The organism is Halostella litorea (genome assembly GCF_004785955.1).
In the GTDB taxonomy this organism is placed as follows: domain Archaea; phylum Halobacteriota; class Halobacteria; order Halobacteriales; family Natronoarchaeaceae; genus Halostella; species Halostella litorea.
Genome location: NZ_SJER01000005.1, coordinates 52,323 through 104,374, shown reverse-complemented (window position 1 = coordinate 104,374; position 52,052 = coordinate 52,323). Strand labels below are relative to the sequence as shown.

The 52,052-nt window shown below is 70.3% G+C and carries 66 protein-coding genes and 2 tRNA genes (2 of these 68 cut by a window edge); 39 read left to right on the top strand and 29 right to left on the bottom strand.

The annotated features are described in order from the left end of the window. A protein-coding gene (locus EYW40_RS15360) for a hypothetical protein (RefSeq protein ID WP_135822540.1) crosses the window boundary here: on the bottom strand, nucleotides 1-737 show its 5' portion. It extends 13 nt beyond the left edge of the window; the window shows 737 of its 750 coding nt (coding positions 1-737); it begins with the start codon at nucleotides 735-737; the stop codon falls past the left edge of the window. Between the two features lie 68 nt (nucleotides 738-805). On the opposite strand from EYW40_RS15360, the gene EYW40_RS15355 reads away from it, so the two are divergent. Further along, nucleotides 806-997, top strand: a complete 192-nt coding sequence (locus EYW40_RS15355; protein WP_135822539.1) for a hypothetical protein — start codon at nucleotides 806-808, stop codon at nucleotides 995-997. 33 nt (nucleotides 998-1,030) lie between these two features. Continuing rightward, nucleotides 1,031-1,567, top strand: coding sequence for a GNAT family N-acetyltransferase (locus EYW40_RS15350; RefSeq protein ID WP_135822538.1), 537 nt, complete (start codon nucleotides 1,031-1,033; stop codon nucleotides 1,565-1,567). Between the two features lie 52 nt (nucleotides 1,568-1,619). Here the strand turns inward: EYW40_RS15350 and EYW40_RS15345 are convergent, their stop codons facing one another. From EYW40_RS15345 to EYW40_RS15335, 3 genes are all read right to left on the bottom strand, one after another. Further along, on the bottom strand, nucleotides 1,620-2,252 hold the full coding sequence (locus EYW40_RS15345) for a uracil-DNA glycosylase (protein WP_135822537.1): 633 nt from the start codon (nucleotides 2,250-2,252) through the stop codon (nucleotides 1,620-1,622). An 82-nt stretch (nucleotides 2,253-2,334) separates the two neighbouring features. Beyond that, entirely contained in the window at nucleotides 2,335-2,550 is a 216-nt protein-coding gene (locus tag EYW40_RS15340; RefSeq protein ID WP_135822536.1) for a DUF7976 family protein, read from the bottom strand. Nucleotides 2,551-2,663: 113 nt separating this feature from the next. Continuing rightward, nucleotides 2,664-3,695, bottom strand: a complete 1,032-nt coding sequence (locus tag EYW40_RS15335) for an Mrp/NBP35 family ATP-binding protein (RefSeq protein WP_135822535.1) — start codon at nucleotides 3,693-3,695, stop codon at nucleotides 2,664-2,666. Between the two features lie 151 nt (nucleotides 3,696-3,846). On the opposite strand from EYW40_RS15335, the gene EYW40_RS15330 reads away from it, so the two are divergent. Then, nucleotides 3,847-4,536: an Ntn hydrolase family protein gene (locus tag EYW40_RS15330; RefSeq protein WP_135822534.1), complete on the top strand. Its 690-nt coding sequence runs from the start codon at nucleotides 3,847-3,849 to the stop codon at nucleotides 4,534-4,536. Continuing rightward, a complete protein-coding gene (locus EYW40_RS15325; RefSeq protein WP_135822533.1) occupies nucleotides 4,537-5,223 on the top strand; it encodes an archaeal proteasome endopeptidase complex subunit alpha in 687 nt (228 codons plus the stop codon). A gap of 18 nt (nucleotides 5,224-5,241) precedes the next feature. Here EYW40_RS15325 and EYW40_RS15320 read toward each other — a convergent pair whose 3' ends face one another. Next, nucleotides 5,242-6,189, bottom strand: a complete 948-nt coding sequence (locus EYW40_RS15320) for a DUF7351 domain-containing protein (protein WP_135822532.1) — start codon at nucleotides 6,187-6,189, stop codon at nucleotides 5,242-5,244. Between the two features lie 149 nt (nucleotides 6,190-6,338). Between EYW40_RS15320 and moaA the strand changes: the two genes are divergently transcribed. From moaA to idsA3, 19 genes are all read left to right on the top strand, one after another. Next, nucleotides 6,339-7,355, top strand: coding sequence for a GTP 3',8-cyclase MoaA (gene moaA / locus EYW40_RS15315; protein WP_135822531.1), 1,017 nt, complete (start codon nucleotides 6,339-6,341; stop codon nucleotides 7,353-7,355). A gap of 182 nt (nucleotides 7,356-7,537) precedes the next feature. After that, a tRNA-Ser gene (locus EYW40_RS15310) sits at nucleotides 7,538-7,622 on the top strand. A gap of 94 nt (nucleotides 7,623-7,716) precedes the next feature. After that, a complete protein-coding gene (locus EYW40_RS15305; protein ID WP_135822530.1) occupies nucleotides 7,717-8,241 on the top strand; it encodes a 30S ribosomal protein S13 in 525 nt (174 codons plus the stop codon). Continuing rightward, nucleotides 8,241-8,765, top strand: a complete 525-nt coding sequence (locus tag EYW40_RS15300; protein ID WP_135822529.1) for a 30S ribosomal protein S4 — start codon at nucleotides 8,241-8,243, stop codon at nucleotides 8,763-8,765. The genes EYW40_RS15305 and EYW40_RS15300 overlap by 1 nt, the downstream gene beginning before the upstream one ends. 1 nt (nucleotide 8,766) lies before the next feature. Beyond that, nucleotides 8,767-9,159, top strand: coding sequence for a 30S ribosomal protein S11 (locus tag EYW40_RS15295; protein ID WP_135822528.1), 393 nt, complete (start codon nucleotides 8,767-8,769; stop codon nucleotides 9,157-9,159). Nucleotides 9,160-9,162: 3 nt separating this feature from the next. Next, entirely contained in the window at nucleotides 9,163-9,942 is a 780-nt protein-coding gene (locus EYW40_RS15290; RefSeq protein WP_135822527.1) for a DNA-directed RNA polymerase subunit D, read from the top strand. A 141-nt stretch (nucleotides 9,943-10,083) separates the two neighbouring features. Next, nucleotides 10,084-10,168: transfer RNA gene (locus tag EYW40_RS15285), tRNA-Leu, on the top strand. Nucleotides 10,169-10,194: 26 nt separating this feature from the next. Further along, a complete protein-coding gene (locus EYW40_RS15280) occupies nucleotides 10,195-10,545 on the top strand; it encodes a 50S ribosomal protein L18e (RefSeq protein WP_135822526.1) in 351 nt (116 codons plus the stop codon). Next, entirely contained in the window at nucleotides 10,542-10,979 is a 438-nt protein-coding gene (locus tag EYW40_RS15275; RefSeq protein WP_135822525.1) for a 50S ribosomal protein L13, read from the top strand. The genes EYW40_RS15280 and EYW40_RS15275 overlap by 4 nt, the downstream gene beginning before the upstream one ends. Further along, entirely contained in the window at nucleotides 10,973-11,368 is a 396-nt protein-coding gene (locus EYW40_RS15270) for a 30S ribosomal protein S9 (RefSeq protein WP_135822524.1), read from the top strand. The genes EYW40_RS15275 and EYW40_RS15270 overlap by 7 nt, the downstream gene beginning before the upstream one ends. 3 nt (nucleotides 11,369-11,371) lie before the next feature. After that, a complete protein-coding gene (locus EYW40_RS15265) occupies nucleotides 11,372-11,566 on the top strand; it encodes a DNA-directed RNA polymerase subunit N (RefSeq protein WP_135822523.1) in 195 nt (64 codons plus the stop codon). Next, nucleotides 11,566-11,745, top strand: a complete 180-nt coding sequence (locus EYW40_RS15260; protein ID WP_135822522.1) for a DNA-directed RNA polymerase subunit K — start codon at nucleotides 11,566-11,568, stop codon at nucleotides 11,743-11,745. The genes EYW40_RS15265 and EYW40_RS15260 overlap by 1 nt, the downstream gene beginning before the upstream one ends. Further along, nucleotides 11,742-12,947: a phosphopyruvate hydratase gene (gene eno / locus EYW40_RS15255; protein ID WP_135822521.1), complete on the top strand. Its 1,206-nt coding sequence runs from the start codon at nucleotides 11,742-11,744 to the stop codon at nucleotides 12,945-12,947. The genes EYW40_RS15260 and eno overlap by 4 nt, the downstream gene beginning before the upstream one ends. Further along, on the top strand, nucleotides 12,944-13,717 hold the full coding sequence (gene rpsB, locus EYW40_RS15250; RefSeq protein WP_135822520.1) for a 30S ribosomal protein S2: 774 nt from the start codon (nucleotides 12,944-12,946) through the stop codon (nucleotides 13,715-13,717). The genes eno and rpsB overlap by 4 nt, the downstream gene beginning before the upstream one ends. Nucleotides 13,718-13,811: 94 nt before the next feature. After that, the gene (locus EYW40_RS15245; RefSeq protein WP_135822519.1) at nucleotides 13,812-15,158 is read left to right on the top strand and encodes a cytochrome P450; all 1,347 of its coding nucleotides are present in this window, start codon (nucleotides 13,812-13,814) and stop codon (nucleotides 15,156-15,158) included. Between the two features lie 24 nt (nucleotides 15,159-15,182). After that, nucleotides 15,183-16,187 carry a mevalonate kinase gene (gene mvk / locus EYW40_RS15240; RefSeq protein WP_135822518.1) on the top strand — a complete coding sequence of 335 codons (1,005 nt, stop codon included), beginning with the start codon at nucleotides 15,183-15,185 and terminating at the stop codon, nucleotides 16,185-16,187. Next, on the top strand, nucleotides 16,184-16,918 hold the full coding sequence (locus EYW40_RS15235) for an isopentenyl phosphate kinase (RefSeq protein WP_135822517.1): 735 nt from the start codon (nucleotides 16,184-16,186) through the stop codon (nucleotides 16,916-16,918). Before mvk ends, EYW40_RS15235 begins: the two co-directional genes overlap by 4 nt. 391 nt (nucleotides 16,919-17,309) lie before the next feature. Next, nucleotides 17,310-18,656, top strand: a complete 1,347-nt coding sequence (locus EYW40_RS15230) for a ribonuclease J (protein ID WP_135822516.1) — start codon at nucleotides 17,310-17,312, stop codon at nucleotides 18,654-18,656. A 4-nt stretch (nucleotides 18,657-18,660) separates the two neighbouring features. Next, a complete protein-coding gene (idsA3, locus tag EYW40_RS15225; protein WP_135822515.1) occupies nucleotides 18,661-19,710 on the top strand; it encodes a geranylfarnesyl diphosphate synthase in 1,050 nt (349 codons plus the stop codon). Between the two features lie 26 nt (nucleotides 19,711-19,736). On the opposite strand, the gene EYW40_RS15220 is transcribed toward idsA3, so the two are convergent. Together EYW40_RS15220 and EYW40_RS15215 are read right to left on the bottom strand one after the other, a co-directional pair. Next, nucleotides 19,737-20,219 (bottom strand): cupin domain-containing protein, encoded by a 483-nt coding sequence (locus tag EYW40_RS15220; RefSeq protein ID WP_135822514.1) that lies wholly within the window; start codon nucleotides 20,217-20,219, stop codon nucleotides 19,737-19,739. Nucleotides 20,220-20,284: 65 nt separating this feature from the next. After that, entirely contained in the window at nucleotides 20,285-21,577 is a 1,293-nt protein-coding gene (locus EYW40_RS15215; protein WP_135822513.1) for an AI-2E family transporter, read from the bottom strand. Nucleotides 21,578-21,658: 81 nt separating this feature from the next. On the opposite strand from EYW40_RS15215, the gene EYW40_RS15210 reads away from it, so the two are divergent. After that, nucleotides 21,659-23,416, top strand: a complete 1,758-nt coding sequence (locus EYW40_RS15210) for a glutamate--tRNA ligase (protein WP_135822512.1) — start codon at nucleotides 21,659-21,661, stop codon at nucleotides 23,414-23,416. A 30-nt stretch (nucleotides 23,417-23,446) separates the two neighbouring features. On the opposite strand, the gene EYW40_RS15205 is transcribed toward EYW40_RS15210, so the two are convergent. Then, entirely contained in the window at nucleotides 23,447-23,788 is a 342-nt protein-coding gene (locus EYW40_RS15205) for a hypothetical protein (protein WP_135822511.1), read from the bottom strand. 48 nt (nucleotides 23,789-23,836) lie between these two features. Continuing rightward, nucleotides 23,837-24,313 carry a DUF456 family protein gene (locus EYW40_RS15200; protein WP_135822510.1) on the bottom strand — a complete coding sequence of 159 codons (477 nt, stop codon included), beginning with the start codon at nucleotides 24,311-24,313 and terminating at the stop codon, nucleotides 23,837-23,839. A gap of 127 nt (nucleotides 24,314-24,440) precedes the next feature. Between EYW40_RS15200 and EYW40_RS15195 the strand changes: the two genes are divergently transcribed. The 6 genes from EYW40_RS15195 (at nucleotide 24,441) to EYW40_RS15170 (ending at nucleotide 30,274) form a co-directional block, all read left to right on the top strand. Continuing rightward, the gene (locus tag EYW40_RS15195) at nucleotides 24,441-24,770 is read left to right on the top strand and encodes a 4Fe-4S dicluster domain-containing protein (protein ID WP_135822509.1); all 330 of its coding nucleotides are present in this window, start codon (nucleotides 24,441-24,443) and stop codon (nucleotides 24,768-24,770) included. Between the two features lie 90 nt (nucleotides 24,771-24,860). Next, a complete protein-coding gene (locus EYW40_RS15190) occupies nucleotides 24,861-25,715 on the top strand; it encodes an electron transfer flavoprotein subunit beta/FixA family protein (protein WP_135822508.1) in 855 nt (284 codons plus the stop codon). A gap of 2 nt (nucleotides 25,716-25,717) precedes the next feature. Beyond that, entirely contained in the window at nucleotides 25,718-27,379 is a 1,662-nt protein-coding gene (locus EYW40_RS15185; protein ID WP_135822507.1) for an electron transfer flavoprotein subunit alpha/FixB family protein, read from the top strand. Further along, on the top strand, nucleotides 27,372-29,030 hold the full coding sequence (locus tag EYW40_RS15180) for an FAD-dependent monooxygenase (protein WP_135822506.1): 1,659 nt from the start codon (nucleotides 27,372-27,374) through the stop codon (nucleotides 29,028-29,030). The genes EYW40_RS15185 and EYW40_RS15180 overlap by 8 nt, the downstream gene beginning before the upstream one ends. A gap of 7 nt (nucleotides 29,031-29,037) precedes the next feature. Beyond that, the gene (locus EYW40_RS15175) at nucleotides 29,038-29,400 is read left to right on the top strand and encodes a DUF8055 family protein (RefSeq protein WP_135822505.1); all 363 of its coding nucleotides are present in this window, start codon (nucleotides 29,038-29,040) and stop codon (nucleotides 29,398-29,400) included. Between the two features lie 142 nt (nucleotides 29,401-29,542). Continuing rightward, entirely contained in the window at nucleotides 29,543-30,274 is a 732-nt protein-coding gene (locus tag EYW40_RS15170) for a GNAT family N-acetyltransferase (protein ID WP_135822504.1), read from the top strand. A gap of 9 nt (nucleotides 30,275-30,283) precedes the next feature. Here the strand turns inward: EYW40_RS15170 and EYW40_RS19675 are convergent, their stop codons facing one another. After that, nucleotides 30,284-30,439 (bottom strand): DUF8014 family protein, encoded by a 156-nt coding sequence (locus EYW40_RS19675; RefSeq protein WP_161973225.1) that lies wholly within the window; start codon nucleotides 30,437-30,439, stop codon nucleotides 30,284-30,286. A 44-nt stretch (nucleotides 30,440-30,483) separates the two neighbouring features. Then, nucleotides 30,484-32,727 carry a tRNA(Met) cytidine acetyltransferase TmcA gene (gene tmcA / locus EYW40_RS15165; protein ID WP_135822503.1) on the bottom strand — a complete coding sequence of 748 codons (2,244 nt, stop codon included), beginning with the start codon at nucleotides 32,725-32,727 and terminating at the stop codon, nucleotides 30,484-30,486. 307 nt (nucleotides 32,728-33,034) lie between these two features. On the opposite strand from tmcA, the gene rpl7ae reads away from it, so the two are divergent. From rpl7ae to EYW40_RS15130, 7 genes are read left to right on the top strand one after another with little or no spacing between them, the layout of a single operon-like run. Beyond that, nucleotides 33,035-33,397: a 50S ribosomal protein L7Ae gene (gene rpl7ae / locus EYW40_RS15160; protein ID WP_135822502.1), complete on the top strand. Its 363-nt coding sequence runs from the start codon at nucleotides 33,035-33,037 to the stop codon at nucleotides 33,395-33,397. 11 nt (nucleotides 33,398-33,408) lie between these two features. Next, nucleotides 33,409-33,633: a 30S ribosomal protein S28e gene (locus EYW40_RS15155; RefSeq protein ID WP_121822578.1), complete on the top strand. Its 225-nt coding sequence runs from the start codon at nucleotides 33,409-33,411 to the stop codon at nucleotides 33,631-33,633. 2 nt (nucleotides 33,634-33,635) lie between these two features. Beyond that, on the top strand, nucleotides 33,636-33,998 hold the full coding sequence (locus tag EYW40_RS15150; RefSeq protein ID WP_135822501.1) for a 50S ribosomal protein L24e: 363 nt from the start codon (nucleotides 33,636-33,638) through the stop codon (nucleotides 33,996-33,998). Continuing rightward, nucleotides 33,995-34,459 (top strand): nucleoside-diphosphate kinase, encoded by a 465-nt coding sequence (gene ndk, locus EYW40_RS15145; protein ID WP_135822500.1) that lies wholly within the window; start codon nucleotides 33,995-33,997, stop codon nucleotides 34,457-34,459. Before EYW40_RS15150 ends, ndk begins: the two co-directional genes overlap by 4 nt. 45 nt (nucleotides 34,460-34,504) lie before the next feature. Continuing rightward, nucleotides 34,505-34,864, top strand: coding sequence for a hypothetical protein (locus tag EYW40_RS15140; protein ID WP_135822499.1), 360 nt, complete (start codon nucleotides 34,505-34,507; stop codon nucleotides 34,862-34,864). Between the two features lie 41 nt (nucleotides 34,865-34,905). After that, nucleotides 34,906-37,323: a penicillin acylase family protein gene (locus EYW40_RS15135; protein WP_135822498.1), complete on the top strand. Its 2,418-nt coding sequence runs from the start codon at nucleotides 34,906-34,908 to the stop codon at nucleotides 37,321-37,323. Then, nucleotides 37,320-37,718, top strand: coding sequence for a hypothetical protein (locus EYW40_RS15130; protein WP_202614566.1), 399 nt, complete (start codon nucleotides 37,320-37,322; stop codon nucleotides 37,716-37,718). The genes EYW40_RS15135 and EYW40_RS15130 overlap by 4 nt, the downstream gene beginning before the upstream one ends. A 76-nt stretch (nucleotides 37,719-37,794) precedes the next feature. Here the strand turns inward: EYW40_RS15130 and EYW40_RS15125 are convergent, their stop codons facing one another. From EYW40_RS15125 to EYW40_RS15090, 8 genes are all read right to left on the bottom strand, one after another. Then, on the bottom strand, nucleotides 37,795-38,865 hold the full coding sequence (locus tag EYW40_RS15125) for a methionine synthase (protein WP_135822497.1): 1,071 nt from the start codon (nucleotides 38,863-38,865) through the stop codon (nucleotides 37,795-37,797). Beyond that, nucleotides 38,862-39,857 carry a 5-methyltetrahydropteroyltriglutamate--homocysteine methyltransferase gene (locus EYW40_RS15120; protein WP_135822496.1) on the bottom strand — a complete coding sequence of 332 codons (996 nt, stop codon included), beginning with the start codon at nucleotides 39,855-39,857 and terminating at the stop codon, nucleotides 38,862-38,864. The genes EYW40_RS15125 and EYW40_RS15120 overlap by 4 nt, the downstream gene beginning before the upstream one ends. A gap of 121 nt (nucleotides 39,858-39,978) precedes the next feature. Beyond that, nucleotides 39,979-40,575 carry a HemK2/MTQ2 family protein methyltransferase gene (locus EYW40_RS15115; protein WP_135822495.1) on the bottom strand — a complete coding sequence of 199 codons (597 nt, stop codon included), beginning with the start codon at nucleotides 40,573-40,575 and terminating at the stop codon, nucleotides 39,979-39,981. Beyond that, nucleotides 40,572-41,705 carry a mechanosensitive ion channel family protein gene (locus tag EYW40_RS15110; RefSeq protein ID WP_135822494.1) on the bottom strand — a complete coding sequence of 378 codons (1,134 nt, stop codon included), beginning with the start codon at nucleotides 41,703-41,705 and terminating at the stop codon, nucleotides 40,572-40,574. The genes EYW40_RS15115 and EYW40_RS15110 overlap by 4 nt, the downstream gene beginning before the upstream one ends. Further along, entirely contained in the window at nucleotides 41,695-42,537 is an 843-nt protein-coding gene (locus EYW40_RS15105) for a 16S ribosomal RNA methyltransferase A (RefSeq protein ID WP_135822493.1), read from the bottom strand. The genes EYW40_RS15110 and EYW40_RS15105 overlap by 11 nt, the downstream gene beginning before the upstream one ends. A 54-nt stretch (nucleotides 42,538-42,591) precedes the next feature. Further along, a complete protein-coding gene (locus EYW40_RS15100; protein WP_135822492.1) occupies nucleotides 42,592-43,182 on the bottom strand; it encodes a DUF655 domain-containing protein in 591 nt (196 codons plus the stop codon). A gap of 63 nt (nucleotides 43,183-43,245) precedes the next feature. Continuing rightward, the gene (locus tag EYW40_RS15095) at nucleotides 43,246-43,602 is read right to left on the bottom strand and encodes an RNA polymerase Rpb4 family protein (RefSeq protein ID WP_135822491.1); all 357 of its coding nucleotides are present in this window, start codon (nucleotides 43,600-43,602) and stop codon (nucleotides 43,246-43,248) included. Nucleotide 43,603: 1 nt separating this feature from the next. Next, nucleotides 43,604-43,894 carry a 50S ribosomal protein L21e gene (locus EYW40_RS15090; RefSeq protein ID WP_135822490.1) on the bottom strand — a complete coding sequence of 97 codons (291 nt, stop codon included), beginning with the start codon at nucleotides 43,892-43,894 and terminating at the stop codon, nucleotides 43,604-43,606. Nucleotides 43,895-44,031: 137 nt separating this feature from the next. On the opposite strand from EYW40_RS15090, the gene EYW40_RS15085 reads away from it, so the two are divergent. Next, entirely contained in the window at nucleotides 44,032-45,195 is a 1,164-nt protein-coding gene (locus tag EYW40_RS15085; RefSeq protein WP_135822489.1) for a cystathionine gamma-synthase, read from the top strand. A gap of 206 nt (nucleotides 45,196-45,401) precedes the next feature. Here EYW40_RS15085 and EYW40_RS15080 read toward each other — a convergent pair whose 3' ends face one another. From EYW40_RS15080 to EYW40_RS15055, 6 genes are all read right to left on the bottom strand, one after another. Further along, nucleotides 45,402-45,668 (bottom strand): elongation factor 1-beta, encoded by a 267-nt coding sequence (locus EYW40_RS15080; RefSeq protein WP_135822488.1) that lies wholly within the window; start codon nucleotides 45,666-45,668, stop codon nucleotides 45,402-45,404. Nucleotides 45,669-45,670: 2 nt separating this feature from the next. Further along, on the bottom strand, nucleotides 45,671-45,850 hold the full coding sequence (locus EYW40_RS15075) for an HVO_2753 family zinc finger protein (RefSeq protein WP_121822564.1): 180 nt from the start codon (nucleotides 45,848-45,850) through the stop codon (nucleotides 45,671-45,673). A 71-nt stretch (nucleotides 45,851-45,921) separates the two neighbouring features. Next, nucleotides 45,922-47,163: a tripartite tricarboxylate transporter permease gene (locus EYW40_RS15070; protein WP_135822487.1), complete on the bottom strand. Its 1,242-nt coding sequence runs from the start codon at nucleotides 47,161-47,163 to the stop codon at nucleotides 45,922-45,924. A 118-nt stretch (nucleotides 47,164-47,281) separates the two neighbouring features. Continuing rightward, nucleotides 47,282-47,641, bottom strand: a complete 360-nt coding sequence (gene rpl12p, locus EYW40_RS15065) for a 50S ribosomal protein P1 (RefSeq protein ID WP_135822486.1) — start codon at nucleotides 47,639-47,641, stop codon at nucleotides 47,282-47,284. A 2-nt stretch (nucleotides 47,642-47,643) separates the two neighbouring features. After that, on the bottom strand, nucleotides 47,644-48,705 hold the full coding sequence (locus tag EYW40_RS15060) for a 50S ribosomal protein L10 (RefSeq protein ID WP_135822485.1): 1,062 nt from the start codon (nucleotides 48,703-48,705) through the stop codon (nucleotides 47,644-47,646). Between the two features lies 1 nt (nucleotide 48,706). Next, the gene (locus EYW40_RS15055; RefSeq protein WP_135822484.1) at nucleotides 48,707-49,345 is read right to left on the bottom strand and encodes a 50S ribosomal protein L1; all 639 of its coding nucleotides are present in this window, start codon (nucleotides 49,343-49,345) and stop codon (nucleotides 48,707-48,709) included. A gap of 171 nt (nucleotides 49,346-49,516) precedes the next feature. Between EYW40_RS15055 and EYW40_RS15050 the strand changes: the two genes are divergently transcribed. Next, nucleotides 49,517-50,254 (top strand): hypothetical protein, encoded by a 738-nt coding sequence (locus tag EYW40_RS15050; RefSeq protein ID WP_135822483.1) that lies wholly within the window; start codon nucleotides 49,517-49,519, stop codon nucleotides 50,252-50,254. A 58-nt stretch (nucleotides 50,255-50,312) separates the two neighbouring features. On the opposite strand, the gene EYW40_RS15045 is transcribed toward EYW40_RS15050, so the two are convergent. The 4 genes from EYW40_RS15045 to EYW40_RS15030 form a co-directional block, all read right to left on the bottom strand. Then, nucleotides 50,313-50,801: a 50S ribosomal protein L11 gene (locus tag EYW40_RS15045; protein WP_135822482.1), complete on the bottom strand. Its 489-nt coding sequence runs from the start codon at nucleotides 50,799-50,801 to the stop codon at nucleotides 50,313-50,315. 150 nt (nucleotides 50,802-50,951) lie between these two features. Continuing rightward, nucleotides 50,952-51,131 (bottom strand): HEWD family protein, encoded by a 180-nt coding sequence (locus tag EYW40_RS15040; protein WP_135822481.1) that lies wholly within the window; start codon nucleotides 51,129-51,131, stop codon nucleotides 50,952-50,954. Between the two features lie 153 nt (nucleotides 51,132-51,284). Beyond that, complete coding sequence (locus EYW40_RS15035; protein WP_135822480.1) at nucleotides 51,285-51,629, bottom strand: DUF7344 domain-containing protein; 345 nt, start codon at nucleotides 51,627-51,629, stop codon at nucleotides 51,285-51,287. Nucleotides 51,630-51,685: 56 nt separating this feature from the next. Then, a protein-coding gene (locus EYW40_RS15030; protein ID WP_135822479.1) for a helix-turn-helix domain-containing protein crosses the window boundary here: on the bottom strand, nucleotides 51,686-52,052 show its 3' portion. It continues 308 nt past the right edge of the window; 367 of the gene's 675 nt are visible here — the last part of the coding sequence; its start codon lies beyond the right edge, outside the window; its stop codon occupies nucleotides 51,686-51,688.

The following is a 52,052-nucleotide window of genomic DNA, read 5'->3' as shown; positions in this document are numbered from 1 at the left end:
ACCGCGGGGCCGTCGCCGCCCTCGGCGACGCGCAGGCCCAGGTCCGCGAGGACCGTCGCGGTGTGTTCCGGGATGGCCCGCCCCGCGTGGGTCAGCGCGCGGACCGTCGAGACGACCGTCGCCAGGTCGCGTCCGGTCTCGATCACGGGCAGCATCGGCAGGTAGTCCACGTCGTGCCCGGCGTCGGCCCCGCGGGTCGTCAGCGTCTCCAGGACCGGCGGGGCGTACGCGCCCTCGAAGTCCACGGTGTCGGTGAAGCCGGCGTAGTACGCGCGGCCGGCCTCGCCGGGACCGAGGACGACCTCGTTCCGGCGGAGCTTCATCGCCGCCTCGTCGACCTTCGTCCGGTCGACCAGCGGCGCGGCGGGCGACAGCACCGCCGCGGACTGGACCCCTTCGGTCTCCAGCAGGTGCGTCACCGTGTTGCCGACGCGGGCCGCCCGCGAGGAGCCGACCTGTACCTCGAAGCGGACGTCCTCGGCGCTCCCGAGCGCGTCGACGACGGCGGCGCGGAGCTGGGCCTCGGCGCTCTCGCCGTCCCACGCCGGCAGGTCGTCGTCGGCGCGGTAGTTCACGAGCAGGTCCGCGCCGCTGCCGGCGACCGCCACGACGACGTCCTTGAACGAGGCCTCGTACAGGTCGGCCGCCTCGGCGGCCGAGAGCGGTGACGTGTCCGGGAGCCGGGGCAGCACGACGCCCTCGCGGGGCGGGTCGGCGGGGACTGCGACGACTGTCATGCCCGTGGCTCGGGCGTCCGCTCCCTTAGGTGCGCCGTTTTATGCCCCTGCGGCGAGTGGGCGGACGCATGCACCCGACCAAACCGATCGCCGGGCTCGCCGCGCTGTTGACCGCCGTCGCCGCGGTCGGCGGGCCGGTCACGTTCGTCGCCGCCGGGCCGGACACGGCGGCGCTGGCGACGGCCGCGCTGGTCGCGGTCCTCGTCGTCGCCTGGACCGCCGCCGGCCGGCGCGGGCGCGGCGGGACGCCGTACTGGTGAAAGAACTATTACGTTTCCTTGCCAACTAGTCGCATGGCGTTCCTCGAAGGTTCCAGCGTCGAGCTCGTCCCGCTCGACCCGTCCCGGGAACCACACGTTCGAGCCTACGCGCGGTCGCGGACGGACCCGGAGATGCGCACGACCGGCGCGTACGGCGGAACGGTGACCCGGGAGGCCGCGAGCGAGTGGATCGAGCGGAAACAGTCGACCGACGCCCCCAACGCCCTGTGTGCAATACGGGTCGCGGGCGACACGGTCGGCTGGGCGGGCTGCAGGGTGGACGACCTGCGGGCCCGGACCGCCACGCTCGGCTACTACGTCCTGCCGGAGGAGCAGGGCAACGGGTACGCCACCGAGGCCGCGTCGCTGCTCGTGGCATACGCCTTTCAGGAGCTGAACGCGCACAAGGTGGCCGCGGAGGTGCAGGCGGACAACCCCGCCAGCGAGCGCGTCCTGGAGAAGATCGGCTTCGAGTGTGAGGGCACCCGCCGGGACCACCACTACAAGGACGGCGACTACCGCGACATCTCGCTGTGGGGCGTGACCGAGGCCGAGTTCGACCCGGCGTAGGAAACGGGCGGAGTCGGCCGTGGCACCCCACGTCCGGCTCCGCCCCGGCGAGCTATCGGCTCCGGCGGCCCTTCGTCTGCCGGTAGTCGCTGGCCATCAGCGCCGAGAACGACTCGACGAACGACTGCGTCTGCTCGTCGGTCGCCTCGCCGGGCGGTATCATGGGGACGAGTTCGAAGCCGCGCCCGCGGATCGCCTCGCCGGCGTCGGAGACGAGGTCGAACTCGTCGGCGGGGGTCGTCGTGTACTCCGTCGACACCTCCGCCAGCGCGCGCTCCCCGACGGGCACGATGATCTCGGGGTTTATCATTCGGATCTCGGCGTTGAGATACGGTTCGCAGGTCGCTACCTCCTCGTCGGTCGGCGGGCGCTCGGGGTGGCGACAGCGCGTGAGGTACGTGAGGAAGGCGTTGTGTAGCTCCGGCTCCTCGCTGTCGGCCGGGGAGGCACACAGCCCGAGCCGCCGCAACACCGAGAGGAACGCCTCGCCGCCCGCGTCGCCGGTAAAGGGGACGCCCGTCCCGTCCGCGCCCGGGCCGGGGCGCTCGCCGACGAACGCGAAGTCCGCACCCACGTCGCCGTAGCCGTGGACGACCTGCGTGCGCGCCCCGCAGAGGCCGGGACAGTTCTCGCAGTCCTCGTCCATCCCGAACGGGTTCGCGGTGTCCTGCTGGTGTGCGTCCACGCCTCGTCCGAAGGGGTCCAGCGTAAAAACGGCCGCGGTGCGGCGCGGCGGGCCGGCGGCCGGCAGCGTCGGTCGGGGCGACTCAGCGCTCCAGCCCGCCCTGCTCCTTCACGTTCAGGATGTTGCGGACGTTGAGGTATATCTCCCGCGGGTCGGTGTCCTCGTCGGGGTCGTAGAGGTCGCTGACGCGGTAGAGGATGGCGGCGACTTGCTTGCTCTCTGAGCTGTCGCCCCGCACGTCCTCGGCGACGGCCCGCAGCGTCTCGACGCGCTCGGCGTCGGGGTCGAACTCGGACATGTCGGACGCTACGGCGGCCGTCGTTGTTAACGGCTACGCGACGGGATCGAGAAACCGGCGACGGGCGACCGGGCCGACGACGGCGGCCCGCGGTCGCTCCCACGCGAACCGCACTACTGCCGGCGGCGCTTGACGATGCCGACGTTGTTCGCCACGCGCTCGGTGATGTCGCGGAACGCCTGGCCCGTGTCGCTGTCCTCGTCCAGCACGACCGGCTCGCCCTCGTCGCCGCCGGTGCGAACTTCCGGGTCCAGCGGCACCGACCCGAGGAACGGCATGTCGTGCTCGGCGGCGAAGCGCTCGCCGCCGCCCTCGCCGAAGATGGGGTGTTCGCCGCCGCAGTCCGGGCACTTGAACGTCGCCATGTTCTCCGCGATGCCGAGCACGGGCGTGTCGTGCTTGCCGAACATCTCCAGGCCCTTCCGGGCGTCGTCCAGCGCGACCTCCTGGGGCGTCGTGACGATGACGGCCCCGGCGATGGGGACGCTCTGGAGCAGGCTGAGCTGGGTGTCGCCGGTGCCCGGCGGCAGGTCGACGATCATGTAGTCGAGGTGGCCCCACTCGACGTCCTCCCACAGCTGGGTGAGGATCTTGTGGACCATCGGGCCGCGCCAGATGACGGGGTCGTCCTCGCCGACGAGGAAGGCCATGCTCATTAGCTGCATCCCGTAGCGCTCGGGCGGGACGATGGTCTCGTCGGCGGTGGCCTGCGGGGCCTCGTCGGCGTCGACCATCCGCGGCACGTTCGGCCCGTACACGTCGGCGTCGAACAGGCCGACGCGCGCGCCCAACTGCGAGAGCCCGGCCGCGAGGTTGACGGCGACGGTGCTCTTGCCGACGCCGCCTTTCCCGCTCGCGACCGCGATGACGTTCTCGACGGTGGGGAGCACCTGCTCGTCGGTCGACAGGCCGTCGTCGACCTCGGCGGAGAGGTCGGCGTCCAGCCCCGCGTCACCGAGCACCTCCCGGACGCGGTCGGCGATGTGCGTCTCGTTGGGCGAGTACGGCGCACCGAGCGCCAGGGACACCCGCGCGGTGTCGCCCTGGACCGTCACGTCGTTGACGAGGTTCAGCGAGACGATGTCGTCGCCGAGGTCCGGGTCCTCGACCTCCCGGAGGAGGTCGAGCACGTCGTCTGCGTCCATACCCGTAGATAGGCGCGGACGCGCCGATAAGGGTTTTCGTCCCGGGACCGCCCGCCGTCGGGGGCCGGTTGCCCCGCTCCCGCCGTCGGCGACCGCCGGCTAAAATATATTTTAGCTAACATATTTCCCCGGGCGGCCCCGATCGGTTCGCATGGCACGACCCTCCGGGCCGGCGGCGGCCCACGACGGAACGGCACGGAACGCGGACGGCGACGGCGCGGGCCGGCGGACAGCCCCCGACGGGACCGTCGCAAAGACGGGGACGACCACCGTCGGCATCGCGGCGACCAACGGGGTCGCCCTCGCGGCGGACCGCCGGGCCAGCCTCGGCGGCCGGTTCGTCGCGAACAAAGGCGTCGACAAGGTCGAGCAGGTCCACCCCTCGGCGGCGATGACGCTGTCGGGGTCCGTCGGCGACGCGCAGGCGGTCGTCCGACAGCTCCGCTCCGAGGCGAGCCTCTACGAGGCGCGTCGCGGGCGGCCGCTGTCGATGGACGCGCTGGCGCGGGTCGCGGGCGACCTGCTCCGCGGCGCGCCGGTGACGCCCGTCCTCGGCGGCGTCGACGGCGACGGGACGCACGTGTACGACCTCGACGGCGGCGGCGGGGTGATGGCCGACGACTACGCCGCGACGGGCAGCGGGATGCAGGTCGCCTACGGCGTCCTCGAGCGGCAGTACGAGCCGGACGCCGACCTCGACGGAGCCGTCGCGGCCGCCGCCGACGCGGTCGCCGCGGCCAGCGAGCGCGACACGGCCAGCGGCAACGGCGTCCTGGTCGCGCGCGTCACGGCGGACGGCGTGGCGTTCGAGACCCACGACGACCCGACGGAGGTGGCGTAGATGCAGGGCCACGACCAGACGGCCTACGACCGCGGCGTCACGGTGTTCTCGCCCGACGGCCGGCTCTACCAGGTCGAGTACGCCCGCGAGGCGGTGACGCGGGGCCACCCCACGGTCGGCGTCCGGTACGCCGACGGCGTCGCCCTCGCGGCCGACGGGCGGCGGCGGTCGTCGCTCCAGGTGGCCGACAGCGTCGAGAAACTGCACGCGGTCGACGACCACCTCGGGGTCGCGACCGCGGGTCACGTGGCCGACGCCCGGCGGCTGGTGGACCTGGCCCGCGTGACCGCACAGCGCGAGCGCCTGCGCTACGGCGAGCCGATGCCCGTCGAGGCGCTGGCCAAGTCGCTTGCCGACGCAGTGCAGGAGACGACCCAGACCGGCGGGGCGCGCCCGTTCGGCGTGGCGCTGCTGGTCGCCGGCGTCGACCGCGACGGCCCGGCGCTGTACGAGGTCGACCCCTCGGGCACGCCGACCGCATGGCGGGCCGTCGCGGTCGGGGGCGACGGCGGACTCCTCGATCACCTGGAGGGGACGTACGAACCGGGCCTCGACGAGTCCGCGGCCGTCGACCGCGCGCTCGACGCGCTCCGGGCGGACGCGGACGACGAACTCGCCGACGGGGAGGCGGACGTGGCGGTGATCGACGGCGAGGGTTACCGGAACGCGAGTCGCGACGACGGGTGAAACAGTCGGGCGGCGTGGTCAGGCGGAGGCGCTCCCGGCGTCGTCCTCGACGGCCGACGCGTCGGACCCCTCGACGCCGGTCTCGTCGGTTCCCTCGGCGTCCGCCCCCTCGGCCCGGTCCCGCACGTCCGCGCGCCGGTGCTCCACGACGGTCGCGTCGCGGGCGACGAACAGGGCGAGTTCCTCGCCGTCGAGCCGCGTCGCCACCCGGACGCACCAGGGGTCCTCGGAGACGACGCGCTCGCGCCACTCGTCGCCGACGTTCCACAGCGGGCGGTCCCGCACGTCGCACGCGTGGTCGTGGTAGAAGGCGACGACCGCCGGGTGGGACAGCGTCGTCAGCGTCACCGGACAGCGGAGCCGCGCGCCGCAGGCCGCGCAGGTGAACGTCGCGACGGCCGGCCCCGGGTCGCCGGCCGCCTCGGTCTCGGCCTCGACCGCACCGCCACACTCGGGACAGACGCCAGCGGAGAACTCGGCGATGCGGTGGCGGTGGTGGACGTCGAACGCCCGCGGCAGGTCGTCCCCGTGCGTGTCGTGGCCGCTCGGTGGGAACGGAAGCTCCAGCACCGCCCGGCCGCAGGCGTCGCAGGCGACGGTCGTCACGTTGTCCGCGACGGTCGCGGCCAGCGCGGCGTCGCCGCAGAACGGGCAGTCGTCGTCGAGGGCGACCGGGTCGCTGTCGACGCTCTCGGTGTACGTGCCCGCCGCCACGGCGCGGGCGACGCGGCGGCCGGCGTCGGTGAGTTCGTAGGCCTCGTCGACTTTCCGGACGTAGCGGTCGGTCAGCTGCCGGAGGTGGTACGCGAAGCCGGCGGTGGTGTCGACCGCCGTCGCCTCGAACAGCTCCGAGAACGAGCGCCGGGTCGGCCGCCCGTCGTCGTCGACGAGCGCCCGCAGCACCCGCAGCCGCGGCTCGCTCCCGAGCGTCTCGAACGCGGCGTCGGCATCGGCGGGGTCGGCCATGTGGCCCGTTCGCATCCGGCCGGCAATAAGCGCTGTGCGTCGGCCCGTCCCCGGGACGCGCGAGGACGCTGAGGGGGTAACCGATTCTGGTTACAATCGGGTCGCGTTCGACGGCGGATTTAATAACTCGCGGCGGCAACCTCCGCGATATGCTCGCGGACGACTTCGGTCGGGAGGTCACGGGGGTCCGGGTGTCGCTCACCGACCGGTGTAACTTCGACTGCGTCTACTGTCACAACGAGGGGCTGGGCGACACCCGCGGCCCGATGGACCCCCAGGACGACGAGATGACCGCCGACGAGGTCGTCCGCTTTCTGGAGGTCGCCGCGGAGTTCGGCGTCGACTCGGTGAAGTTCACCGGCGGCGAGCCGATGCTCCGCGACGACCTGGAGGAAATCGTCCGCCGCACGCCCGACGCGATGGAGGTGTCGATGACGACCAACGGCACGTTCCTCCCCGGACGCGCCGAGGCGCTCGTCGACGCCGGGCTCGAACGCGTCAACGTCTCGCAGGACGCGCTGGACCCGGACGACTTCGCCAAGGTCACCCAGAGCGGCGCGTACGAGCAGGTCATCGAGGGCGTCGAGGCGGCGCTCGACGCCGGCCTCGACCCCGTGAAGCTCAACATGGTCGTGTTCGAGCAGACCGCGGGATACGTCCCGCAGATGGTCGACCACGTCGCCGAGAACGAGGGGCTGCAGCTCCAGCTCATCGAGTACATGCCGGAGCTGACCGGCCGGCCCGAGTGGGCGGTCGATATCGAGCGCGTCCACGGCTGGCTGGCCGAGCAGGCCGACCGGGTCGAGCGCCGCGAGATGCACGGCCGGCGCCGTTACTGGGTGACGCCGGACGACGGGGCCGCGGCCGGCGGCACCGGCGCGGGCGACGTCGCGGCCGACGGCGACGCGGGGATGGTCGAGATCGTCGACCCCGTCGAGAACAGATCGTTCTGCGCGAACTGCCACCGCGTGCGCGTCACGCACGAAGGATACCTCAAAGGCTGTCTCAACCGCAACGACGACCTGCGCTCGATGGGCGAGATGACCAGAGCGGAGATCAGGGAGACGTTCCGCGAGACCGTCGAGAACCGCGTGCCGTACTACGGCGAGTACATGGTCGAGAACGAGGACGGCGAGTGGGAGATGAACGAGGAGTACCTCGCCTGACCGGCCCGGAACGCGGATCGGCGTCCCGTCGTCCGGTTTCCCCGCGCCCCCGGCGAGCCGCGGCGCGCACCGTGTGCCGGTTCTTTCGTGACGCTTAAGTACCCTCCACGGAGTACTTCAATTTGCAATACGCTGCAGGGGCACCGCGTCCCGAGTCCGGAAGGGCGAAGATAGAACGGCGAGTCGTGGTAGCCTAGCCTGGCCCAAGGCGCAGGGTTGCTAACTCTGTGGCGTCAAGCCTCCGGGGTTCAAATCCCCGCCACGACGTCGTATCGAACCGGACTTCCGGTTCGTGAGGGGGCTCACCCCGTCGAAACCATCGAAGCGTTTTCCACGCTTCGACCCAGACAACACACAAGCCATGAGTGCAGAAGAACCACAGGACACACCCGAAGACGACGAGGACCTTCGGTACTTCGTCCGCATCGGGCAGACGGACCTCGATGGGACGAAGTCAGTCGAACGGTCCCTCATCGAGATGAACGGCATCGGGCGACGAACGGCCCGCATCATCGCCGAGGAGGCCGACGTCAACCGAAAGGCGACGTTCGGCCGCCTCGACGACGACGAGATCGACCGCGTGGTCGAGGAAGTCGAGAGCTACGCGGACACGGTCCCGGAGTGGCTCACCAACCGCCGGAACGACTTCTTCTCCGGCGAGACCACCCACGAGACCGGTAACGACCTCTCGATGACCCGCCGGCAGGACATCAACCGCATGAAGATGATCAGCTCTTACCGGGGCGTGCGCCACCAGCGCGGGCAGAAGGTCCGCGGGCAGCGCACCAAGTCCACCGGCCGGACCGAGGGGACCATCGGCGTCAACGTGGAGGAGATCCGCGAGGAAGCCGAGGAAGAAGCCGCCGAGGAGGGTGGTGAGGAATAATGCCGCTCGGTAGCAAGACGAAGGCCTACGAGACGCCGAACCACCCGTTCCAGGGCGAGCGCATCGCCTCGGAGCACGACCTGGTCGGCCGCTACGGCCTCAAGAACAAGGAGGAACTGTGGCGCGCACAGTCCGAACTGCGTTCCTACCGCCGCGAGGCGCGGGCGCTGCTCGGCCGCGCACAGGGCGACGCCGAGGCCGCCGCCGAGCGCGGCGACGAGTTCCTCGCCCGCCTGAAGCGCATCGGCGTCCTCGACGAGGAGGACGGCCTCGACGACATCCTGTCCCTGGAGATCAACGACGTGCTCGAGCGTCGCCTCCAGACGGTCGTCTACCGCAAGGGCCTGGCGAACACGCCCGAGCAGGCGCGACAGTTCATCGTCCACGGGCACGTCGTCGTCGGCGAGGCCCGCGTCACGCGGCCGTCGTACAAGGTCGACGTCGACGAGGAGGGCGTCATCGCCTTCGACGAGACCAGCCCGCTCGCGGACGAACTCCACCCCGAACGCGCGGAGGAACAATAACATGAGCGAATCACAGGACGAGAAGTGGGGCATCGCCCACGTGCACGCATCGTTCAACAACACCATCATCACCGTCACCGACCTGACGGGCGCGGAGACGGTCGCGAAGTCCTCCGGCGGCGCGGTCGTCAAGCAGAACCGCGACGAGGCGTCGCCGTACGCGGCCATGCAGATGGCCGAGACGGTCGCCGAAGAGGTGCTCGCGGCCGGCGTCGAGGGCGTGCACGTCCGCGTGCGCGGCCCCGGCGGCAACCTCCAGAAGAGCCCCGGTCCGGGCGCGCAGGCGACGATCCGCGCGCTCGCCCGTGCCGGCCTGGAGATCGGCCGCATCGAGGACGTCACGCCGATCCCGCACGACGGGTCGCGCGCTCCCAAGGGGAAGGGCGGATTCTAACCCATGGCTGAGGAGTACGACGTCCAGTTCATCGAACGCGAGGACCGATCCGCCCGGTTCCTCGTCCGGGACGTCACGCCGGCCTTCGCCAACGGCATCCGCCGGGCGATGATCGCCGACGTGCCGACGCTCTCGGTCGACACCGTGCGGGTGATCGAGAACTCGTCGGTGATGTTCGACGAGCAGATCGCCCACCGGCTCGGGATGGTGCCGCTGACCACGCCCGCCGGGGAGTTCGAGGCGGGCGACACGGTCACCCTGAGCATCGACGTCGAGGGGCCGGACACCGCCTACTCCGGCGACCTCGTCAGCGCCGACAGCATGGTCGAACCGGCCGACGACAACGTGCCGATCATCGACCTGAAGGACGACCAGCGCCTCGAACTGGAGGCCGAAGCGGTGGTGGACTCCGGGAAGAACCACGCCAAACACCAGGGCGGGGTCGCGGTCGGCTACCGCCACCTCCAGTACGTGGAGGTCGTCGGCGACGCCAGCGAGTTCGAAGAGCAGGAGGCGAACGTCCTGCGCGGCGTCATCGAGGAGCGCGCGGCCGAGCACGCCGACGCCGACGTCGAGAACGGCGACCTCGTGCTCACCGAGACGTTCGACCACGACCTCTCGCAGCGCTACCCGGGCAAGGAGGTCGAGGTCCACGACGTCGACAACGCGTTCGTGTTCCACGTCGAGACCGACGGCTCGTTCTCGGTCGAGGAACTCGTGACCCGGGCGGTCGACACGCTGGAGGACCGGGCGACGGAACTCCGCGACGCGGTTCAACTATAGCACAGATGCCCCTTCACACCGGTTCCCTGACGGCGGTTCGCCCCTTCGACGGCGACAGCCGCGGGACCCGACATCGGTCGGCAATCGAAACTGGTTTGAAGGGCCGGCAAGAACGATGGAATGCCTACGAGGGCTCGACGTGCAGGGATAGCCAAGTCAGGCCAACGGCGCAGCGTTCAGGGCGCTGTCTCGTAGGAGTCCGCAGGTTCAAATCCTGCTCCCTGCATCACTTCTTCAATCAGGAGGTACGTTATGAGTAAGACAAATCCGAGGCTGAGCAGTCTTGTCGCCGAGCTGAAATCGGTGGCGCGAGATGCGGACGCGAACGTCTGGAAGGACGTCGCGGCCCGCCTCGAGAAACCACGCCGAACGCACGCTGAAGTCAATCTCGGCCGCATCGAGCGGTACGCCGAGGAGGACGAGACGGTCATCGTGCCCGGCAAGGTTCTCGGGAGCGGCGCGCTGCAGAAAAGCGTCACCGTCGCCGCCGTCGACTTCTCGTCGACGGCAGAGACGAAGATAGAGCAGGTCGGCGAAACGATCAAGCTTGAACAGGCGATCGAACAGAACCCCGAAGGCAGCAACGTGCGGGTGATCCGATGAGTCTCGCCGAGTTCGAAGCCGACGTCGTCGTGGATGCGCGCGACTGCATCCTCGGCCGCGTCGCAAGTCAGGTCGCGGAGGCCGCGCTCGACGGCGATCGCGTGGCCGTGATCAACGCGGAGGACGCGGTGATCACGGGCGGCGAGGAAGACATCATGTCCACGTTCCGGAAGCGCCGGGATCTCGGCTCCGACAGCGGGCCGTACTACCCGAAGCGTCCGGACGAGATCCTCAAGCGCTCGATCCGCGGGATGCTCCCCTACAAGAAGCAGCGCGGCCGAGAGGCGTTCGAGAACGTCCGCGTCTACGTGGGCAACCCCCACGACCGCGACGGGGAGATCCTCGAGGGCACGTCGCTGGACCGACTGTCGAACATCCGCTTCGTCCACCTGGGCGAGGTCAGCGAGCAACTGGGTGCTAACGTCACATGGTAACCAACACGAGCGGCAAGAAAAAGACCGCAATCGCCCGCGCCACCGTGAGCGACGGCGACGGTAAGGTCCGCATCAACTCCCAGCCAGTCGAGCTGGTCGAACCGGAGCTCTCGCGCCTGAAGATGCTGGAGCCGTTCCGCATCGCCGGCGACGAGCGCGAACAGGTCGACGTGGACGTCCGCGTCGAGGGCGGCGGCATCAGCGGTCAGGCCGACGCCGTCCGCACCGCCATCGCCCGCGGCATCGTCCAGCACCTCGGCGACGCCGAACTCCGCGACGCGTTCATGGAGTTCGACCGCTCGCTGCTGGTCAACGACGTCCGCCAGTCCGAGCCCAAGAAGTGGGGCGGTCCCGGTGCGCGGGCCCGCTACCAGAAGTCCTACCGCTGAACCATGATGGTACCAGTCCGGTGTTTCACCTGCGGCAACGTCGTGGGTGAACACTGGGAGGAGTTCAAGGCCCGGGCGCGCGAGGGCGACGAGGACCCGGAGAAGGTCCTCGACGAGCTGGGCGTCGAGCGCCAGTGCTGCCGGCGGATGCTCGTGTCGCACAAGGACCTGGTCGACATCGTCGCACCCTACCAGTAATGTCACACGAACGCTTCACCCGGTACGAGAAAGCACGCATCCTCGGCGCACGAGCGCTGCAGGTGTCCTACGGCGCGCCGGTCCTCATCGAGACGGACCAGACGGAGCCGATCCTGATCGCCGCCGAGGAGTACGACGCCGGCGTCCTCCCCTTCACCGTCAACAGGGAGCAAACATGACGCTCATCACCACCGTCCGACTGCGGCGCGTGCTCGACTCCCGCGGGAACGCCACCGTCGAGGCCGACGTGCTCACCGAGAGCGGCGGCTTCGGCCGCGCGGCGGCCCCCAGCGGCGCGAGCACCGGCGAGTACGAGGCGATCGAACTGCCGGCCCAGGAGGCCATCGCGAAGGCCCGCGAACTCGCCGTGCCCCGACTTGAGGGGCAGGTGTACGCGGGCAACCAGCGCGACGTCGACGCCGCCCTGCGCGGCGCGGACGGCACCGACGACTTCTCCGAGATCGGCGCGAACAGCGCCGTCGCCATCAGCATGGCCGCCGCGAAGGCCGGTGCCGACGTGCTGGGCGCGCCGACGTACCAGCACCTCGGCGGCACGTTCCGGGGCGAGAACTTCCCGGTCCCGCTCGGCAACGTCATCGGCGGCGGCGAACACGCCGCCGACGCGACCCACATCCAGGAGTTCCTCGCCGCGCCGGTCGGCGCGCCGAGCGTCTCCGACGCGGTGTTTGCCAACGCCGCCGTCCACCAGGAGGTCGCCGACGTCCTCGACGAGCGCGGCGTCCCCGCCGGCAAGGGCGACGAGGGCGCGTGGGCACCGTCGATCGACGACGCGGAGGCGTTCGAGATCATGGACGAGGCCGTCGCGACCGTCGCCGACGAGTTCGGCTTCGAGATCGGCTTCGGCCTCGACATGGCCGGTGCCGAGCTGTACGACGCCGACGAGGACGGCTACGTGTACGGCGACGAGGTCCGCGACACCGACGAGCAGATAGCGTACGTCGCGGAGCTGGTCGACGAGTACGACCTGGTCTACGTCGAGGACCCCCTCGACGAGGACGACTACGAGGCCTTCGCCGAGCTGACCGACGAGGTCGGCGACCGGACGCTGGTCTGTGGCGACGACCTGTTCGTGACGAACACGGCGCGCCTGCAGGACGGCATCGACGTCGGTGCCGGCAACAGCATCCTCATCAAGCCCAACCAGATCGGCACGCTCACCGACGCGTTCGACGCCATCGAGCTCGCCGAGGAGCACGGCTACGACGCCGTCGTCTCCCACCGCAGCGGCGAGACGGAGGACGCGACGATCGCACACCTCGCCGTGGCGACCGACGCGCCGTTCATCAAGACCGGCACCGTCGGCGGCGAGCGAACCGCAAAGCTGAACGAACTCATCCGCATCGCGGACGACGCACTATGACAGAGAACGACGCAGAACAGGAAGGGCTCGACGCGGCCGAGGAGGAGGTCGACCCGGAGCCGGCGGCGGACGCCGGCCCGGCGGCCGAGGCCGAGGACGCGGAGCCCGCTGAGGAAGCGACCGCCGAGGACGCCGACGAGGCGACCGAGGACGAACCGCAGCTGGACGAGGACGTCATGTCCGACGAGGAGGCCGACCTCCTCATCCCCGTCGAGGACTACCTCGGCGCGGGCGTCCACATCGGGACCCAGCAGAAGACCCAGGACATGGAGCGGTACATCCACCGCGTCCGGACCGACGGGCTGTACGTGCTGGACGTCTCGAAGACCGACAGCCGGATCCGCACCGCCGCGGACTTCCTGTCGAACTACGACCCCGAGCAGATCCTGGTCACGTCCTCGCGCCAGTACGGCCGCTTCCCGGCCGAGAAGTTCGCCGAGGCCGTGGGTGCTCGCGCCCGCACCGGCCGGTTCATCCCGGGCACGCTGACCAACCCCAAGTACGACGGCTACATCGAGCCGGACGTGCTGGTCGTCACCGACCCCATCGGCGACGCCCAGGCCGTCAAGGAGGCCATCACGGTCGGCATCCCGGTCATCGCGATGTGTGACTCCAACAACAGCCTCGGCAACGTCGACCTCGTCGTCCCGACGAACAACAAGGGGCGCAAGGCGCTGTCGGTCGTCTACTGGCTGCTGGCCAACGAGACGCTCGACCGCCGCGGCGCCGAACCCGCCTACTCGCTCGACGACTTCGAGAGCGGGATTTAACGGTCCGTTTCGCTTCGTTTTCCGTTCTCCACGCCGAACAGCGGCCGCTCCGCCCGGCCACACGGTTAAGCGGTTGCGGTCCCTAGCCGTGCCGATGGCTGACACACCGCCCGGCCCGAAAGGGGAACCGCTGTTCGGCGACAGTCGACGCTACGCCCGGGACCCGTTCAGCTTCATCGCCGCGCTGGAGGGGACGTACGGCGACGTGTCGCGGTTCAACATGGGGCCGCTCGACACCTACGTGCTGTGTGCCCCGGAGGCGATCGAACGGGTGCTCGTCTCGGAGGCCGACGAGTTCCGCAAGCCCGACTTCCAGGGCGACGCGCTGGGCGACCTGCTCGGCGACGGCCTCCTGCTCTCGGAGGGCGACACCTGGGAGCGCCAGCGCGACCTCGCGCAGCCGGCGTTCTCGATGCGTCGCCTCGCCGGGATGGCCGGCCGGGTCACCGACCACGCCGAGGCGCGGATCGAGCCGTGGCAACCCGGCGAGACGGTCGACGTCGAAACCGAGATGACCCGGGTGACGCTGGACGTGATCCTCGACCTGATGATGGGCGTGCAGTTGCCCGACGACCGCGTGCGGACGATCCAAGAGCAACTGGAGCCGCTGGGCGCGCGGTTCGAGCCGGACCCGATCCGGTTTGCCGCGCCGGAGTGGGCGCCGATGCCGGGCGACGCCGAGTTCGAGCGGGCCGTCGCGACGCTGGACGACGTGCTGGACGAGATCATCGCGGCGCGGGCCGGCACGACGGGCGACGAGGACGGGCCGATGGACTTCCTCTCGGTCCTGCTGCGCGCCCGGGACCGCGGGGAGCAGTCGCCCGACCAACTCCGCGACGAGATGATGACGATGCTGCTCGCCGGCCACGACACCACCGCCCTCACGCTCACCTACACCTGGTACCTGCTGTCGGAACACCCGGAGATCGAGCGGCGCGTCCACGAGGAGGTTGACACGGTGCTCGACGGCGAGCGCCCGGGCGGCGAACACGTCCAGGCGCTCGACTACGTCGAACGGGTGATACAGGAGGCGATGCGGCTCTACCCGCCGGTGTACACCATCTTCCGCGAGCCGACGGTCGACGTCGAACTGGCCGGCTACGGGATCGACGCCGGCACGACGCTGATGCTCCCGCAGTGGGGTGTCCACCGATCCGAGCGGTTCTGGGACGACCCTGAGACGTTCGACCCCGACCGGTGGCTGCCGGAGCGGGCGAGCGAGCGGCCGCGGTTCGCCTACTTCCCGTTCGGCGGCGGGCCGCGCCACTGCATCGGGAAACACCTCGCGATGCTGGAGGCACAGCTCATCGTCGCGACCGTCGCGAGCGAGTACCGCCTGGAGTACGTCGGCGAGACGCCGCTGGAACTGCACCCGTCCCTGACCGTGCATCCCCGGCAGACGATGGAGATGCGGGTCACGGAGCGGTCCGAAAACTCCTAACCCCCGCGGCCCGCACGGGCCGGTATGACTGTTTCGAGCGCTCCCGGGAAGGTGTACCTGTTCGGGGAGCACGCGGTCGTCTACGGCGAACCCGCGGTCCCGTGTGCGATCGAGCGCCGCGCACGCGTGACCGTCGATGAGCGGACCGACGGGAAGCTCCGGGTCCACGCCGCGGACCTCTCGCTCGACGGCTTCACCGTCGAGTACAGCGGCGGCGCGGAGACCCACCCCGACGTCGACGTCTCCGAGTCGCTGCTGGAGGCGGCGATGGGGTACGTCGACGCCGCCGTCGGGCAGGCCCGCGACGCGGCCGACGCGCCGGACGCGGGCTTCGACGTCACCATCGAGAGCGCCATCCCGCTCGGGGCCGGCCTCGGTTCGTCGGCCGCCGTCACCGTGGCCGGGATCGACGCCGCCACGCGGGAACTCGGCGTCGACCTCCCGCCGGAGGAACTCGCGGACCGCGCGTTCCGCGCGGAGTACGAGGTCCAGGACGGCCAGGCCTCGCGGGCGGACACGTTCTGTTCCGCGATGGGCGGGGCGGTCCGGGTCGAGGGCGACGACTGCAAGCGGATCGGCGCGCCGGACCTGCCCTTCGTCATCGGTTTCGACGGCGGCGCGGGCGACACCGGGAAGCTCGTCGCGGGGGTCCGGGAGCTCCGCGAGGAGTACGGCTTCGCGGCCGACACGGTCGGGACCATCGGCGACATCGTGGCCGAGGGCGAGCGCGTCCTCGCCGACGCCGCCGAGGACCCGGACGGCGGCTGGCTGGCCGAACTCGGCGACCTGATGGACTTCAACCACGGCCTCCTGGAGTCGCTCGGCGTCTCCTCGCGGTCGCTGGACGCGATGGTGTGGGCCGCCCGCGATGCCGGCGCGCACGGCGCGAAGCTCACCGGCGCGGGCGGCGGCGGCTGCATCGTCGCGCTGGACGAAACCGAGGAGACGGAGACGGCGCTCAAGTTCACGCCGGGCTGCGAGGAGGCGTTCCGCGCCGAACTGGCGACCGAAGGGGTGCGTGCCGAGTGATCGTCCTCAAACTCGGCGGGAGCGTGATCACCGAGAAGGACCGCCCCGAGACGCTCGACGGGCGGGCGCTGGACCGCGCCGCCGACGCCGTCGCCGACGCCGAGGGGGACCTAGTCGTCGTCCACGGCGGCGGGAGCTTCGGCCACCACCACGCCGAGGAGCACGGCGTGTCGACGACCGACGGGACGCGGGACGCAGACGGCGCGCTGGCGATCCACGGCGCGATGACGACGCTGAACCGCTTCGTCATCTCCCGGCTCCGGGAGCGGGACGTGCCGGCGCTCCCGGTGCATCCGCTCTCGGCCGCCGCGCGGGACGACGTGGCGCGGCTGTCGCTCCCGACGGCGCAGGTGGCGACGATGCTCGGCGAGGGGTTCGTCCCCGTGTTGCACGGCGACGTGATCGCCCACGAGTGCGAGGGCGTGACGGTCCTCTCCGGCGACGAGATCGTCACTCACGTCGCCTCGGAACTGGGCGCCGACCGCGTCGGCGTCTGCTCGACGGTGCCGGGCGTGCTGGACGCCGAGGACGAAGTGATCGACCGCATCGAGGCGTTCGCGGACGTGGCCGACGCGCTCGGCGGGAGCGACGCCACGGACGTGAGCGGCGGGATGGCCGGGAAGGTGCGGGAACTGCTGGCGCTACAGCGGCCGGCGTCGGTGTTCGACCTGGACGGGCTGGACGCCTTTCTCGCGGGGCACGAGCCCGGAACGACGATCGACGGCGGGTAACGCCGCCGGCGGGTGGGCGAGCAGGCGACGCGAACCGCCCACGGAGCGCTGCGTCGCGCGATCGCTCGGCGCTCCGCGGCACGTAGTCAGGGGATAGCCCGGACTGGTTTCGGTCCGGTAGGTAAACCTGTTGCCGCCCGTAGGCTGGGGACCCGCCGGCCAACCCACGCAGTTTTTAACACCTGGGTGTGTAAGGGGCAATAACGGAAACCCGCGGGAAAGTGTGAAACGCGGCCTTCGCGGTGCTGTGGCCCTTCGGGCCCCGCGTTTCGCATAGCGGGTGCGTGGCCGACGTGCTGTAAGACGCCGGGGTCGACGTATCCGTCCCCCGTGGGAGTTTCAGTGAGCGACATCGCCACGACGCCGTGGCTTTCAATGCTCGGATCAAACCATGGAAATCGAAATCGCAACCATCGGCGGCTACGAAGAAGTCGGCCGGCAGATGACTGCCGTCCGCGCGGGCGACGACGTCGTCGTCTTCGACATGGGTCTGAACCTCTCGCAGGTTCTGATCCACGACAACGTCGAGACCGAAAAGATGCACAGCCTCGACCTGATCGACATGGGCGCCATCCCCGACGACCGGGTGATGAGCGACCTCGAAGGTGACGTGAAGGCCATCGTGCCGACGCACGGCCACCTCGACCACATCGGTGCCATCAGCAAGCTCGCGCACCGCTACAACGCGCCCATCGTCGCCTCGCCGTTTACGATCGAGCTGGTCAAACAGCAGATCGAGAGCGAGCAGAAGTTCGGGGTCGAGAACAACCTCGTGAAGATGGAGGCCGGCGAGACGATGAGCATCGGCGAGCGCAACGAACTGGAGTTCGTCAACGTCACCCACTCCATCATCGACGCGATCAACCCGGTCCTGCACACGCCCGAGGGCGCCATCGTCTACGGCCTCGACAAGCGGATGGACCACACGCCGGTCATCGGCGACCCCATCGACATGAAGCGGTTCCGGGAGATCGGCCGCGAGGACAACGGCGTCCTCTGTTACATCGAGGACTGTACCAACGCCAACAAGAAGGGCCGCACGCCCTCGGAGTCCGTCGCGCGACGGCACCTGAAGGACGTGCTGTACAGCATGGAGGACTACGACGGCGGCATCGTCGCGACGACGTTCTCCAGCCACATCGCGCGGGTCCGGAGCCTCGTCGAGTTCGCCAAGGACATCGGCCGCCAGCCGGTGCTTCTGGGGCGCTCGATGGAGAAGTACTCCGGCACCGCCGAGCGGCTCGACTTCGTCGACTTCCCGGAGGACCTGGGGATGTTCGGCCACCGCAAGTCCGTCGACCGGACGTTCAAGCGGATCATGAAGGAGGGCAAGGAGGATTACCTGCCCGTCGTCACGGGCCACCAGGGCGAGCCCCGCGCGATGCTCACCCGGATGGGCCGGGGCGAGACGCCGTACGAACTGGACGACGGAGACAAGGTCGTCTTCTCGGCGCGGGTCATCCCCGAGCCGACCAACGAGGGCCAGCGTTACCAGTCCGAGCGGCTGCTGAAGATGCAAGGCGCCCGGATCTACGACGACATCCACGTCTCCGGCCACCTGAACCAGGAGGGCCACTACGAGATGCTGGACGCGCTGCAGCCCCAGCACGTCATCCCGGCCCACCAGGACATGAGCGGGTACTCGTCGTACGTCAACCTCTGCGAGAGCGAGGGGTACGAGCTGGGCCGCGACCTGCACGTCACCCGAAACGGCAACCTGATCCAGCTGGTCGAATAACCCAATGACGAGCCCCGAGGCGCGCGAGGAGACGGTGCTGTCGGCGGTCGCGGAGCGGCGCGAGATCGTCAACGACGCCATCGAGGAGTCGCTCCCGATCGCCGAGCCCGAGCGGCTGTACGAGGCGTCGCGGTACCTGCTGGACGCCGGCGGGAAGCGGCTCCGCCCCACCGTCCTGCTGGCCGTCGCCGAGGCGCTCGCCGACCAGTCCCCGGAGTCGGTCGACTACCGGTCGTTCCCGGACCTGACGGGCGAGCCGGTCGACGTCATGGCCGCCGCGGTGAGCGTCGAAGTGATCCAGTCGTTCACCCTCATCCACGACGACATCATGGACGACGACGACCTCCGGCGCGGCGTGCCGGCGGTCCACCGCGAGTACGACCTGGAAACCGCCATACTGGCCGGCGACACGCTGTACTCGAAGGCGTTCGAGATCATGCTCGACACCGGCGCGCCGGCGGAGCGGTCCGTCGAGGCGCTGGACGTGCTGGCGAACACCTGCACGCAGATCTGCGAGGGGCAGTCGCTGGACGTCGAGTTCGAGAACCGCGAGGACGTGCTGCCGGAGGAGTACCTCAGGATGGTCGAACAGAAGACGGCGGTCCTGTACGCCGCGAGCGCCGCGCTCCCGGCGATCCTGCTCGGCGCGGACGACGACACCGTCGACGCGCTGTACGGCTACGGCCTCGACGTCGGCCGCGCGTTCCAGATACAGGACGACGTGCTCGACCTGACGGTGCCGAGCGACCGGCTCGGCAAGCAGCGCGGGAGCGACCTCGTCGAGGACAAGCGGACGCTGATCACGCTGCACGCCCGGAAGCAGGGCGTCGACGTCGACGACCTCGTCGAGACCGACGACGTGGACGCCGTCACCGAGGCGGAGATAGACGAGGCCGTCGCCGCGCTGGAGGAGGCCGGCAGCATCGACTACGCGAAGGAAACCGCCGAGGAACTCGTCGCCAACGGGAAGGCGCGGCTCGACGTGCTCCCCGACAACGACGCCCGGCGGCTGCTGGAACAGATCGCCGACTACCTGATAGAGCGCGGCTACTGAGCCGGCCGCCGGGCCGCCCGGCCGTTCTACGCTTCCTCGTCCCAGTAGTCGACGGCGTCGCCCTCCCGGAAGTAGCCGTGCACCGTCCGTTCGTCCTCGCCGCCCGGCGGCGAGCCGGCGAACACGCCGACCTTCCCGGTGTCGGGGTACACCGTCACGTCCGGCTCGGCCATCGTCGACATCGCGAGGTAGCGCAGCGTCCCCTCGGAGTCGTTGACGACCCGGTGGCCGCCCCGCTCGCCGGCGGGGAGGGCGACGTAGTCGTCCGGTTCGAGCGGGACGCGCTCGCCGTCCAGCCGGAGCGTCCCGCGGCCGTCGAGCACGAAGATCGCCTCCTCGTTCCCGGTGTGGTAGTGGTACGGCCAGGAGCGCCGGCCCGGGGGGATCTCGTAGAGGCTACAGCCGATCTCCTCGCCGCCCGCGGCGGCCGCGAGTTTCCGGCGGTCGAACGCCGTCTCGCCGCGCTCGGTGCGGGTCCGCTCCACGTCGTCGGCGTTGACTTTTCCCATGCGGGATCGTGGCGCGCCCGGGACAAGTAGCTTGGTCGCCGCGAAGGCGGTCGATTCCGGCGGCGTCACTCGGCCGTCGACTCGTCAGCGTCGCCGGACCCCCCGTCGGGAGCGTCTTCAGCGGCGCGGTCCGGGGACGCCGCCGCGTCGTCCGTCGCCCCGGTCGCGTCGCCCCCCTCGGCGTGCCCGTCGTCCTCCGCGTCCCCGTCGTCCGGGACGACGGTTTCGGGGTCCGGGGCGTCGAGGCCCGTCGGCTCCTCGGCGGCCGCGGCCGCCGTCAGCGGCTCCCCGCGGACGAGTTCCGGGAGGACGATCCGGGCGAACTCGACGGCGACGACGAGGACCAGCGGGCCGAGGAAGATGCCGTACCAGCCGAACAGCAGCGGGCCGAAGATGTACGCGAACAGCACGAGGCCGACGTGGAGGTCCCGCCCGGAGATGTACGGGCGGAGCAGCACCTCCGGCACCGTGTCGACGACGACGAACGTGACGACGGCGAAGGCGACGCCGAACCACAGGAGTTCGGGGTCGGTCGCCGCGGCGACCGCGAGCAGGTACAGCGCGGCGGGCACCCACACGATCTTCATGCCGACGACGGGGACGAGGCTGCCGACGCCGGTGAGCAGGCCGAGCAGCGTCGGGGCCGGAACTGCGATCGCGGCCGGCGAGACCAGGTCGAGCGCGTTGTAGGCGACCGTCGCGACGACGGCGTTGGCCGCGGCAAAGAGGATGTTGCCGAAGTAGATCGCCTCCAGGTTCCGGTCGACCGCGGTGAGGAAGGCGTCGGCGGTCGACCCGCGGCCGACGAACTCCCCGCGGACCCACCCCGCGAGGCGGCGGTCGTCCCGCAGGAGGTAGAACCCGACCGTCAGCGCGATGAAGAGGTGGACGACCACGTTGACGACGACGCCGAGCGAACTGGCGACCGTCGACGCCGCGTCGAGCGCGTTTTCGGGCGACCCCAGCGACCCGAGCCGTCCGGGGTCCGCAACGAGGTCGGCGAGCACCTGCTGGGGGTCCTGTAGCCACGCGGCGTCGACGTACGGTTCGAGCGCGCTCGTGTACCCGTTCGGGACCGCTTCGTCGGCCTCCCGTGCCGCGATGACGAGGGCGTACCCGAGCAACAGGAGGATCGGCGCGGCGATCGTCGCGAGCGACACGATGGCCGCGAGCGAGGGCGGTTGGACGCGCCGGCGGGTGCGCCGGTGGATCCGCCGGGTCGCGTAGTAGACGAACAGGCCGAGGACGAGCGTGCCGACGTAGGTGTACGCGACGAACGCCAGCGCGGCGAACAGGACGGCGGCGACGCCCCACCACGCCACGCGCTCGCGCCCCGGGGCCGCGCCGGTCGATGCCATATCCCCGCTACCCAGGGGAGCCACAAGTAGTTCGGGGCGGATCCACGGCAGTTTAGTCCGCCCGGCCAGTAGCCGGGGGTAATGAACGACGACCTCCGGGAGGCGATAGAGCGGGAGGCCGAGAAGCACGCCCTGCTCAACGCGGTGAAACACGAGAGCGACGCCGACGTGGGCGCGATCATGGGGCCGCTGATGGGCGACAACCCCGAGTTCCGCGAGCACGGCGATCAGGTCCCGGGCGTCGCCGGCGGCGTCATCAGCGAGGTCAACGGCCTGTCCCACGAGGAGCGCGTCGAGCGACTGGAGGAGATCGCGCCCGACGAACTGGCGGAGATCCTCGCGGAGGACGAGGGCGACGACCGGGCGCTCCCGGACCTCCCCAACGCCGACGAGTACGACGAGATCCGGATGCGGAGCGCCCCGAACCCCAACGGGCCGTGGCACGTCGGCCACGCCCGGATGCCGGCCGTCATCGGGACGTACAAGGAACTGTACGACGGCTGGTTCTGCGTCCGCTTCGACGACACGGACCCCGAGACGAAGCGGCCCGACCTCTCCGCGTACGACGCCATCCTGGAGGACGTCGAGTACCTCGGCTTCGAACCGGACGCCGTCTACCGCGCCAGCGACCGGATGGAGACGTACTACGACCACGCCCGCGACCTGATCGAGGAGGGCGGCGCGTACACCTGCTCGTGTCCGCAGGGGGAGTTCTCCGACATGAAAAACAGCGGGGAGGCCTGCCCGCACCGCGGGAAGGACGCCGAGACCACGCTGTCGGAGTTCGAGGCGATGGTCGACGGCGAGTACGACAGCGGCGAGATGGTGCTGCGCGTGCGCACCGACATCGAGCACAAGAACCCCGCGCTGCGGGACTGGGTCGCCTTCCGGATGATCGACACGCCCCACCCGCGCGAGGAAGCGAGCGACTACCGCTGCTGGCCGATGCTCGACTTCCAGAGCGGCGTCGACGACCACCTCATGGGGGTCACCCACATCATCCGCGGCATCGACCTGCAGGACTCCGCGAAGCGCCAGCAGTTCGTGTACGACTACTTCGGCTGGGAGTACCCCGAGGTGCTCCACTGGGGCCACGTCCAGATCGACGCCTTCGACGTGAAGATGTCCACCTCGCGGATCAAGGAACTGATCGAGGCCGGCGAACTCGACGGCTGGGACGACCCGCGCGCGCCCACCGTCGCGGCGTTCCGCCGCCGGGGCATCCGCGGCGAGGCGATCACCGAGGCGATGGTCGAACTCGGCACCTCGACGAGCGACGTGGACCTGGCGATGAGCGCCGTCTACGCGAACAACCGCGAACTGGTCGACGACGGCGCAAACCGCTACTTCCTCGTCCGCGACGGCGACGGCCACGACGCCGTGTCCCTCCCGCTCTCCGGCGACGCGCCCGACGAGGCGACGCCGCCGGTCCACCCCGAGCACGAGGACCGCGGCCGCCGCGAGATACCGGTCGGCGACGCCGTCCGACTGGAGGCCGCCGACCTCCCGGCCGAGGGTGGGATGCTCTGGCTGAAGGGGTACGGCCCCGTCGAGTACGACGGCGACGGGCTACGCTACACGGACGACGACATCTCGGTGGTCCGCGAGGGCGACGCCGACGTGGTCCACTGGGTACCCGCCGACGGCGCGGTGCCGACCCGGCTCCGGACGCCCGAGGGCGACGTGACCGGGTACGCCGAACCCGGCTTCGCCGACGTCGCGGTCGACGGGATGGTGCAGTTCGTCCGCGTCGGCTTCGCGCGGGTCGACGCCCACGACGCGCCCGCGGAGCGCGACGACGCGGACGCGGAGTCCGTCGCCTACTTCGCCCACGAGTAGCGGGCCGACCCGCGTTCGCGTCGGGCTACGCTACTCCCGCTGGTGGACGACGCCCGCCGCGAACCCGGTCCACGCGAGGACCAGTCCGAGGACGCCCGCACCGATGTTGTCAGTGGAGCCAGCGCCGATAAGCAGCGCGAGCGTCCCGAACGTCGCCGCGCCCGCGAACGCCCCGGCCGCCCAGTTCGGGCGCTCCCGGCGCTCGCGGAAGGGTGCGGGGTCGACGAGGACGAGCGCCGTCCCGACGAACGTCACCACGGCTATCCCGGCGAGGACGGGGATCGGCCCCTCGCTCCCCGGGGCGAGGGCGACGCCGGCGGTCAGGAGGGCCGCGACGAGCGCTGCGATCGAGTACCGCGGGGCGGGGTCCATACGCGACCCGTCGGGCGCGGGCGACTAAGGCGTTGTGCGGCCGACCGGTTAGACGACCACGACCAGCAGGAACGCGACGAGCATCGTCGCCGTGAGCAGGACCTGCGCCACCGCGGAGCCGAGCATCCCGACCGTGGCGAACAACGCCGCCCGCGCGCCGGCCGAGCGGGACTGCCCGCGGTACGCCTCGACCAGAAACACCGTCAGCGCGACGGCGACGAGCGCCCCGAGCGGGCCGGTGGCGACCAGCGCGACGACGCCGACGACGCCGGCGGCGACCGTCGCGAGCCACGACGCGCCCCCCGCCTTCGCCGAGATGGCCCCCGCGAAGTAGTCGACGGCGACCGCGAGGCCGCCGACGGCGACGAACGCAGCGAGGGTTACCCCGGACGGGACGCCGGCGACCCACCAGTGACCGGCTATCGCGGCCACCGACAGCAGCGCCCCAGGAACCAGCGGGACGACGCTGCCGACGACGCCCGCGACCAGCAACGCCACCGCGACGACGGTGATCGCCTCGACCATACCCCCGGTTCGACCGGGCGACGGAAAGGGCTAACCGACGGCGACCCGCCCTCGCCCGGACCCTCCCGAACGTTCGTGCAAAATCTTTTGAGGGCGTTCCGTGTAATGGGAGTGAGGAAAGTTATCAATGAGCATCGATTCCAACTTCGAGGAGAACCGCGAGGTAGTCGACGAGCACGAGGGCCACGACGTGTGGGGACCGGTGGAGGAACCTGAGACGCTGGGGATCCACGGTACCCACGTCGCGGTGGATTTCGACATCTGTCTGGCCGACGGCGCGTGTCTGGAGGACTGCCCGGTCGACGTGTTCGAGTGGGTCGACACCCCCGGACACCCCGAGAGCGAGATCAAGGCCGACCCCGCCAACGAGGCCCAGTGCATCGACTGCATGCTCTGTGTCGACGTCTGTCCCGTCGACGCCATCGACGTCGACGCCGGCCGTGCGGGCCGGATCTGATCCCGCCGTGACGCGGCGCCGCGGGGAGAATCCCCACAAAAGACTATTACCGACTGTCCGGTAGTACCTTCCACGAGGTATCTGACAACTATGCACACAGTAGCGCTGACGAAAGGCGTCCCCGACTTCCGCGAGGGGCAGGTGTCCTTCGACGAGGACGGCCACCTCGAACGGGGGAAGACGCCGACGGTGATGAATCCGAACGACAAACACGCCCTCCGGGCGGCGTTCCAGACGAAGGTCCGAAACGGCGGCCACGTCTCGCTGATGAGCATGGGGCCGCCGGGGTACAAGGAGATCCTCCAGGAGGGGATGCGCGACGTGTACGCCGACGACCTCTATCTCCTCTCGGACCGCGAGATGGGCGCGGCGGACACCTGGGCGACCGCGATGACCGTCGCCACGGGCCTCCAGAAACTGGACGACGAGCCGGACCTGGTGTTCGCGGGCTTCAAGACCGCGGACGGCGAGACCGGCCACACCGGCCCCCAGACCTGCTGGTGTCTCGACTGGCCGATGATCACCCACGTCGTCTCGCTGGACGTCGACGAGGACGCCGGGACGGTCCGCGCGAAGCGCCTCGTCGAGGGCGACGTCTCCGAGATAGAGACCGTCGAGGCCCCGATGCCGGCCTTCATCGTCGCGGACCCCGAGTTCGAGCCGAGCTACCGGCAGGCGAGCCACCGGCTCGCCCACAAGGACCTGCGCGAGGAGGCCCGAAAGCGGGCCGAGGCGTTCGAGGACCACCTCACGGTGTGGGACCACGAGGCGCTGAACCTCGACCCGGACTACATCGGTCTGGACGGCTCGCCGACCATCGTCGCCGGCGTCGACCCCATCCCGAAAGCGCCCTCCGAGCGGGAGGCGACGGCGATAGACCCCGACGACGACGGGGAGATGGACGAACTGGTCGACGAACTCGCGCCGTTCGCGGCGGGTGACTGACAATGCCGGAGATAGACCCCACCGACCACGACATCGCGGAGCTCGGCCCGAAGATCAAGGAGGTCGACGACGCCGACGAGCTACGGGAGATGCTCGAACTGGAGGAGGGCGGCGAGGACCGAACGCCCGTCAAGACGCTCATCGAGGACCGCATCGAAAAGGTCGAGGGCGACGACGGCGAGGTCGACCCCGAGACGGTCGACCTCTCGGAACTGACCGTCGCCGACGTGGCGAACCTCGTGCGGGAGATCGACGACGGCGACGTCCTGCGCGACCTGCTCGAACGCGAGAAGGACGGCGAGGACCGCAAGACCGCCAAATCCCAGATCGAGAGCCGCATCGACTCCGTCGAGGGCAGCGACGACGGCGACGGCGAGGGCCCCGAGATAGACGACCGGCCGCCCGAGGAGAAGTACCCCGACCTCGACCACCCGACCAACGACAAGCAGTGGGTCGAGGGCACCGTCGGCGGCGACTACCGCGACATGTGGGTGTACTGCGAGACGCAGGCCGGCGACCTGCTCGACGTCTCCCGGGAGATGCTCGGGAAGGCCCGCGAACTGATGGACGATTACAACGAGCAGTACGACGAGGACGAGCGGGTCGTCGCCGTGCTGGTCGGGGACGACGCGTCGTCGTACGTCGACGAGGTGGTGGCGCTCGGCGCCGACCTGGTCGTCTACCACGAGGACGACCGGCTGGAGCGGTTCCGCCACAAGCCCTACACCGAGATCGTCTGCGACATGATGCGGGCGGGCGGCGACCTGGCCGCCGAGGGCCGGGAGGGCGTCGACTGGAAGGAGTACCACGAGCCCCGGTACACCCTGTTCCCGGCGACGAACAACGGCCGTGACCTCTCGGCGCTGGTCCAGGGCGAACTCGACTCCGGCCTCGCCAGCGACTGCTCGGGGCTGTACATCGAGAACGCGATGATCTCAAACCCCGCCAAGACCGGCGGGACCGGCGACAAGACGGAGTTCGAGCGCGTCCTGCACATGAAGCGCCCGGACTTCTCGGGGTTCGAGTACTCCACGATCCTCTGTATCGACAAGCCGAACCGGGACTTCCACCCGCAGGGCGGGTCGGTGATCCCGGGGAGCTTCGAGGTGCCCGACCCCGACCCGGAGCGCGAGGCCGAGGTGGTCGAGTACGACATGGACCTGTCCGACGACTGGTTCCGCGTCGCAGTGACGGAGCACGACCGCCTCTCGGGCGGTGTGGACCTCACCGGCAACGACGTGGTCGTCGCGGTCGGCCGCGGCATCGGCGACGACCCGACCGAGGGGATCGAACTCGCGCTCGACCTGGTCGACGCGTTCGACGAGGCCGACCTGGGGCTCTCGCGGGGCGTCATCACGTCCTCGTACAGCTTCGAGGGCCACGTCGAGGACTACGTGGCCGAGGAGCGCCAGATCGGCGAGTCCGGGCAGGTCGTCGAACCCGACGTGTACGTCGCGGCGGGTATCTCCGGCGCGGTCCAGCACAAGGTCGGGATGGACGAGTCCGACACGATCATCGCGATCAACACGGACGCGGACGCGGACATCCGGAACTTCTCGGACTACTACGTGCAGGGCGACCTGTTCGAAGTGCTCCCCCGCCTCACGGAGGCCGTCGAGGCGGGCGAACTGGCCGAGGCGGTTCAGGAGGCAAGCGATGACTGAGCACGAACACTACGAGGCGGTCGTCGTCGGCTGCGGCCCGGGCGGGGCCGCGGCGGCGGCGACGCTGGCACGGAACGGGGTAGAGACGCTGGTGCTGGAACGCGGCGTGGACGCCGGCGCGAAGAACGTCTCGGGCGGGCTCATCTACGCCGAGGAGTCCGCGCCGTACACGATGGACGACCTGTTCCCGGAGTTCCGGGAGGCGGCGACCGAGCGGCCGGTCACCGACAACTACATCCACAACGTCGCCGGGGAACGGGTCAAGACGTTCGACATCGGCGGCCTGCACCACCACGACACGGAGTGGGCCGACGCGGTCCTCCGGCGGAAGATGGACTCGTGGCTCGCCGAGCGCGTCCACGAGTTGACCCGGGAGACAGGCGGGGGCCTGCTGACGGAGGTCCACGTCACCGGACTGCTCCGGGACGGCGCGGAGATCGTCGGCGTGCGGACCGAGGAACTGGAGCCCATCGAGGCCGACCTGGTCGTCGCGGCCGACGGCGTCAACTCCGAACTGGCCCGCGACGCGGGGCTGATGGACTGGGACGACCCCGGCGAGTGGTTCCAGGGCGTGAAGGCCGTCGTCGACATGGAGCCCGAGGTCATCAACGAGCGGTTCGACATCGACGACGACGAGGGGGAGGCCCACCTGTTCTCGGGCGACCTGTTCGACGGCGTCCGCGGCGGCGGGTTCCTCTACACGAACGAGGCCTCGCTGTCGATCGGCACGGTGTTCCACCTCGACTCGCTGACCGCCGAGGCGGCCGAACCCCACGAACTGCTCGACGGGCTGCTCACACACCCCCTGCTCGCCCAGTGGCTCGGCGACGACTACGACGAGCGGGAGTACAGCGCGAAGCTGGTGCCGGACTCGAAGAAGGTGGCCCACGAGTCGCCCCACCGGGACCGGCTGGTGCTGGTCGGCGACGCCGCCGGCCAGATGCAGGCCCAGGGGCCGATCATCAAGGGGATGAACCACGCCGTCACGGCCGGCGCGCTGGCCGCCGAGGCGTTCGTCGATGCGCGGTCCCGAGGTGACCCGACCGCGGCCGGACGGATCTACGAGTCGAAGCTCCACGACGAGGGCGTGATGGACAAGCTCAAACCCACCCGCTACGAGCTGTTCGGGAAGCTCGGCGAGGCCGGGCCGGTCGACGACGTCGCGGACGCGCTGGTCGACTCGCCGCTCGGCCGCCTCGGCGTCAGGGCGGCCGGCGGCCTGCTGGAGCGGGCGTACTCCTCGCCGACGCTGGTCTCGATGATCCCCGACACGAAGCTACCCTACGTCACCGTCCCGACGGTGATCGCCGAGGAACTGGGCGAGCCGGTGACCGACGTGAACGACGTCGAGCCGCCGGAACTCGACGACCGGATCGGCGACCTCACCTACGACGTCGGCGAGCCCCACATCGACCTGCTCGACAACTCCTTCGAGGCGTCCGGGGCTGCGGTCGCGGCCTGCCCCGTCAGCGCGACGGACTTCGGCGGCGGCTGCTACCGCGAGGAGACGGTCAAGACGAACGGCCACGAGGAGCGGCTGGTCAGCCTCGACACCCAGCCCTGCGTCGAGTGTGGCACCTGCGCCGTGGTCGCGGAGACGGACTGGGACCACCCCGCGGGCGGCAAGGGCGTCGAGTACCGCGAGGGATGAGCCTCGGATGACCGAGGCGGTCGGCGACCGGATCGACGACCTCGCCCGGGCGGCCGAGCAGCGCCGGGCGGCGTTCGACCCGCCGGCCGACCCCCCGGACGAGGAGCGCGCGATGGCCGTCCTCCGGGAGGGGTTCGGGCCGACCGTCTCGCTGTACGTCGAGTGTCGCACCGGCGGCCGCGCCGTGCGGTTCGGCGAGGCGGAGTTCGACCGCCTCCGGCGCGCGATGAACGAGTGGCTGGAACTGTACGCCGCCTGCTACGGAGTCGACCTCGACGCGGACTTCGCCGTCCGCACCGCCGCCGAAGCGCTGCTGGACACCGAGAACGTCCACGACGTTGCCCGCGTGTTGACCGGCGTCCCGGACTGATGGGACCGATCGGGGAGCGTCTCGAACCCGGGCGACCGTCACGATTCCGCTGTGTCACGGGAGGATCACCGAGTTGCAACAGCAGCGACGGTCCCGAACTTTCGTGACAAAAGCTAAGTTCTGGAGACTGGTACCGATGCACATGGAACTGACCGGCGAGTTCGAGTTCGGCCACCAGGACCGGGGAGAGATATACGACTACGTGGAGCGACACGGCTCGATAAAGCCAAAACGCCTGCGCCGCGCGCTCGACATCGAGCCGCGGGCGTTCGGCCACCACGTCGCCATCCTGAAGCGCGACGGCGTCCTGGCGGAGGTCGACGGCGAACTCCGCGTCGCCTTCGAGGACGTCGACGAGGAGGAGTTCAGCGCCGACGGCGTCGACTGCACGATCCGCGGGGCGCGTCAGGAGGACCTCACCGGCCTCGTCGGCGCGATCCGCGAGGTCGCGGAGGAGGGGGCGTACATCGAGGCCGAAACGGTCGCCGACGTGGTCGACCACGAGGAGGTGCTGATCCGCCACAACCAACTGGAGTCCCGCGTGTTCTTCGTCGCGACCGTCGAGGACGACGTGGTCGGCTGGGTCCACCTCAACGTCCCGGAAGTCGGCAAGCTCCGCCACACCGCGCGGCTCACGCTCGGCGTCCTGCCCGAGTACCGCGGCCGCGGCATCGGCGGCCGGCTGATGGACCGGGGCGTCGACTGGGCGGCCGACGAGGGCTACGAGAAGATCTACAACAGCATCCCCTCGACGAACCAGGCGGCGATCCAGTTCCTCGCGGGCCACGGCTGGGAGACCGAGGCCATCCGCGAGGACCACTACAAGCTCGGCGACGACTACGTCGACGAAGTGATGATGGCGCGCTGGCTCTGAGCCGGGTCGCTACAGGTCGGCGCCCTCCAGCGGGTCGGCGACGACCCCGTCCCGCTGTCCGAGGGTCCGCGCGTGGGCCGCACAGACGACCCGGTTCTCCGTCCACGGGATCCGCAACAGCACCGCCGCCTCGCGGTCGCAGCCGTCCTCGGTACACTCCCGCATGGGCGGGCGTTCGCCGCCGGACGCCTTCGGTGTACCGGTGCCCGTCACTCCCCGTACCGCTCGCGCTCCGCCAGCGCCGTCCCGTCGCCGTACGCCGCGACGAGCGGCGCGTACGCGTCGCCGAGCGCGCGCATGCACTGCCGGGCCGACGGGTAGTCGAGTTCGTCCGCGACCGCCGACCAGTCCCGCGCCTGCAGCGCCCGCAGCACGAGCAGGCGCTCCTCGCGGGGCGTCAGGTCCGCCTCGCGGTCGGCGAGGTGGGCGACGGCGAGCCGCCGGAACGGCGACGGCGACACGTCGAACAGCCCGGGGCCGAACGCGGCGTCCGCGACCACGCGCCACTCGTACGGCGTCAGGTCGACCGCGGGGCTCGTCGCGACCGAGCGGAGGACCGCGCTGACCACGTCCGGGTCCGCGTCGTCGAGCGCGTCCGAGAGGACGCCGCCGATCCGGCCGAGGAAGCGCCGCGCGTTGCGGTCCCGCAGGTCCCGGCCGGCCGGGGAGAGCGGCGCGAGCATCACCGCGGAGTACTCCCCGCTCGCGTCGTTGCGGGTGGTCGAGAGGTGGACCGACGAGAAGCCGTTTTCGTGCCAGAAATCGACGAGGCCGGGCTGTGCGCCGTAGCCGACGCTGAGGTAGTCCAGCCCGTCGAACTCGTCGCGGACGGCGTCGAGCAGCCGTGAGCCGAGGCCGCGCGACCGGACGGCGTGGTGGGTGGCGATCCGGACGACGCGGAGGCCGGCGGGCGCCCCGGCGTCCTCGTCGCGCAACTGGCTCGTCAGCACGTCCGGCACCATGTTCCCCTTCACCCGCGCGCCGTCGTACATCTCGCGGCGCAGGTCGGCCGGCAGGTCGCCCTCGCGGGCGAGCAGCGCGACGCTGACGACGTGGCCGCCCCGGCAGAGCGCGCGGGCTTCGAGGTTCGGCGCGTCCAGCAGGCGCGCGAGGTCGTTCGGCTCCGTCCGGTAGTGGGCCAGCACGAGCAGGCCGAACGCCTCCCGGAGCAGGCGCTCGTCGGCGGCAAGCTCCGCGGGGTCGAGCCGCCGATAGATCGCGTCGTCCGGCGACGCGCCGGCGACGACCGGCTCGACGGCCGGCCGCGCGTCCAGCAGGAGCGCGCGGAACGCCCACACCTCGACGGGGTCGCCGCCGGCGTACCGGATCGGGTCGACGAGGCGCACGTCGGTCGCCTCGTGGCCGCGCTCCGCCAGCCGGTCCCGGAACCGGACCGAGAAGCCGCGGCCCGCGCCCTCGTAGCCGTGGACGGTCGTGACGAACGCGACGCGGTCGGCCGCGAGGAACGACTCCAAAAGCGAGACGGGCAGCGCCGCGGCCTCGTCGACGAACAGGACGTCCGGATCGTCCGGCAGGCTCGCGGCCTCGGCCGCTTTGGCGAACCGGACGCGACCGCCGCCGTCGGCGTCCAGTCGCTGCGGGTTCGCCGGGTCGCCATCGCTGCCCGCGAGCGCGTCTTCCGATTCGAGCAGTTCGCGGGCGCGCAGGAACCCCTCGCGGGCGCTCCGGTACTGTTGTGCCGCGACCAGCACGTCGTCGCCCGCGAGCGCGAGCGACGCCGCGGCCAGCCCCGCGGCGCTCGACTTCCCGCGGCCGCGGTCGGCCTCCGCGACGACCGCCTGCCCGGGATCGCGCAGGCGCTCGAACGCGCGGACGGCGTCGGCCTGGTCGCCCGTCAGGCAAGCCTCGTAGGCGGCCCGCGGGAAGACGGCGTCGTCCGGGACCGCGACCGGGTCCGCCGGCAATCGGGGGGCGGGGTCGGTCAGGCCGTCCCGTTCGACGGCGTCCGCGTCGGCGTCGTACACCGCGACGCCGCGGTGCTCGCGGAGCGTCCGGACGAACCGCCGCCGGAAGTGCCCGGTGACGTCGTCGACGCCGAACGGCGGCACCGCGAGCCCCTCGTCGAACCCGTCGCGGCGCTCGGGCCACTCGTCCAGCGGCGGCGTCAGCAGGACGAACAGCCCGCCGCCGTCGACCGCCCCGACGACCCTGCCGACGGCGTTGGGGCGGAGTTCGTCGTGGCAGTCGACGGCGACGGCCTCGCGCGTCTCGCCGAGCAGGTCGCCGGCCCGGTGGAGCGGCAACTGCTCGCACCGGAGGCGGTCGTCGGGGCCGACCAGCGTCGTCCGGGCGAGCGGCAGGTCGACGCCGTCGACCACCCGTTCGAGCGCGTCGTAACACGCCGCCCGCTCGCCGGCTAGGACGAGCAGCCGGCGCTGGTCGCTCCGGCGGGCCTCGGCGCGGAGCGACCGGGCGAGGGGGACGACTGACATACCCGCCGGTTCGCCCCGGGCCCTAAGGGGTCTTGCGCTTGTGCCCGCCCGCGGCGGTTTATCGGTCGGGGTCCGCCCCGCTCGCGAGCCGGCGTGTGAGTCGGCGACACGGCGTCGCACGTTTGAAAGCGCTTTTATGGGGTGGTGCGCTATTCGCAGTTACAGCCTGCGCGGGGTTGATGATGCTCCTAGCCACACAGGACTCAAGCCGCCGGCGGGCGGTCGAGGGCCCACCCAGCTGTCCTCGGCCCGCACCGCTGCGGCGACGGCAGGGGAGCGCGAGCCCACGCGCGGGAGGTGACTAACAATGCCAGTATACGCAGATTTCGACGTCCCGGCCGACCTCCAGGACGACGCCATCGAGGCGCTCGAGGTCGCCCGAGACACAGGAACGGTGAAGAAAGGCACGAACGAAACGACGAAGGCGGTCGAGCGCGGCAACGCGGCGCTCATCTACGTCGCCGAGGACGTCCAGCCCGAGGAGATCGTCATGCATCTCCCCGAGCTGGCCGACGAGAAGGGCATCCCCTACGTCTTCATCGACAACCAGGACGACGTCGGCCACGCGGCCGGCCTGGAAGTCGGCAGCGCCGCCGCGGCGGTCGTCGACGCCGGCGAGGCGGACGACGACGTCGAGGACATCGCCGAGAAAGTCGAGGACCTCCGCTGAGGCGATAACTCATGAGCGCTGAAGAGTCCGAAGACGGATCCACGCCCGCAGAGGTCATCGAGATCGTGGGCAAGACCGGGATGCACGGCGAGGCCATGCAGGTCAAGTGCCGCATCCGGGAAGGCGAGAACCAGGGCCGTATCATCACGCGGAACTGCCTCGGCCCCGTCCGCGAGGGTGACGTGCTGCAGCTCCGCGAGACGGCCCGCGAGGCAGACTCCATCGGGGGGCAGTAACGATGCCACAGACCCGGGAGTGTGACTACTGCGGCGCGGACATCGAGCCCGGCACCGGGACGATGTTCGTCCGCACCGACGGCACCACGATCCACTACTGCTCCAGCAAGTGCGAGAAGAACGCCGACCTGGGTCGCGAACCGCGCGACACCGAGTGGACCGAGGAGGCCCACGCCCAGAAGGAGCGGCGCGCCGCACAGTCGGAGCGAGAGTCTGCCGCCGAGGCGGACCGGGAGGAACAGGACGAGACGGCCGAGGCCGAGGAAGCGGCCGCCGACGAGGAGGAGGCGACCGAGGACGCCGCTGACGAGAGCAGCGACGAGGACGCCGAGGCGGCCGACGACGTCGAGGAGACCGAAGCATGAGCGAGCGCGAGCGGACGTTCGTCATGGCAAAGCCCGACGCGGTCCAGCGCGGACTCGTGGGCGAAATCGTCTCCCGTCTCGAGGAGCGCGGCCTGAAGCTGGTCGGCGCGAAGTTCATCCAGATGAGCCAGGCGCAGGCCGAGGAGCACTACGCCGAGCACACCGACAAGCCCTTCTTCGACGACCTGACGGACTTCATCACGTCCGGTCCGGTCGTCCCCATGGTGTGGGAGGGGCAGGACGCCACCCGGCAGGTGCGCCAGATCATCGGCGACACCGACCCGGCCGAGGCCGCGCCCGGCACCATCCGGGGCGACTACGCCCTCGACCTGGGCAGGAACGTCGTCCACGCCGCGGACCACGAGGACCCCGGCGCGAACGAGCGCGAGATCGACCTCTACTTCGACGAGGAGGAACTGGTCGACTACGAGCGCGTCGACGAGACCTGGCTGTACGAGTAACCGCTTTCGCACCCTTCATTTCGCCGCCGCCCGTACCGACGAGCGATGGCTCCGATGGCGATCCTCCACGCCGGCCACGGCGACCCCGTCCCGGGGCTCCTGCTCGGCGTCACGTTCGGCGTCTCGCTGGCCGGCGGGTTCCTGGCCGCGCTCGCCGACCCGGCCGGGCGCGTCCACTACGCGGCGGCGGCCGTCCTCGCGTTCGCGACGGCGTACGTCGTCGCGGAGACGACACCTCACAGCAACGCCCTCGGCGACTCGCCCGGCGTGGTAGCGGCGGCGCTCGCGGTGCCCGCCGCCCACGTCGCGCTTGCGGTGACGCGGCGGGGAAGCCGCCCCGCGTTCCTCGCGGTGCTGTACGCCGCGCCGCTCGTACTGGTCGCGTACCTGCTGGTGCCGGCCTAAACCCGCCCGGGATTTAAGATTCCCCGCTCACACGGGGTGGTATGGACATCGACCGGACCCGCCGGGCGCTGCTCGCCGCCGTCGTCGGCGGCGGCGTGGGCGCGGCGTCGCTCTCGCCCGCCGGCGACCTGCTCGACCGATTCGCGGCACCCTCGGGGAGCGCCTGGGAGAGCGCCCGCCGGTCGGTCCCCGACACCGTCGAGGGCCCGCACGGCCCCGCGACGGTCACGTACGACGACTACCACGTGCCCCACGTCGAGGCCGACACCGAGGACGCGGCGTACTTCGCCGTCGGCTACGTGCAGGCGGCCGACCGGCTGTTCGAGATGGACCTCATCCGCCGACGGATGAACGGGACGCTCTCGGCGGCGTTCGGCGAGCGGACGCTGGAGTCGGACCGGTTCCACGCCAAGATGGACTTCCGGGGGGCCGCGGAGGCCTCGCAGTCGGCCATCGAGGGCACGCGGGCGGCCGAACTGGCGGCGGCCTTCCGGGACGGCGTCAACGCCTACCTCGACGCCGGGCCGCTCCCCCTGGAGTTCGGCCTCCTGGGGTACGAGCCCCGCGAGTGGGAGACGCTCGACACGCTGCTGGTCGGCCAGCAGGTGTCCTGGGGGCTGACGGGCAGTTTCGAGACGCTCCGGCGGGGCGTCCTGCGGGAGGAACTCGACGCCGAAACGTACCGGGAGCTGTTCCCCGCGCGGCTCCCCCACGACTCGCCCATCATCCGGGAGGGGCGGACGGGCGGCGAGGTCCACGGGGCGGCAGAGTCCGGGGACGACGCCCGCGTCGGCGACGCCGCCGGCCCCGAACTGCTGGACTGGCTGTCGGCGTTCGAGCCGCCGGACCTCCTCGGGTCGAACCACTGGGTGGTGAGCGGCGAGCACACCGAGAGCGGCAGCCCCGTCTTCGCGTACGACCCGCACCTCACGCTGATGGTGCCCCCGGTCTGGTACGAACAGCACATCGTCGCCGGCGGCGTCGACGTCCGCGGCGCGACGTTCCCGGGGATCCCCTTTGTCGTCACCGGGCAGAACGACCAGGGGGCCTGGGGCTTTACGAACACCGGCGCGGACGTGGTCGACCTCTACACCTACGAGACCGACGACGCCGGCGAGCGCTACCGCCACGACGGCGAGTGGCGCGAGTTCGAGACGGAGACCCGGACCGTCGAGGTGGCGGGCGGCGACGACCGCGAGGTGGCGGTCAGGAAGACCGTCCACGGCGCTTACCTCGACCGGGAGGTCGACGGCGAGACCCAGCACGTCGGCGTCGCCTGGACCGGGATGGGTGGCACCCGCGAGTCGGCGGCCATCTACCGGTTCAGCCGGGCCGGGAGCAAGGGGGAGTTCCTCGACGCGCTCCGCCGGTTCGACGTGCCCACGCAGAACGCGATGTACGCCGACCGCGACGGCGAGACGCTGTACCACACGACCGGGAAGATACCGATCCGCCGCGCCGACGGCGAGGTGGTCCGCGGCGACCGCGTGTTCGACGGCTCCGCCGGCGCGGTCGAGTGGGACGGGTTCGAGCCGTTCGGCGTATCCACGTGGGAGGCCGACGGCGAGGCCGAGGCGTTCGTCCCGTTCGGGGACAAGCCCGGCGTCGACAACCCGGACTACCTCGGGACCGCCAACCAGCGGCCGCTGGACGACCCCAAGTACCCCATCGGGCAGGAGTACGCGTCCGGGTTCCGGGGCCAGCGCATCTACGAGTGGCTGGACCGGGTCGTCGAGGACGGCGGCGGCGTCGACCGCGAGTGGATGGCGTCGCTACAGAACGACACACTGGACATACGGGCGCGTGAACTGGTGCCCGCCGTCCTCGACGCCCGGGACCGGATGCCCGCGGCGGCCGACCCCTGGCTCGACGCCATGGCCGACTGGGACTACCGGATGGACCGCGACTCGGCGGCCGCCCTCGCCTTCCGGATCTGGTACGAGGAGTTCCGCCGGGCGACCTGGGCCGACGACTTCGAGGCGCTCGGGCTGGACGAGAGCTACTGGCCCCAGGAGCGCGTGCTGGTGTCGCTGCCGGCCGACCACGCGGCCTTCGACGGCGACCGCGCGGAAGTCCTCGCGACGGCGATGGACGCTGCCGTCGACCGCATCGAGGACGCGGGCTGGGAGACCTACGGCGACTACAACGTCACCGCGATCGACCACCAGTTCGGCGGGCAGGTGTCGGCGCTGAACTACGACCGGCTGCCGACCGACGGGTCGGCGTACACCGTGTTCAACTACCGCAAGGAGGGCGGGGCCGGCAGTAGCTGGCGGATGATCACCCCGATGGGCGACGCCGAGTCCCGCAGCGTCATTCCCGGCGGCCAGGACGGGTCGTACTTCTCCGAGCACTACGACGACCAGCTCGAACTCTGGGCGGACGGCGAGTACAAGCCGATGCGGCGGGAGGTGCCCGACGGCGACCCCGACGTGACCGTCGAGGGGGGTGGAGAATGAGCGACGCGACGGCCGAATCCGGCGAGGCGGACGCGCCGGGCGACCGGGACGGACTGCTCGCCGCCCTCGACCGCCGGGTCGCTGCGTTCCGGGCCGACGACCGGCGGCGTCGGATCGCGCTGGTGGTCGCGCTCGTGGCTGGCGTCGGCGTGGCCTGGCTCCACTGGCTCGGCCTGGTGTTCGCGGGCGCGCTGGTCGGACTCACCCGCCGGAGCCTCCCCCGCGCACTCGCAGCGGGCGTCGCCGTCGGCGTGATCGTCCTGGCGACGTTCGTCCTCCTGTCGCCGGCGATGGGGGCCGGCGAACTGCTCGCGCTCGGACAGCCCGCATACGTCGCCGTCGGGTCGGCGCTGGCGCTGCCGCTGCTGGGCTCGCTGACTCGCGGCGTCGTCTAACACGGCTAAAAATTCGCCGCCGTCAGTCGTCGGCTACCACCGCGCGACTGCGGCTTCCCGCTGACTCCTCCGCCACTCAGTCGTCGGCGCTGACCGCGCTCCGCCCGACGTCTATCTCGCCCTCGTCCAGTTCGGCCTCGACCTCGCGGGTCGCCTCGACCATGTTGGCCATCTTCTCGTAGGCGACCTCGCGGGGCAGGAGCTTCAGCCCGCAGTCCGGGCTGACGACGAGTTGCTCGGGCGGGACGACCTCCAGGCCCTTCTTGACGTTTTCCTTTATCTCCTCGACGGACTCGACCTCGGCGACGTGGACGTCGGTGACGCCGAGCGCCAGGTCCTTCGTGAACTCGGGGTCCTTGAACACGTCGAGTTGCTCGTAGTCGCCGTTCGCGAGTTCGAGGTCGAACTCGTCGACGGGGAACTCGAGGATCTCCGGGTAGATGCGGAAGTAGTCGCCGTAGCAGACGTGCAGGCCGATGCGCACGTCCTCCGGGATGTCGTCGACGATGCGCTCCAGGCAGTCGCCGACGATGGCGTGGTCGTCCGGCGTCGTCGCCAGCGCCGGCTCGTCGATCTGGATGTAGCGCGCGCCGGCGTCGACGAGTTTCTCTATCTCCTCGTTGACGAGGTCGGCCAGGTCGTTGGCCAGCGCCGCGTCGTCCTCGTAGGCCTCGTTGAAACACCAGGAGGCGAGCGTGTACGGACCGGTGATCGGCACCTTCACCGGGCGGTCGGCGACGTCGGCGGTGAACTCGTACTCGTCGACGAGCCACGACTCGTCGTACTCGACGTCGTCGACGACGCTCGGCTTGTCGAAGGTGTTGTGGCCCCACACCTTGACGGGACCCTTGAACTCGTAGCCCTCGATGCGGTCGGCGAAGAACTCGACCATCTCGTTGCGGCGCATCTCGCCGTCGACGACCACGTCGAGGCCGGCCCGTTCGTGCTCCTCGGTGATGAGCCGCGAGCCGTCGTCCTTGGCTTCCTCCCAGGCGTCCTCGTCGAAGTCGGCGTCCTCGTCCTCGTAGAGGTCGCGGGCGCGGTCGAGCCACTTCGGCTTGGGGTAGCTCCCGACGACCGTCGTCAGGATGAAGCTGTCGTTCGGGTGGTCCGCCGGACGGAACTGCTCTTTGTTCTCGTTGGTCATGCTGTCACCTCCTGGGTCGACGCGGCCTCGGCCAGCGCCGCCAGTTTCCGCTCGAACTCGGCGTACGGCAGGTAGAACGACTCGGTGTTGACGGTGAGGTACGCGCGGTCGAACTCCGCGCCGGGGGTCTGTTCCTGCACCCACTCGACGCGCTCGCGGATGGCGTCGGGCTCCTCCTGGAGCGTGTTCTGCCCGTTCACGAGGCCGAGCGCCACGTCGTCGGTCGCGCCGTACTCGTTGATGTTGTACAGGTTGTCCTCCTGCTCGTTCACGAAGTCGAAGCCGACGGCGTCGACGTCCGCGTCGAGCAGGTGGGCGTACACCTTCTCGTCGAGCGCGCCCCAGTAGGTGTGGGCGACCACGTCGGCGTCGACGGCGCTCGCGACGGCGTCGATAGCCTCGCTGGCGCGCTCGTCTTCGCCGTCCTCGGGCGGGTTCTCGACGAGCGACGGCTCCAGCAGGAACAGCGTCTCGACGTCGGGGAACGCGTCCGCCTCGTCGGCGAGGAAGTCGGCGACCGCGTCGAGGAACTCGGCCTCGTCGCCGTAGTGCTCGTCGGTCGCGAGGTCGGCCAGCGAGTACGGACCGGGGAGCACCGCCTGCAGCGAGTCGGTGCGCTCGGCGGCGGCCTCCAGTTCCGCGGCCACGTCGCCGTCGAACGTCAGGTCGCCCGTGACGACGGGGTCGCGGTAGAAGTTGTTGTTGTCGTAGTAGCGCACGATGCCGCGGGTCTCCACGTTGTCGTGGACGGCCAGCGGGTGCGCGAGCATGTCGTCCCAGCGCAGTTGCCCCTCGCCGACCAGGTCGAGGCCGGCTTCGGTCTGGAGGTCGACGACTTCGGCGCGCGCCTCGTCGTACGTCGCGACGATGTCGTCGCCCTCGTTACCGCTTATCAGGTCGTGCTTCTGGTGTCCTTTCAGGTCCGAAAGGTCGTCTTTCGCCCAGTCCGGGAGCGGGAACAGCCCCGGGGAGGCCGCTACGAGTTCCGTCATTGGTAGCTACGGCTAGGACATGATGCCCTATAATATTTCTCCTTCCAGTAAATGCGCTGTAGTTATGACAATGGTTGGCAAGGGACACGTTCCGGTCGTCGCGAGCGACGCGCGCCGCCGGTCAGTCCCGCCGGAGCGCCTGCACGGTCAGCGTCTCGAACGGGAACGACTCCTCGGCGACCGTCTCGGCGGCGAACCCGCGGTCGGCCGCGCGGGCCAGCACCTCGTCGACCCCAGTGAGACTGCTCACCAGCAACAGGACGACGCCCGACGGCGCGAGGACGCGCCCGACCGCGTCGAGGAACGGGTCGACGACCGCCCGCCCCGTCTCGCCGCCCGACAGCGCCACCTCCATCCAGTCGTCGCGCTCTGCCTCCTCGTTCGCCGGGAGGTACGGCGGGTTGAACAGGACGGCGTCGAACGCGCCGTCCCGGAAGGGAGCGACGAGGTCCGCCCGCACCACGTCGAGGTCGACGCCCGCCTCGGCCGCGCGCTCCCGGGCCTGCCGACACGCGTGGGGGTTCAGGTCCGACGCGACGACGCGCGCGCCGGTCTCGGCGGCGACCGTCCCCGCGACGTACCCCGACCCGGTCCCGACGTCCAGCACCCTGTCGCCGGCCGCGACCGCCTCGACCGCCGCGGTCGCAAGGAGGTCCGAGTCCTCCGCCGGCTGATACACCTCCGTCTCCAGCCCGCGGCGGTCGGCCAGATCCGTCATTCGTCCCCGCCGTCGGTCGCCGTCGGGGCTGCCTCGCGGCGCTCGGCGGTGCGGAACCCCTCGGTCTCCTCGCGGCCCATGAGTTCGCGCTGCGGGAACGGGATCTTGATGCCGTCCTCCGCGAACGCCGACTTCACGTTCTGGATGACCCCCGTTCGGGCGCGCCATTTGCGGCGGGCGCTGGGCTTGTCGATCCAGAACCGTAGGCCGAGGACGACCGACGAGTCGTCGAACCGCTTGGTGACAACCTGTGGCGTCGGCACCGTGAGCACCTCGTCGACCTCGCCCATCGCGGCCTTCGACACCTTCGAGGCGCGCTCCACGTCGGCCTCGTAGTCGACGCCGACCTCGACTTCCAGCCGGAGCCGTCCCTTCCGCGTCCGGTTGATTATCGTGTTGCCCGACACCACGTCGTTGGGGATCATCACGTACTCCCCGTCGAACGTCTGGATGCGCGTGTTGACGATGGTGATGTCCGTGACGATCCCCTCCTCCTCGCCGATCTCGACCCAGTCGCCGATCTCGAACGGCCGGGCGAACATCAGTACGAACCCGGCGAGCATCGCGCCGAGCGTCTGTCTGGCCGCCATGCCGACGATGATGCCGAGGAAGCCGGCCCCGACGAGCAGCCCCGACAGGTCGAAGTCCCACACGCCGAGGACGACGATGATCGCCAGCGACCAGAGGATCACCTGGGTCAGCCGGAGCGTGATCTCCCGCTGGTGCTCCGAGACCGCGTGGCTGGACCCCTGAAGCTCCGCCAGCAGGCGCTTCGTGAAGCGGATCAGGACGTGCGTGCCCACGATGACGACCAACGTGAACGCGATGTCGGGGATCGCCTCGCTGCCCAGCCCTAACCGGCCGACTGCGTCGCTGGCCAGGTCCGCTTGCCCCCAGACGCCGACGCTGACAAGCGCCGCGCCGAGGAAGCCGACGACGAACCCGACGGTCGTGACGACGTCGGCCCAGATCGGCTTGACGTACGCGCTCAGTTTGGCCTGTGCGACCCGCGACAGCCGTGCGACCGTGAACACGGCGACGAGACAGAGTGCGGTGATCGCCACCCGCGCCTCGACGGACTGGAACACGTCCGATAGTTGGTTCACCGACTCCGCGAGGCTAGCCAGCATCCTCGACCACCCCGACGTCCGCCGCCAGCGTCGCCAGCGCCGCGAACTCCGCGGGCGTCACGGTCCCCGCCCGCCTGCTCATCAGCGACTCGTCGGCCGCCTCGACCACGGCGTCCGGGTCGTCGAGCCCCGAGATGTGGGCGGTGTTCCGGACCGCGTTGCGCATCGTCTTGCGCCGCTGGGTGAAAAGCGCCTTCACGAACCGCAGGAAGAACTCGTCGTCCTCGACCTCGTATTCGGGCTCCCGCGGCGTCGTCCGCACGACCGCGCTCTCGACGGCCGGCGGCGGCGAGAACGCCTCCTTCGGCACGGTCTCGACGACCTCCACCTCCGCGTAGTGGCCCGCCGACACCGAGAGCCGCCCGTACTCGTCGCTCCCGGGGGCGGCCGCCATCCGCTCGGCGAACTCCGTCTGGAACATCAACACGAGCGGTTTCCCGAGGGGCAACAGCCGGAAGGCGATCTCGCTGGACGCGCCGTAGGGCAGGTTCGACACTGACGCGGTGAACTCCGGCAGGTCGACGTCCAGCGCGTCGCCCTCGACCACGACGAGATCGCCGGCGTCGATCTCCGCGGCGAACTCCTCGCGCAGGAAGGCGGCCAGCTCCGGGTCCCGCTCTATCGCCGTCACCCTGTCGGCGACGCCGAGCAGCCTGTCGGTCAGCGCGCCGGTGCCCGCGCCGATCTCCAGAACGTGCGAGCAGTCGGCCCCGGCGTCGACCGCGTACGACGGGAGGCGGTCCAGCACGCGGTCGTCGACCAGGAAGTGCTGGTCGCGGTTCGGGTCCCCGCTGACTCCCGCCCGCGCCAGGAGTCCGTCTGGGTCTCTCATTCGGTTACCCGCCGGTATGCAACGGACGGTTTAAAACCCTCCGGGAGAGCGAGGTTACTCGCCGTCGCCGTCCCGCCCGACGAACGCCCGGTACTTCAGGTCCTCGTCCCGGATCTCCTCCAGGATCCGCTCTGCCAGCACGCCCTTCGGGTCGTGCAGGCCGGCGATCCGCTCCTCTAGGTCCTCGAAGCTCTCGAACCGACCCCGCTTTCGCTCGTCCAACACGTTGTTCCGGAGCTTCTTGCCGATCCCGGGCAGCAGGTTGAGCTGGTGGAGCCGCAGAGTGATCGGCTGGGCGTCGTTGTAGAAGTCGACGAACCGCTCCTCGTGTTCCGTCACTACCTCCTCGATGACGTACTCGAGTTCCGACTGTGCCCCACCGGACAGGTCCTCGTACTCGACCGTTCGAATCCGGTCGATCTCCTCGCGTTCCTCCCGCGGTTCCACGACGACCGTGTCACCGATAGCGGCGTCCGCGTCCTCCTCGAAGACGATCTCGAAAAGCTCGAAGTCCTCCTTCCCGACCGCGTACGCCAGCGGCGGCTTCTGGTACTGCGGCCTGTCGTCGTCCGCCCGCCCGTGTGGCATGTAATCCAGCAACACTGCCCGGCGGACCGCCGACTCGTCGCTGTCGGTGTTGGTCATCCTGACGTACGCGTACGGCGACCGGACACTTAAACCGTCGCCCGCGGAGAAATCGCGTGCCGATCAGACGTACTTGGCGACGACGTTCAGCACGTCGTCCAACTCCTCGCCCGACAGGGAGTACCGCTCCTGTGCGAACACGGCGCGGAGCTCGTCCCGGTCCCGCGGCAGCAGGTCGGCGATCTTGTACGCGGTCGCCTCGTCGACCTTCTCCAGTTCGAGCAGCTCCTCGACCAGTTCGCGTGACTCCTCCGGCGTGAGGAGGGCAAAGCGGTTCACGTGCTCGATCGCTCGGGCGAGCTCGTACCGCATCTCGCGGTCCTCGTCGGCGGCCCGCTCCGCCTCCACGTCGGCGAGCAGCTCCTTGGCCTCGGAGATGGTGAGGTAGTCCTCGTCTACCTTCTCTTTGAAGATGGTCATGCTACTGCTGTGCGCGCAGGTGCTGCGGGGCGACGATCAGGGTCTTGTCCTTGCCGCCGTCGTTGATGGCGACCTTGAAACAGCTCCCCTGCTCGCCCTCGACCTCACCCGTCCGTCCGTCGAAGCGGGGGTGGAAGCGGCCGTCCGGCACGCTCGGGTCGATCTTCAGGTGGACCTTCTGGCCCGCCTCGAAGTCCTGGATCGCTCGCTGGGGCGGCGACGTGCCGCGGTCGCGGGGGTCGTTCGAGAGTTTGTTCCGTGTTTTCTTGCGAGGGCCGTCGGAGTTCGGCATAGTCGTGCCCTGTCCTTGTCCGCTGACGGTTATAAAAGGTGCGTTCCCGCCTCGTCGGTCCGTTCGCGACCGCCACACCGTTCGGCACACGGGACGAGAGAGGTACTACTTTCCGCGGCCGCCCCGTTGTGGCGACCATGTCCGACGACGACTTCCGCATCGAGACGCGGTCGATCCACGCGGGCCAGGAGCCCGACGAGGAGACCGGCGCGCTGATGACGCCGATCCACGCCAACTCCACCTACGAGCAGGACGCCCCCGGCGACCACCGCGGTTACGAGTACTCCCGGACGGGCAACCCCACCCGCACCGACCTCGAAGCGAACCTCGCCAGCCTGGAGAACGCCGAGCACGGCCGCTGTTTCTCCTCGGGGATGGGCGCGATAAACACCGTTCTCAACCTGCTGGAGGCGGGCGACCACGTCGTCAGCGGCGAGGACATCTACGGCGGGACACGACGCATCTTCGACCAGGTGTACACGCAGTACGACGTGGAGTTTTCCTACGTCGACATGACCGACCTGGACGCCATCGAGGCGGCGTTCCGCGACGAGACGGCGCTGCTGTGGCTGGAGACGCCGACAAACCCGCTTATGTCTATCGTCGACATCGCGGGGGCGGCCGAGATAGCCCACGACCACGACGCGCTCTGTGCCATCGACAACACGTTCGCCACGCCGTACCTCCAGCGCCCGCTGGACCTCGGCGCTGACGTGGTCACGCACTCGCTGACGAAGTACCTCGGCGGCCACTCCGACGTCGTCGGGGGAGCCTTGCTGACGAACGACGACGAACTGGACGAGCGCTTCGGCTTCTACCAGAACAGCGTCGGCGCGACGCCCGGGCCTCACGAGTGTTTCCTCGTCCTCCGAGGCACGAAGACGCTCCCCGTCAGGATGGACCGCCACTGCGACAACGCCCGGGAACTGGCCGCGTGGCTCGACGACCACCCCGACGTCGACACCGTGTACTACCCCGGGCTGGAGTCCCACCCGGGCCACGACGTCGCCGCCGAGCAGATGGACGACTTCGGCGGGATGCTCAGCTTCGAACTCGACGCCAGCCTCGACGAGGCCGCCGAGTTCGTCTCCAGCACCGACGTGTTCACGCTCGCGGAGAGCCTCGGCGGCGTCGAGAGCCTCATCGAGCAGCCCGCGACCATGACCCACGCCTCGATCCCCCGCGAGGAGCGCGTCGCGGCCGGGCTCTCCGACGGCCTCATCCGGGCGAGCGTCGGGGTCGAACACGTCGAGGACCTGAAAGCCGACCTCCGACAGGCGATGGAGTCGGCCTTGGAATAGCGTGCAGGCGGCGCGCCGGTCCGCGAGGGGTGTCCCGCGCTCCCGCCCCGTCCCCCTCACGACGAGTCGTCAGGTCACGGCGGGTGTGGTCCCGGCTTCGCGGATAAACCCTCGGCTGTCCGTCGTGAGTTACCCGCGTGTCGCGGTCGGTGCGCGACGAACGGGTGAAAAGGAACGAACCGAGCGCTCGGTTCGCGTGCGCGTCGTTATATCCGGCCGACGTTCTCGACTTCGACGCTCTCGACGCCGTCGACGTTGCCGAACTCCTCCTCGACGGCCTCCGTCCCGCCCGCGTCGTCGGGGACGATGACGGTCGGGTAGAGGGCGACGAGCCCGAACGCGACCTCGTCGCGCTCGACGCCGTTTATCTTCGCGCCCTCCGGCAGGGTGTTCTCCAGACGCTCCTGGAGGTCGTCCAGGTCGACGTCCGGGCTCTGCGGCATGACCTTGATCTTGGCGGCTACCTTCCCCATGGTTACGGTCCCGTGAACCCGCAGTCCGGGCACTTGTAGAGGTTGCTCTGCTTGCGACACTTCGAACACCGGTAGATCTGGTGCCCACAGTCCGGACACTTGAACGCGGCGGCGGTCGTCCCCGAGATGTTGATCCCGCAGGAGACACACTTCTGCGCTCGTTTCTGTTCCGACTCGCTCATACACACCCGTACCGCCCGGCCACTTTTAACCGTTGTTTTTCGCGTCGGGAAACTATCGGTCCAGTCGAGCGTCAGAGTCCGAGCGCCAGCGGCCCGATGAGCACGCCCATGAGGTGAACCCGCCGCACGCCGAGGCGAACGGGCACCAGCCCGAGCGCGGCGCTGACGGCGAACGCCGCGACGCCGACGATCCCCGCGAACAGCGCGGAGAGACAGACCAGCAGCGCGAGCACGGTGAGCGAGAGCCGGCGGTAGTCCATCCGCCCGACGACCCGCAGGTACCGGTCCCCGAGCGCGAGCACGAGACAGAACCCCGCGACGCTCGCCAGCGCCGCGGTGCCGACGAGCAGCGGCAGGTTCAGCGGCGCGCCGACCTCGTCGAACGCGACGAGCACGCCGGTCCGTGGCTGGCGGATGGCGACGAGCGCGAAGAGGGCGAAGACGGTGTTGGCCGTGTTGACCCCGCTGGTCGCCACGATGTATCCCCTGTCGCCGGCCCCGCCGGGCGCGAGCGCCAACACGGCCACCGCGGCGATGGCGCTCGACACGCCGGGGAGGTAGCCCACCGCCGCGCCCGCGAGCGCTCCGGCCGCGGCCATCCCGAACACCGCCCGCCGCGATGAGGCGACGGTCGGGTCGGCCTGCGGCGGCACGCCGGCACCGTCCAGCGCGTCGACGAGCACGGGCGCGCCGAACAGCCCGGCGAACAGCGGCGTCAGCATCCCGCCGGCGGAGAGCGGCGCGGCCGGCGAGAGATCGAGCGTCAGCGCCCCGAGCGCGGCACTAGCCGCGAACGTCGCGAGGCCGGCCGCCGCCGCGCGGACCGACCGCTCCGTCGCGGCCAGCAGGACGACCACGCCGCCGAGAACCAGGGGTAGGTGCGCGCGCAGCGTCGGATACACCGCAGTCATCGCCTCGGTCACCGGCACCGCGAGCGGGAGCGCGACCGCGACGGCCAGCCCGCTCCCGAGCGCCGAGAGCCGGACCGCCTCGTACCCCTGGCCGGCGATGACGAGGCGGTGGCCGGGGAGCGCCGTCGCCGCCATCGCCGCGTCGGGCACGCCGAGCGCCAGCGCGGGCACCGCGTCGAGGAACGTGTGGACAACCCCCGCCGACAGCATCGCCACGCCGAGCAGGAGCGGCGGGCCGGGTATCTCGCCGGCCGCCGCGGCGAGGACGAGCGCGAAGTTGTTGGCGTGGAGCCCGGGCGTCAGGCCGCTGACCGTCCCGAGCGCGACGCCGCCGAGGACGAACGCGAGCACGGCCGCGGCGCTGCCCGGCGCGACGACTACCCTGATGCCGACGAGGTCCATCGCCCCCCGCTGGCCGCGGCCTCGTATTTGAACGTTCGCCGCCCGCGGCGCTCGCGGGATCGCGCAGCCGCGGCTACCGGGTCGGCGTCGATAAAAACGTGTGAGTTGTGATCGCGGCTTAACCGAAGAGTTCGCCGAGGCCCTCGCCGCTGGCCTCGTCGTCGCCGTCGTCCTCGTCGTCGTCGTCCTGCGTGTCCGGCAGGTCCTCCTCGGCCTCTTCGGTCTCCTCGTCGCCGCCCTCGTCGGCGGCCTCCTCGTCGCCACCCTCGGCGGGTGCCGCGGCGGCACCGCCGGCGGGGACTGCGGCGGCCTCGGCGACCGCCTCGTCGATGTCGACGTCCTCCAGCGCGGCCACGAGGGCCTTGACGCGGGACTCCTGCACGTCGACGCCGGCGGCCTCGAGGACGCCGGTGATGTTGTCTTCGTTGAGCTCTTCGCCAGTCTCGTTCAGGATGAGTGCTGCGTAAACGTACTCCATTGTTATCCGAACATGTCGCCGAGTCCTTCCGCGGCGGAGTCCTCGTCGTCATCGTCGTCGGCCTCGTCGGCCGCCTCGGACTCCTCCGCACCGGCGTCGGCGTCGCCGTCCTCGTCAGTCGATTCCTCTTCCTCGTCGGCCTCGGCCGCACCGCCCGCGGCGGGGGCCTCGACGTCCTGCAGCTCCTCGGGGAGCGCCTCCTCGTCGTCGACCTGCGCGGCCAGCGCACGCACCTGTGCGTCCGCCTTGGCCACGAGGTCGTCGGCGAGGTCGGGGCTCTCGATGGAGGCCTGCAGGCCGAGGCTCTTGGCCTCGCCCGTCGCCTTCGAGACGAGCGTCGGGACCGTCTGCGCGGTCGGGTACTCGGCGTTGACCGCGAGGTTCCGGGCGCGCGCGGCGGCCGTCGACACGTCGCTGCGGTACTGCTCGACGTCGATGTCCAGGTCCTCGGGGTCGAACAGGACGCCCTCGCTCACGACGGAGCGCAGGTCCAGCCCGACTTCCTTCGGCTCGATGCCGAGCTCGTTCAGGACGTTCTCCAGGTCGGGCGAGACCTCCTCGCCCTGTTCGAGGACGGTGCTGTCCTCTGTGACCTGGATCGAGCCCTCCATGATGCGGGCCGACGCGCCGACGTTCTGGAGTTCGCCGACGAACGGGCCCGGGTCGACGCCCGTGTCACCCTCGGGGATGACGATGTCGTTGGGCGCGACCTCGCCCGCGCCGATCGGTGCGGGGGTCTTCGAGGCCTCGAGCTCCTGGTACAGCGAGAACGGGTTCTCGTTCGTCCCGATCAGGCCGACCTGTCCCTCGATGTCGTCGGTGAGCTGCTCCAGCCCGCCCTCGACCTCTTCGAGGGCGCGGACGAGCAGCGTGTTCCGACTGACGCGCAGCTCCGCGGTGCCGTGCAGGCCACGGCGCATGTCCTGGAGCTGGCGGCTCGGGATGCCGGCGATGTTGACGACGCCGACGCTCTCGTAGCTCTCGACGAGGTCGACCAGATCGTCGACCTCCTCCCGCTTCCACTCGGGCAGGTTCTGGGTCTTGCGTTCCGCTCCGGCGCTCATATCAGGCCACCTCCACGGCGGGGCCCATCGTCGTCTTGACGAACACCGTGTCGATGTTGAGCGGCCCCTTCTCCAGGTCGGCGTGCAGGCGGCGCATGATGACGTCGATGTTGTCCGCGATCCCCTCGGCGGACATGTCCTCCGCGCCGACGCGGGTGTGGAACGTCCGGCGGTCGCCGCTGCGAAGCTGGACGGTGTTTTTCATTCGGTTGACCGTTTCGACGACGTCGTCGTCCGGGGACAGCGGCGTCGGCATCTTCCCTCGCGGGCCGAGGATGGTACCGAGGTAGCGGCCGATGTCCTGCATCAGCGCCTCCTCGGCGACGAAGAAGTCGGTCTCCTCGGCGAGGTCCTTCGCCGCGTCGTCGTCGTCGCCCAGGTCGGCCAGTTCGTCGCCGTCGAGGACGTCGTCGGCGACGTCCTCGGCGCGGAGGGCGGTCTCGCCCTCCGCGAACACGACGATCTGCGTCTCTTGGCCCGTCCCGGACGGCAGGACGATACTTTCGTCTACACGGTTCGACGGTTCGTTAAGGTCTAGATCGCGCAAGTTGATCGCGAGGTCCACCGTCTCACGGAAGTTCCGCTCGGGGGCGTCCTCGAGTGCGCGGGATACTGCTTGCTCTATCTCCTGGTCTGCCATCGTTCACCTCCGTAGTGCGCAGGAATGCTCCTACGGGTCAGTGAAACAGGCGAAGCCTGTCTCGTTCGGACAGTGGCCCATGTCGAACTTAAACCCGTCGAAGCGAAAGCCCGCCGTAGCGCCCCGCTACCCTCCCCACGGGCCTTTGGGTCGCGCCGTCGTCCGGCCGGTATGACGGGTCACGTCCCGACGACGGCCGCGCTCGCCCTCGGACTCGCCGTCATCCACGCCGCGGCGAAGCACCTCCAGTTGAGCGCGGTGGTCCCGCGGAGCGGGTGGCTGTCCCTCGGCGGCGGCGTCTCGGTCGCGTACGTGTTCGTCCACGTGCTGCCGGAACTCGGCGCGGGGCAGGCGGCCATCGAGGCGACCGACCACCCCGTCGTCGACGCCTTCGCCCACCACGCCTACCTGATCGCGCTGGCCGGGTTCGTCCTGTTCTACGGGCTGGAGCGCTACGCGCGGACCGCCAGCGACGCCGCCGACGGCCGTCCGGACGACGACCCGGCGGCGGGGACGGTACTGTGGGTCCAACTCCTGTCGTACGGCCTGCTCAACGCGACTATCGGCTACCTGCTCGTGGGCTACGCTAGGCAGGGGGAGGGGATCGTCCTGTTCGCGGTGGCGATGGGGTTTCACTTCGTCGTCAATGACGACGGTCTGCGCCGGCATCACGCCGCCGGCTACGACCGGTGGGGGCGGTGGGTCCTCTCGGCGGCGATCCTCGCGGGGTGGGGGCTCGCGCTCGTAGTCGAGGTCGACGAGGCCGCCGTTCTCGCGGCGTACGCGTTCGTCGGCGGCGGCGTCGTGCTGAACGTCATCAAGGAGGAGCTCCCGACCGAGCGGGAGAGCCGCTTCGGCTACTTCCTTGTCGGTGCCGCCGCGTACGCGGCGGTGCTCGTCGCGGTGTGACCGCCGCCCGAACACAGCGGCGGCTACGGGGAACTGCGTCGGAAAGTGAGAACCGGCGTTACGCCGCGGCTTCCTCGGCGAAGTACTCGTCGTACTCGCCGGCGTCGATCTTCTCCTTGAACTCGCGGGGGTTCTCGCCCTCGATGGTGACGCCCAGCGAGGTGCAGGTGCCGACGACCTCCTTCGCGGCGTTCTTCAGGTCGTAGGAGAGCAGGTCGGGGTGTTTCTGCTCCGCGATCTGCTTGACCTGGTCGACCGAGAGGTCGGCGACGAAGGTCTCCTGGGGTTCGCCGCTGCCGGTCTCGAAACCGGCCTCGTCCTTGATCAGTTCCGCCGTCGGCGGGACGCCGACCTCGATCTCGAAGGAGCCGTCGTCCTCGTACTCGACGGTGACGGGCACTTCCGTGCCGTCGAACGCTTCGGTCTGGTCGTTGATCTCACCGACGACGGCCTGTACGTCGACAGGCGTCGGTCCGAGCTCGGGTCCGAGCGGCGGGCCAGGGTTGGCCTCGCCGCCGGGAACGAGCACTTCGATAGTACCGGCCATACCCTGACGAACCCCCGCGCGAGGTTTAAGGGTTGCTTTTCACGCCCGGGGCGTCAACCCGCCACACCCGCCCGCGCGGACCCGCCGATACGTCTCGGGGTTCGAAGTCGCGGCGGGCGGAAGGAACCGCTGAAAAGTCGCAGTCGACGGTCACTCGATCGGCGTGAACGACCCCGTGATGTCCCACTCGTGGATGCAGTGGGGGTTCCCGACCAGTCGCTCGCCGTCCTCCACGCGGATGCGCCAGGTTTCGGCGTCCTCGTCCCAGCGTTCGCTGCGGCCACACCGTTCGCACTTGCGCCGGCTCGGAGTTCGGAGCGCTGTGCCCATACACGGCCCAACGTCGCGGAGGTATATAACGTTATCAGCCGGAAGCTCGGCCGTGTTGCGGATCTAACTGGACGGACGATCGAAAATAGCCGCGCTTGCCATCGACACCCGCACTAACTGGATCGAACACGTCTCGTCGGCCCCCGCCGTCGGCTACCGGTCGGGGTCGCCCGACGCCGTCCCGACGAGGCCGAGCGCCCGCCCCGTCGCCGGAACCGACTCCACGGCGAGCGCGTCGCTGTCGTACTCCACGATCCCGTACTCGTTCAGCTTCGGCAGGTGAACGTGTGCGAGCGACGCGCGGACGGCCGGTAGCTCCTCCGTGCCGTCCGCGAGCTGGCCGGCCAGGGTCTCGACCCGGAGCGCGTCGTCCGCGGCGTCGACCCGTTCGAGGATCCGTCGTCGCGCGGGCTCCGCGAGCGCGTCGAACAGTTCCCCGATCCGGTCCAACTCGCCGTCGCCCCCGTCCGTCTCCGAACGGCTGTGGTCGACTTCCATCGACGTATCGTAGGCGGGATCGACTGATGCTCGGATCGGCTCGATTTCGAACGGGTTTATATCCCCTCCCGCTCCTCGGCGCCGGCGACCCCCTCGAACGCCTCCCGAAGGACGGTCTCGTGCCCCCGGCGCAGGCGCTTCGAGACGGCGTTGGTCGAGACTCCGAGTTCCTCGGCGAGGTCGTCGGTCGTCACCCGCCGCGGGACCTCGAAGTAGCCGCGGTCGAGCGCGAGTTCGAGCGTCTCCCGCTGCTCGTCCGTCAGCCGCTGCTCCGCTGGGTCGCTCGACCCCTCGGCTTCGTACAGGCGGAGCAGTTCGAAGCCGAGGTCGTACGTCGCGCAGATGTCGTGGAACTCGGAGAGCGAGTCGTGGTCCGGAAAGAGGATCCGGACGTGCCACACGCCGTCGGTGGCGACCGCGCTC

Excerpts from the sequence above, each read along its gene's own strand:
- EYW40_RS15110 (WP_135822494.1), bottom strand. The coding sequence starts at position 41,705 with ATGCTGGCTAGCCTCGCGGAGTCGGTGAACCAACTATCGGACGTGTTC.
- tmcA (WP_135822503.1), bottom strand. The coding sequence starts at position 32,727 with ATGTCAGTCGTCCCCCTCGCCCGGTCGCTCCGCGCCGAGGCCCGCCGG.
- EYW40_RS15335 (WP_135822535.1), bottom strand. The coding sequence starts at position 3,695 with ATGGACGCAGACGACGTGCTCGACCTCCTCCGGGAGGTCGAGGACCCG.
- EYW40_RS15245 (WP_135822519.1), top strand. The coding sequence starts at position 13,812 with ATGGCTGACACACCGCCCGGCCCGAAAGGGGAACCGCTGTTCGGCGAC.
- EYW40_RS15155 (WP_121822578.1), top strand. The coding sequence starts at position 33,409 with ATGAGCGCTGAAGAGTCCGAAGACGGATCCACGCCCGCAGAGGTCATC.
- EYW40_RS15305 (WP_135822530.1), top strand. The coding sequence starts at position 7,717 with ATGAGTGCAGAAGAACCACAGGACACACCCGAAGACGACGAGGACCTT.
- EYW40_RS15270 (WP_135822524.1), top strand. The coding sequence starts at position 10,973 with ATGGTAACCAACACGAGCGGCAAGAAAAAGACCGCAATCGCCCGCGCC.
- EYW40_RS19675 (WP_161973225.1), bottom strand. The coding sequence starts at position 30,439 with ATGCGGGAGTGTACCGAGGACGGCTGCGACCGCGAGGCGGCGGTGCTG.
- EYW40_RS15340 (WP_135822536.1), bottom strand. The coding sequence starts at position 2,550 with ATGTCCGAGTTCGACCCCGACGCCGAGCGCGTCGAGACGCTGCGGGCC.
- EYW40_RS15210 (WP_135822512.1), top strand. The coding sequence starts at position 21,659 with ATGAACGACGACCTCCGGGAGGCGATAGAGCGGGAGGCCGAGAAGCAC.
- EYW40_RS15195 (WP_135822509.1), top strand. The coding sequence starts at position 24,441 with ATGAGCATCGATTCCAACTTCGAGGAGAACCGCGAGGTAGTCGACGAG.
- EYW40_RS15220 (WP_135822514.1), bottom strand. The coding sequence starts at position 20,219 with ATGGGAAAAGTCAACGCCGACGACGTGGAGCGGACCCGCACCGAGCGC.
- EYW40_RS15135 (WP_135822498.1), top strand. The coding sequence starts at position 34,906 with ATGGACATCGACCGGACCCGCCGGGCGCTGCTCGCCGCCGTCGTCGGC.
- EYW40_RS15080 (WP_135822488.1), bottom strand. The coding sequence starts at position 45,668 with ATGGGGAAGGTAGCCGCCAAGATCAAGGTCATGCCGCAGAGCCCGGAC.
- EYW40_RS15100 (WP_135822492.1), bottom strand. The coding sequence starts at position 43,182 with ATGACCAACACCGACAGCGACGAGTCGGCGGTCCGCCGGGCAGTGTTG.
- EYW40_RS15045 (WP_135822482.1), bottom strand. The coding sequence starts at position 50,801 with ATGGCCGGTACTATCGAAGTGCTCGTTCCCGGCGGCGAGGCCAACCCT.
- EYW40_RS15055 (WP_135822484.1), bottom strand. The coding sequence starts at position 49,345 with ATGGCAGACCAGGAGATAGAGCAAGCAGTATCCCGCGCACTCGAGGAC.
- EYW40_RS15170 (WP_135822504.1), top strand. The coding sequence starts at position 29,543 with ATGGAACTGACCGGCGAGTTCGAGTTCGGCCACCAGGACCGGGGAGAG.
- EYW40_RS15140 (WP_135822499.1), top strand. The coding sequence starts at position 34,505 with ATGGCTCCGATGGCGATCCTCCACGCCGGCCACGGCGACCCCGTCCCG.
- EYW40_RS15320 (WP_135822532.1), bottom strand. The coding sequence starts at position 6,189 with ATGGCCGACCCCGCCGATGCCGACGCCGCGTTCGAGACGCTCGGGAGC.
- EYW40_RS15300 (WP_135822529.1), top strand. The coding sequence starts at position 8,241 with ATGCCGCTCGGTAGCAAGACGAAGGCCTACGAGACGCCGAACCACCCG.
- EYW40_RS15120 (WP_135822496.1), bottom strand. The coding sequence starts at position 39,857 with ATGACGGAACTCGTAGCGGCCTCCCCGGGGCTGTTCCCGCTCCCGGAC.
- rpsB (WP_135822520.1), top strand. The coding sequence starts at position 12,944 with ATGACAGAGAACGACGCAGAACAGGAAGGGCTCGACGCGGCCGAGGAG.
- EYW40_RS15295 (WP_135822528.1), top strand. The coding sequence starts at position 8,767 with ATGAGCGAATCACAGGACGAGAAGTGGGGCATCGCCCACGTGCACGCA.
- EYW40_RS15075 (WP_121822564.1), bottom strand. The coding sequence starts at position 45,850 with ATGAGCGAGTCGGAACAGAAACGAGCGCAGAAGTGTGTCTCCTGCGGG.
- EYW40_RS15290 (WP_135822527.1), top strand. The coding sequence starts at position 9,163 with ATGGCTGAGGAGTACGACGTCCAGTTCATCGAACGCGAGGACCGATCC.
- EYW40_RS15205 (WP_135822511.1), bottom strand. The coding sequence starts at position 23,788 with ATGGACCCCGCCCCGCGGTACTCGATCGCAGCGCTCGTCGCGGCCCTC.
- EYW40_RS15200 (WP_135822510.1), bottom strand. The coding sequence starts at position 24,313 with ATGGTCGAGGCGATCACCGTCGTCGCGGTGGCGTTGCTGGTCGCGGGC.
- eno (WP_135822521.1), top strand. The coding sequence starts at position 11,742 with ATGACGCTCATCACCACCGTCCGACTGCGGCGCGTGCTCGACTCCCGC.
- EYW40_RS15035 (WP_135822480.1), bottom strand. The coding sequence starts at position 51,629 with ATGGAAGTCGACCACAGCCGTTCGGAGACGGACGGGGGCGACGGCGAG.
- ndk (WP_135822500.1), top strand. The coding sequence starts at position 33,995 with ATGAGCGAGCGCGAGCGGACGTTCGTCATGGCAAAGCCCGACGCGGTC.
- EYW40_RS15095 (WP_135822491.1), bottom strand. The coding sequence starts at position 43,602 with ATGACCATCTTCAAAGAGAAGGTAGACGAGGACTACCTCACCATCTCC.
- EYW40_RS15070 (WP_135822487.1), bottom strand. The coding sequence starts at position 47,163 with ATGGACCTCGTCGGCATCAGGGTAGTCGTCGCGCCGGGCAGCGCCGCG.
- EYW40_RS15085 (WP_135822489.1), top strand. The coding sequence starts at position 44,032 with ATGTCCGACGACGACTTCCGCATCGAGACGCGGTCGATCCACGCGGGC.
- moaA (WP_135822531.1), top strand. The coding sequence starts at position 6,339 with ATGCTCGCGGACGACTTCGGTCGGGAGGTCACGGGGGTCCGGGTGTCG.
- EYW40_RS15230 (WP_135822516.1), top strand. The coding sequence starts at position 17,310 with ATGGAAATCGAAATCGCAACCATCGGCGGCTACGAAGAAGTCGGCCGG.
- EYW40_RS15330 (WP_135822534.1), top strand. The coding sequence starts at position 3,847 with ATGGCACGACCCTCCGGGCCGGCGGCGGCCCACGACGGAACGGCACGG.
- idsA3 (WP_135822515.1), top strand. The coding sequence starts at position 18,661 with ATGACGAGCCCCGAGGCGCGCGAGGAGACGGTGCTGTCGGCGGTCGCG.
- rpl12p (WP_135822486.1), bottom strand. The coding sequence starts at position 47,641 with ATGGAGTACGTTTACGCAGCACTCATCCTGAACGAGACTGGCGAAGAG.
- EYW40_RS15215 (WP_135822513.1), bottom strand. The coding sequence starts at position 21,577 with ATGGCATCGACCGGCGCGGCCCCGGGGCGCGAGCGCGTGGCGTGGTGG.
- EYW40_RS15125 (WP_135822497.1), bottom strand. The coding sequence starts at position 38,865 with ATGACCAACGAGAACAAAGAGCAGTTCCGTCCGGCGGACCACCCGAAC.
- EYW40_RS15280 (WP_135822526.1), top strand. The coding sequence starts at position 10,195 with ATGAGTAAGACAAATCCGAGGCTGAGCAGTCTTGTCGCCGAGCTGAAA.
- mvk (WP_135822518.1), top strand. The coding sequence starts at position 15,183 with ATGACTGTTTCGAGCGCTCCCGGGAAGGTGTACCTGTTCGGGGAGCAC.
- EYW40_RS15325 (WP_135822533.1), top strand. The coding sequence starts at position 4,537 with ATGCAGGGCCACGACCAGACGGCCTACGACCGCGGCGTCACGGTGTTC.
- EYW40_RS15275 (WP_135822525.1), top strand. The coding sequence starts at position 10,542 with ATGAGTCTCGCCGAGTTCGAAGCCGACGTCGTCGTGGATGCGCGCGAC.
- EYW40_RS15050 (WP_135822483.1), top strand. The coding sequence starts at position 49,517 with ATGACGGGTCACGTCCCGACGACGGCCGCGCTCGCCCTCGGACTCGCC.
- EYW40_RS15060 (WP_135822485.1), bottom strand. The coding sequence starts at position 48,705 with ATGAGCGCCGGAGCGGAACGCAAGACCCAGAACCTGCCCGAGTGGAAG.
- EYW40_RS15355 (WP_135822539.1), top strand. The coding sequence starts at position 806 with ATGCACCCGACCAAACCGATCGCCGGGCTCGCCGCGCTGTTGACCGCC.
- EYW40_RS15150 (WP_135822501.1), top strand. The coding sequence starts at position 33,636 with ATGCCACAGACCCGGGAGTGTGACTACTGCGGCGCGGACATCGAGCCC.
- EYW40_RS15130 (WP_202614566.1), top strand. The coding sequence starts at position 37,320 with ATGAGCGACGCGACGGCCGAATCCGGCGAGGCGGACGCGCCGGGCGAC.
- EYW40_RS15175 (WP_135822505.1), top strand. The coding sequence starts at position 29,038 with ATGACCGAGGCGGTCGGCGACCGGATCGACGACCTCGCCCGGGCGGCC.
- EYW40_RS15185 (WP_135822507.1), top strand. The coding sequence starts at position 25,718 with ATGCCGGAGATAGACCCCACCGACCACGACATCGCGGAGCTCGGCCCG.
- rpl7ae (WP_135822502.1), top strand. The coding sequence starts at position 33,035 with ATGCCAGTATACGCAGATTTCGACGTCCCGGCCGACCTCCAGGACGAC.
- EYW40_RS15090 (WP_135822490.1), bottom strand. The coding sequence starts at position 43,894 with ATGCCGAACTCCGACGGCCCTCGCAAGAAAACACGGAACAAACTCTCG.
- EYW40_RS15105 (WP_135822493.1), bottom strand. The coding sequence starts at position 42,537 with ATGAGAGACCCAGACGGACTCCTGGCGCGGGCGGGAGTCAGCGGGGAC.
- EYW40_RS15265 (WP_135822523.1), top strand. The coding sequence starts at position 11,372 with ATGATGGTACCAGTCCGGTGTTTCACCTGCGGCAACGTCGTGGGTGAA.
- EYW40_RS15190 (WP_135822508.1), top strand. The coding sequence starts at position 24,861 with ATGCACACAGTAGCGCTGACGAAAGGCGTCCCCGACTTCCGCGAGGGG.
- EYW40_RS15260 (WP_135822522.1), top strand. The coding sequence starts at position 11,566 with ATGTCACACGAACGCTTCACCCGGTACGAGAAAGCACGCATCCTCGGC.
- EYW40_RS15180 (WP_135822506.1), top strand. The coding sequence starts at position 27,372 with ATGACTGAGCACGAACACTACGAGGCGGTCGTCGTCGGCTGCGGCCCG.
- EYW40_RS15350 (WP_135822538.1), top strand. The coding sequence starts at position 1,031 with ATGGCGTTCCTCGAAGGTTCCAGCGTCGAGCTCGTCCCGCTCGACCCG.
- EYW40_RS15115 (WP_135822495.1), bottom strand. The coding sequence starts at position 40,575 with ATGACGGATCTGGCCGACCGCCGCGGGCTGGAGACGGAGGTGTATCAG.
- EYW40_RS15040 (WP_135822481.1), bottom strand. The coding sequence starts at position 51,131 with ATGGGCACAGCGCTCCGAACTCCGAGCCGGCGCAAGTGCGAACGGTGT.